Origin of the sequence: Atlantibacter sp. RC6, from assembly GCF_014193285.1 — a bacterium.
Taxonomy (GTDB): Bacteria; Pseudomonadota; Gammaproteobacteria; order Enterobacterales; family Enterobacteriaceae; genus Atlantibacter.
In genome coordinates this window covers 57,672-115,342 of record NZ_JACHZE010000004.1, presented here as the reverse complement: position 1 = coordinate 115,342, position 57,671 = coordinate 57,672, and the positions used below count along the sequence as shown (strand labels likewise).

47 protein-coding genes and 1 pseudogene (2 of these 48 cut by a window edge) are annotated in these 57,671 nt (G+C 55.6%); 26 read left to right on the top strand and 22 right to left on the bottom strand.

From position 1 onward, the window contains the following. The 3 genes in view from ugpE to ugpQ are tightly spaced (at most 9 nt apart) and all read left to right on the top strand, a layout consistent with a single transcriptional unit that may run on beyond the window. Positions 1-528, top strand: partial view of a sn-glycerol-3-phosphate ABC transporter permease UgpE gene (gene ugpE / locus FHW74_RS10945; protein WP_183170459.1) — the 3' portion only. The gene continues 318 nt to the left of window position 1, outside the view; only the last 528 of its 846 coding nucleotides appear in the window; its start codon lies beyond the left edge, outside the window; the stop codon is at positions 526-528. A gap of 9 nt (positions 529-537) precedes the next feature. Then, the gene (locus tag FHW74_RS10940) at positions 538-1,605 is read left to right on the top strand and encodes a sn-glycerol-3-phosphate import ATP-binding protein UgpC (RefSeq protein WP_183170458.1); all 1,068 of its coding nucleotides are present in this window, start codon (positions 538-540) and stop codon (positions 1,603-1,605) included. Then, positions 1,602-2,342 (top strand): glycerophosphodiester phosphodiesterase, encoded by a 741-nt coding sequence (gene ugpQ / locus FHW74_RS10935; protein WP_183170457.1) that lies wholly within the window; start codon positions 1,602-1,604, stop codon positions 2,340-2,342. The genes FHW74_RS10940 and ugpQ overlap by 4 nt, the downstream gene beginning before the upstream one ends. On the opposite strand, the gene FHW74_RS10930 is transcribed toward ugpQ, so the two are convergent. Next, a complete protein-coding gene (locus FHW74_RS10930) occupies positions 2,339-2,815 on the bottom strand; it encodes a DUF2756 family protein (RefSeq protein ID WP_183170456.1) in 477 nt (158 codons plus the stop codon). The genes ugpQ and FHW74_RS10930 overlap by 4 nt on opposite strands. Before the next feature lie 122 nt (positions 2,816-2,937). Here FHW74_RS10930 and ggt point away from each other — a divergent pair, with 122 nt between their 5' ends. Beyond that, the gene (gene ggt, locus FHW74_RS10925) at positions 2,938-4,677 is read left to right on the top strand and encodes a gamma-glutamyltransferase (RefSeq protein WP_183170455.1); all 1,740 of its coding nucleotides are present in this window, start codon (positions 2,938-2,940) and stop codon (positions 4,675-4,677) included. A 193-nt stretch (positions 4,678-4,870) separates the two neighbouring features. Continuing rightward, positions 4,871-6,514 (top strand): methyl-accepting chemotaxis protein, encoded by a 1,644-nt coding sequence (locus FHW74_RS10920; protein WP_183170454.1) that lies wholly within the window; start codon positions 4,871-4,873, stop codon positions 6,512-6,514. 99 nt (positions 6,515-6,613) lie between these two features. Here FHW74_RS10920 and yhhY read toward each other — a convergent pair whose 3' ends face one another. After that, a complete protein-coding gene (gene yhhY / locus FHW74_RS10915; RefSeq protein ID WP_183170453.1) occupies positions 6,614-7,114 on the bottom strand; it encodes an N-acetyltransferase in 501 nt (166 codons plus the stop codon). 342 nt (positions 7,115-7,456) lie between these two features. Here yhhY and FHW74_RS10910 point away from each other — a divergent pair, with 342 nt between their 5' ends. The 4 genes from FHW74_RS10910 (at position 7,457) to gntU (ending at position 11,307) form a co-directional block, all read left to right on the top strand. Further along, positions 7,457-8,152, top strand: coding sequence for a pirin family protein (locus tag FHW74_RS10910; RefSeq protein WP_183170452.1), 696 nt, complete (start codon positions 7,457-7,459; stop codon positions 8,150-8,152). Positions 8,153-8,295: 143 nt separating this feature from the next. Next, the gene (gntR, locus tag FHW74_RS10905; protein WP_183170451.1) at positions 8,296-9,291 is read left to right on the top strand and encodes a gluconate operon transcriptional repressor GntR; all 996 of its coding nucleotides are present in this window, start codon (positions 8,296-8,298) and stop codon (positions 9,289-9,291) included. Between the two features lie 145 nt (positions 9,292-9,436). Continuing rightward, a complete protein-coding gene (gene gntK, locus FHW74_RS10900) occupies positions 9,437-9,970 on the top strand; it encodes a gluconokinase (protein ID WP_183170450.1) in 534 nt (177 codons plus the stop codon). Beyond that, a complete protein-coding gene (gntU, locus tag FHW74_RS10895; RefSeq protein ID WP_183170449.1) occupies positions 9,967-11,307 on the top strand; it encodes a gluconate transporter in 1,341 nt (446 codons plus the stop codon). Before gntK ends, gntU begins: the two co-directional genes overlap by 4 nt. A gap of 78 nt (positions 11,308-11,385) precedes the next feature. Here gntU and FHW74_RS10890 read toward each other — a convergent pair whose 3' ends face one another. Both FHW74_RS10890 and FHW74_RS10885 read right to left on the bottom strand, forming a co-directional pair. Next, positions 11,386-11,979 carry a DUF3828 domain-containing protein gene (locus tag FHW74_RS10890; RefSeq protein WP_183170448.1) on the bottom strand — a complete coding sequence of 198 codons (594 nt, stop codon included), beginning with the start codon at positions 11,977-11,979 and terminating at the stop codon, positions 11,386-11,388. A 160-nt stretch (positions 11,980-12,139) separates the two neighbouring features. Continuing rightward, a complete protein-coding gene (locus FHW74_RS10885) occupies positions 12,140-12,733 on the bottom strand; it encodes a YhgN family NAAT transporter (RefSeq protein WP_183170447.1) in 594 nt (197 codons plus the stop codon). Between the two features lie 175 nt (positions 12,734-12,908). Between FHW74_RS10885 and asd the strand changes: the two genes are divergently transcribed. The 6 genes from asd to glgP all read left to right on the top strand — a co-directional run bounded on the left by asd (position 12,909) and on the right by glgP (position 23,731). Further along, positions 12,909-14,015, top strand: a complete 1,107-nt coding sequence (asd, locus tag FHW74_RS10880; protein ID WP_125292591.1) for an aspartate-semialdehyde dehydrogenase — start codon at positions 12,909-12,911, stop codon at positions 14,013-14,015. A 258-nt stretch (positions 14,016-14,273) separates the two neighbouring features. Further along, positions 14,274-16,460, top strand: coding sequence for a 1,4-alpha-glucan branching enzyme (gene glgB / locus FHW74_RS10875; protein WP_183170446.1), 2,187 nt, complete (start codon positions 14,274-14,276; stop codon positions 16,458-16,460). Continuing rightward, the gene (gene glgX, locus FHW74_RS10870; protein WP_183170445.1) at positions 16,457-18,439 is read left to right on the top strand and encodes a glycogen debranching protein GlgX; all 1,983 of its coding nucleotides are present in this window, start codon (positions 16,457-16,459) and stop codon (positions 18,437-18,439) included. The genes glgB and glgX overlap by 4 nt, the downstream gene beginning before the upstream one ends. Positions 18,440-18,454: 15 nt before the next feature. Beyond that, positions 18,455-19,738: a glucose-1-phosphate adenylyltransferase gene (gene glgC, locus FHW74_RS10865; protein WP_183170444.1), complete on the top strand. Its 1,284-nt coding sequence runs from the start codon at positions 18,455-18,457 to the stop codon at positions 19,736-19,738. A 92-nt stretch (positions 19,739-19,830) separates the two neighbouring features. Then, positions 19,831-21,264 carry a glycogen synthase GlgA gene (gene glgA, locus FHW74_RS10860; protein ID WP_125292589.1) on the top strand — a complete coding sequence of 478 codons (1,434 nt, stop codon included), beginning with the start codon at positions 19,831-19,833 and terminating at the stop codon, positions 21,262-21,264. 19 nt (positions 21,265-21,283) lie between these two features. After that, positions 21,284-23,731, top strand: coding sequence for a glycogen phosphorylase (gene glgP / locus FHW74_RS10855; protein ID WP_183170443.1), 2,448 nt, complete (start codon positions 21,284-21,286; stop codon positions 23,729-23,731). A gap of 97 nt (positions 23,732-23,828) precedes the next feature. On the opposite strand, the gene FHW74_RS10850 is transcribed toward glgP, so the two are convergent. The 3 genes from FHW74_RS10850 to glpD form a co-directional block, all read right to left on the bottom strand. Next, positions 23,829-24,116, bottom strand: coding sequence for a hypothetical protein (locus tag FHW74_RS10850; protein WP_183170442.1), 288 nt, complete (start codon positions 24,114-24,116; stop codon positions 23,829-23,831). Continuing rightward, entirely contained in the window at positions 24,113-25,261 is a 1,149-nt protein-coding gene (locus tag FHW74_RS22860; protein WP_255459901.1) for a hypothetical protein, read from the bottom strand. Before FHW74_RS22860 ends, FHW74_RS10850 begins: the two co-directional genes overlap by 4 nt. Positions 25,262-25,390: 129 nt before the next feature. Beyond that, positions 25,391-26,896: a glycerol-3-phosphate dehydrogenase gene (gene glpD, locus FHW74_RS10840; RefSeq protein ID WP_183170441.1), complete on the bottom strand. Its 1,506-nt coding sequence runs from the start codon at positions 26,894-26,896 to the stop codon at positions 25,391-25,393. 217 nt (positions 26,897-27,113) lie between these two features. Between glpD and glpE the strand changes: the two genes are divergently transcribed. The 3 genes from glpE to FHW74_RS10825 are packed head-to-tail and all read left to right on the top strand — an operon-like array spanning position 27,114 to position 29,103. Further along, entirely contained in the window at positions 27,114-27,443 is a 330-nt protein-coding gene (gene glpE, locus FHW74_RS10835; RefSeq protein ID WP_183170440.1) for a thiosulfate sulfurtransferase GlpE, read from the top strand. 46 nt (positions 27,444-27,489) lie between these two features. Further along, positions 27,490-28,320, top strand: coding sequence for a rhomboid family intramembrane serine protease GlpG (gene glpG / locus FHW74_RS10830; protein WP_183170439.1), 831 nt, complete (start codon positions 27,490-27,492; stop codon positions 28,318-28,320). A 24-nt stretch (positions 28,321-28,344) separates the two neighbouring features. Beyond that, on the top strand, positions 28,345-29,103 hold the full coding sequence (locus tag FHW74_RS10825) for a DeoR/GlpR family transcriptional regulator (protein ID WP_183170438.1): 759 nt from the start codon (positions 28,345-28,347) through the stop codon (positions 29,101-29,103). A 29-nt stretch (positions 29,104-29,132) separates the two neighbouring features. Here the strand turns inward: FHW74_RS10825 and malT are convergent, their stop codons facing one another. After that, entirely contained in the window at positions 29,133-31,838 is a 2,706-nt protein-coding gene (gene malT / locus FHW74_RS10820) for an HTH-type transcriptional regulator MalT (RefSeq protein ID WP_183170437.1), read from the bottom strand. Positions 31,839-32,330: 492 nt separating this feature from the next. On the opposite strand from malT, the gene malP reads away from it, so the two are divergent. Next, positions 32,331-34,733, top strand: a complete 2,403-nt coding sequence (malP, locus tag FHW74_RS10815; protein WP_183170436.1) for a maltodextrin phosphorylase — start codon at positions 32,331-32,333, stop codon at positions 34,731-34,733. A 9-nt stretch (positions 34,734-34,742) separates the two neighbouring features. Beyond that, positions 34,743-36,851 carry a 4-alpha-glucanotransferase gene (gene malQ / locus FHW74_RS10810; protein ID WP_183170435.1) on the top strand — a complete coding sequence of 703 codons (2,109 nt, stop codon included), beginning with the start codon at positions 34,743-34,745 and terminating at the stop codon, positions 36,849-36,851. Between the two features lie 65 nt (positions 36,852-36,916). On the opposite strand, the gene nfuA is transcribed toward malQ, so the two are convergent. Both nfuA and gntX read right to left on the bottom strand, forming a co-directional pair. Beyond that, complete coding sequence (gene nfuA / locus FHW74_RS10805; protein WP_002436473.1) at positions 36,917-37,492, bottom strand: Fe-S biogenesis protein NfuA; 576 nt, start codon at positions 37,490-37,492, stop codon at positions 36,917-36,919. A 58-nt stretch (positions 37,493-37,550) separates the two neighbouring features. Further along, positions 37,551-38,234, bottom strand: coding sequence for a DNA utilization protein GntX (gntX, locus tag FHW74_RS10800; RefSeq protein WP_183170434.1), 684 nt, complete (start codon positions 38,232-38,234; stop codon positions 37,551-37,553). Between the two features lie 34 nt (positions 38,235-38,268). Here gntX and bioH point away from each other — a divergent pair, with 34 nt between their 5' ends. Both bioH and FHW74_RS10790 read left to right on the top strand, forming a co-directional pair. Then, on the top strand, positions 38,269-39,072 hold the full coding sequence (gene bioH, locus FHW74_RS10795) for a pimeloyl-ACP methyl ester esterase BioH (RefSeq protein WP_183170433.1): 804 nt from the start codon (positions 38,269-38,271) through the stop codon (positions 39,070-39,072). Positions 39,073-39,170: 98 nt separating this feature from the next. Beyond that, a complete protein-coding gene (locus FHW74_RS10790) occupies positions 39,171-39,440 on the top strand; it encodes a DUF1471 domain-containing protein (protein ID WP_183170432.1) in 270 nt (89 codons plus the stop codon). A 58-nt stretch (positions 39,441-39,498) separates the two neighbouring features. Here the strand turns inward: FHW74_RS10790 and feoC are convergent, their stop codons facing one another. The 4 genes from feoC to FHW74_RS10770 all read right to left on the bottom strand — a co-directional run bounded on the left by feoC (position 39,499) and on the right by FHW74_RS10770 (position 45,079). Continuing rightward, entirely contained in the window at positions 39,499-39,735 is a 237-nt protein-coding gene (gene feoC, locus FHW74_RS10785; RefSeq protein WP_183170431.1) for a [Fe-S]-dependent transcriptional repressor FeoC, read from the bottom strand. A gap of 9 nt (positions 39,736-39,744) precedes the next feature. After that, on the bottom strand, positions 39,745-42,063 hold the full coding sequence (feoB, locus tag FHW74_RS10780; protein WP_183170430.1) for a Fe(2+) transporter permease subunit FeoB: 2,319 nt from the start codon (positions 42,061-42,063) through the stop codon (positions 39,745-39,747). Between the two features lie 21 nt (positions 42,064-42,084). Then, positions 42,085-42,309 carry a ferrous iron transporter A gene (gene feoA / locus FHW74_RS10775; RefSeq protein WP_161661134.1) on the bottom strand — a complete coding sequence of 75 codons (225 nt, stop codon included), beginning with the start codon at positions 42,307-42,309 and terminating at the stop codon, positions 42,085-42,087. Between the two features lie 451 nt (positions 42,310-42,760). After that, positions 42,761-45,079, bottom strand: a complete 2,319-nt coding sequence (locus FHW74_RS10770) for a Tex family protein (RefSeq protein ID WP_183170429.1) — start codon at positions 45,077-45,079, stop codon at positions 42,761-42,763. 135 nt (positions 45,080-45,214) lie between these two features. On the opposite strand from FHW74_RS10770, the gene greB reads away from it, so the two are divergent. Further along, on the top strand, positions 45,215-45,703 hold the full coding sequence (gene greB / locus FHW74_RS10765; protein WP_183170739.1) for a transcription elongation factor GreB: 489 nt from the start codon (positions 45,215-45,217) through the stop codon (positions 45,701-45,703). Between the two features lie 36 nt (positions 45,704-45,739). Here greB and uxuR read toward each other — a convergent pair whose 3' ends face one another. The 3 genes from uxuR to uxuA all read right to left on the bottom strand — a co-directional run bounded on the left by uxuR (position 45,740) and on the right by uxuA (position 49,383). Beyond that, positions 45,740-46,513: a Uxu operon transcriptional regulator gene (uxuR, locus tag FHW74_RS10760; protein WP_183170428.1), complete on the bottom strand. Its 774-nt coding sequence runs from the start codon at positions 46,511-46,513 to the stop codon at positions 45,740-45,742. A gap of 134 nt (positions 46,514-46,647) precedes the next feature. Next, a complete protein-coding gene (locus FHW74_RS10755) occupies positions 46,648-48,117 on the bottom strand; it encodes a fructuronate reductase (RefSeq protein WP_183170427.1) in 1,470 nt (489 codons plus the stop codon). An 81-nt stretch (positions 48,118-48,198) separates the two neighbouring features. Further along, entirely contained in the window at positions 48,199-49,383 is a 1,185-nt protein-coding gene (gene uxuA, locus FHW74_RS10750) for a mannonate dehydratase (protein WP_183170426.1), read from the bottom strand. Between the two features lie 547 nt (positions 49,384-49,930). On the opposite strand from uxuA, the gene ompR reads away from it, so the two are divergent. Together ompR and envZ are read left to right on the top strand one after the other, a co-directional pair. Continuing rightward, entirely contained in the window at positions 49,931-50,650 is a 720-nt protein-coding gene (gene ompR, locus FHW74_RS10745; RefSeq protein WP_006177890.1) for a two-component system response regulator OmpR, read from the top strand. Continuing rightward, positions 50,647-51,999 carry a two-component system sensor histidine kinase EnvZ gene (envZ, locus tag FHW74_RS10740; RefSeq protein ID WP_183170425.1) on the top strand — a complete coding sequence of 451 codons (1,353 nt, stop codon included), beginning with the start codon at positions 50,647-50,649 and terminating at the stop codon, positions 51,997-51,999. Before ompR ends, envZ begins: the two co-directional genes overlap by 4 nt. Positions 52,000-52,075: 76 nt before the next feature. On the opposite strand, the gene pckA is transcribed toward envZ, so the two are convergent. Both pckA and FHW74_RS10730 read right to left on the bottom strand, forming a co-directional pair. Beyond that, the gene (gene pckA / locus FHW74_RS10735; protein ID WP_183170424.1) at positions 52,076-53,695 is read right to left on the bottom strand and encodes a phosphoenolpyruvate carboxykinase (ATP); all 1,620 of its coding nucleotides are present in this window, start codon (positions 53,693-53,695) and stop codon (positions 52,076-52,078) included. 356 nt (positions 53,696-54,051) lie between these two features. Beyond that, positions 54,052-54,183 (bottom strand): annotated as a pseudogene (locus FHW74_RS10730) (Hsp33 family molecular chaperone HslO); the annotation flags it as partial. 180 nt (positions 54,184-54,363) lie between these two features. Between FHW74_RS10730 and FHW74_RS10725 the strand changes: the two are divergent. Beyond that, positions 54,364-56,100 (top strand): DUF4153 domain-containing protein, encoded by a 1,737-nt coding sequence (locus FHW74_RS10725; protein ID WP_183170423.1) that lies wholly within the window; start codon positions 54,364-54,366, stop codon positions 56,098-56,100. A gap of 76 nt (positions 56,101-56,176) precedes the next feature. Here the strand turns inward: FHW74_RS10725 and hslO are convergent, their stop codons facing one another. The 3 genes in view from hslO to yrfG are tightly spaced (at most 24 nt apart) and all read right to left on the bottom strand, a layout consistent with a single transcriptional unit that may run on beyond the window. Beyond that, positions 56,177-57,055 (bottom strand): Hsp33 family molecular chaperone HslO, encoded by an 879-nt coding sequence (gene hslO, locus FHW74_RS10720; RefSeq protein ID WP_183170422.1) that lies wholly within the window; start codon positions 57,053-57,055, stop codon positions 56,177-56,179. A 24-nt stretch (positions 57,056-57,079) separates the two neighbouring features. Then, on the bottom strand, positions 57,080-57,481 hold the full coding sequence (gene hslR / locus FHW74_RS10715; RefSeq protein ID WP_183170421.1) for a ribosome-associated heat shock protein Hsp15: 402 nt from the start codon (positions 57,479-57,481) through the stop codon (positions 57,080-57,082). Beyond that, a protein-coding gene (yrfG, locus tag FHW74_RS10710; RefSeq protein WP_183170420.1) for a GMP/IMP nucleotidase crosses the window boundary here: on the bottom strand, positions 57,459-57,671 show its end. Its footprint extends 501 nt past the window's final position; 213 of the gene's 714 nt are visible here — the last part of the coding sequence; the start codon falls outside the window, past its right edge; its stop codon occupies positions 57,459-57,461. The genes hslR and yrfG overlap by 23 nt, the downstream gene beginning before the upstream one ends.

Below are 57,671 nucleotides of genomic sequence, written 5' to 3'. Positions count from 1 at the left end.
TTCCCGCTGCGTAATCTCTGCTTCTGGCTGATTTTCATCACCCTGATGTTGCCGGTGGAAGTGCGTATTTTCCCGACGGTAGAGGTGATCGCCAGGCTGAATCTGCTCGACAGCTATACCGGCCTGACGTTGCCGCTGATGGCGTCCGCCACCGCCACGTTCCTGTTCCGCCAGTTTTTTATGACCTTGCCCGATGAGCTGATAGAAGCCGCGCGCATTGATGGCGCGTCGCCGATGCGCTTTTTCCGCGACATCGTGCTGCCGCTGTCCCGCACCAATCTGGCGGCGCTGTTTGTTATCACCTTTATCTACGGCTGGAACCAGTATCTGTGGCCGCTGCTGATCGTTAGCGACGCTAACCTGGGCACTGCGGTGGCGGGCATTAAAGGGATGATTTCAACCGGCGAAGGCAGCACCCAGTGGAACCAGGTGATGGCGGCGATGCTGCTGACGCTGATCCCGCCGGTGGTAATTGTATTAGTGATGCAGCGCGCGTTTGTGCGCGGCCTGGTCGATAGCGAGAAATAGAGAAGTCACATGGCTGGATTAAAATTACAGGCAGTAACCAAAAGCTGGGACGGCAAAACCCAGGTGATTAAGCCGCTGACCCTGGACGTGGCGGACGGGGAATTTATCGTAATGGTCGGCCCGTCGGGCTGCGGGAAGTCCACGCTGCTGCGCATGGTCGCCGGGCTGGAGCGCGTGACCAGCGGCGATATCTGGATCGATAATCAACGCGTCACTGAACTGGAGCCGAAAGCGCGCGGTATCGCCATGGTGTTCCAGAACTATGCGCTGTATCCGCATATGAACGTTGAAGAGAACATGGCCTGGGGCCTGAAAATACGCGGTATGGGTAAAGGTCACATCGAGGCGCGGGTCAATGAAGCGGCGCGTATTCTGGAGCTGGATGGCTTACTGAAACGCCGTCCGCGCGAACTCTCCGGCGGGCAGCGCCAGCGCGTGGCGATGGGCCGCGCTATCGTGCGCGATCCGGCGGTGTTCCTGTTTGATGAGCCGCTCTCCAACCTCGACGCCAAACTGCGGGTGCAGATGCGCCTTGAGCTGCAACAACTGCATCGCCGCCTGAAAACCACCAGCCTTTACGTTACCCATGATCAGGTGGAAGCCATGACCCTGGCCCAGCGGGTGATGGTGATGAATAAAGGCGTCGCCGAGCAAATCGGGACGCCGGTGGAGGTCTATGAGCGCCCTGCGTCGCGCTTTGTGGCGAGTTTTATCGGCTCGCCCGCCATGAATTTGCTGGAGGGGCGTATTAATGCCCAGGCGACCCATTTTGACGCAGACGGCTTCAGCCTGCCGCTGGGGGCGCGTCATCTGGCGCTGGCTGGCCGCGTGGTGACGCTGGGTATCCGCCCCGAACATATTGCGCTAAGCTCACAGACCGCAGGCGGCGTGCCGCTCAACGTGCAAACCCTTGAGATGCTGGGGGCGGATAACCTGGCGCACGGGCGCTTCGGCGAGCAAAAAGTGATTGTGCGTCTTGCGCATCAGCACCGGCCTGCGGCGGGCTCGACGCTCTGGCTGCATCTGCCGCCGGAGCATCTGCACTTTTTTGATGGTGAAACAGGAATACGTCTATGAATAACTGGCCATACCCTGCGATTGTCGCCCACCGGGGCGGCGGCAAGCTGGCTCCCGAAAATACGCTGGCGGCTATCGACGTGGGGGCGCGTTATGGGCACACCATGATCGAGTTTGACGCCAAACTTTCCAGAGACGGACAGATTTTCTTGCTGCATGACGACACGCTGGAACGCACCAGCAACGGCTGGGGTATTGCCGGCGATCTGGACTGGGACGACCTGGTAAAAGTAGACGCGGGGAGCTGGTACAGCGGCGAGTTCAAAGGCGAATCGCTGCCGCTGCTGAAAGACGTGGCTGCGCGCTGTCGCGAACACGGCATGATGGCCAATATCGAGATTAAACCCACCACGGGGGTGGACGCGCAAACTGGCAAAGTGGTGGCGCTGGCGGCGCGTGATTTGTGGCAGGGCATGACGCCGCCGTTACTGTCATCGTTTTCCGTTGCGGCGCTGGAAGCCGCGCAACAGGCCGCGCCGGAACTGCCACGTGGGTTACTGCTGGATGAATGGCGCAGCGACTGGCGCGAATTAACATCACGCCTTGCCTGCGTGTCGATTCACCTGAATCATAAATTGCTGGATGAGGCGCGGATTGCGGCGCTCAAGGCGGCGGGGCTGAAAATCCTGGTTTACACCGTCAACAATCCCCAGCGCGCCGCCACGCTGCTGCGCTGGGGGGTTGATAGCATTTGTACCGATCGCATCGATGAGATCGGCCCGCATTTCAACGCTTAAGGGCCAATGGTTTTCAGCGGGATATTCGGCTGCGGCATGGTGGTCACGCCCTGGTTACTCAGGGTGCCGTTATTGGGCCGCAGCATATCGCCGTTGGTTTTACCGGGTAACATATGTTGCTGATTATCCAGCATCCGGTCCTGGCTGGATGAGCCGTTGTTCAGCATGCTGCCGCTGGTGTTGGGCAGCATCTGCTGGGTTTGCGGGTTCAGCTCGCCCGGCGCAGACTCTCTGATGCGCTGCGTATTGGTGTTGATCTGCGACTCCAGATGCTGTTGCTGGACCCGGGTCTGGGTCTGCAACTGCTGATTCAGCATTCCTTTCTGCTGGATTTGCTGGCTCTGCATCTGGGTTTGCATCCGCTGCTCGCTTGGATTGACGAACCCCGGCTGATTCGGGTTATTCAACACATTAATCGGCTGTGCAAAGCTACAGGGCGACAGTAGCGCCGCCAGAATTAACAGTTTTTTCATCATCATTCCTCCTCGTGAAGGATCTTCTAAGTTTACTCGCTTTCCGACAGTACGATGATTTTTTAAGAGTTGTGAACCAGGCTTAAGCGGGGGACGAGCCCCGAAAAACCCGGAGAACAACAATGAAGATGATGTGGAAAGCCCTGCCTGCATTACTCATGGGACTGTGTCTGTCGGCGTTTGCCGCGCCGCCCCCTACAGCCGCACCCGTCTCCTACGGCGTGGAAGAGGATGTGTTCCATCCCGTTCGCGCTCAGCAAGGGATGGTCGCCTCGGTGGACGCCACCGCCACGAAGGTTGGCGTCGAGATCCTGAAAAAAGGCGGCAACGCGGTGGATGCCGCCGTCGCCGTGGGCTTCGCCCTTGCGGTAACCCATCCGCAGGCCGGTAACCTCGGCGGCGGCGGGTTTATGATGCTGCGCACCAAAGATGGCAACACCACTGCCATTGATTTCCGTGAAATGGCCCCGCAGAAAGCCACCAAAGATATGTTCCTTGATGCGGCCGGTAACGCCGACAGCAAAAAGTCCCTGACTTCGCACCTCGCGACCGGTACGCCGGGCACCGTGGCGGGCTTTGCGCTGGCGCTGCAAAAATATGGCACTATGCCGCTCAACCAGGTGGTGCAGCCTGCGATCCTGCTGGCGCGTGACGGCTTCGTGGTCAACGACGCGCTGGCGGATGACCTGAAAACCTATGGCAGCGAAACGTTGCCCAATCATCCCAACAGTAAAGCCATCTTCTGGAAAAGTGATGGTAACCCGCTGCAAAAAGGCGACAAACTGGTGCAGACCAATCTCGCCAAATCGCTGGAGATGATTGCCGAAATCGGGCCGGATGCGTTTTATAAAGGCGCCATCGCCGACCAGATTGCCGATGAGATGGCAAAAAACGGTGGGCTGATTAGTAAGGACGATTTAGCGAACTACAAGGCGGTAGAGCGGACGCCAATCAGCGGTGACTACCGTGGATACCAGGTGTTCTCCATGCCACCGCCGTCCTCCGGCGGGATCCACATCGTGCAAATCCTCAATATCCTGGAAAACTTCGACCTTAAGAAGTATGGCTTTGGCAGCGCCGATACGATGCAAATCATGGCCGAAGCGGAGAAATTCGCCTATGCCGACCGTTCGGAATATCTGGGCGACCCGGATTTTGTGAAGGTGCCCTGGCAGGCGCTGACCGATAAAGCCTATGCCAAAACCCTGGCAGACCAGATCGACCTGGCGAAGGCGCGTCCGTCCAAAGAGATTAAACCCGGTAACCTCGCGCCTTACGAGAGTAATCAAACCACCCATTTCTCGGTGGTGGATAAAGACGGCAATGCGGTGGCAGTGACCTATACCCTGAACACCACTTTCGGCAGCGGCATTGTGGCTGGCAACACCGGGATCTTGCTGAATAACGAAATGGATGACTTTTCGGCGAAACCGGGCGTGCCTAACGTTTACGGCCTGGTCGGCGGTGAAGCGAACGCGGTAGGGCCGCATAAGCGCCCGCTGTCGTCGATGTCGCCCACCATCGTGGTGAAAGACGGGAAAACCTGGCTGGTCACCGGCAGCCCGGGCGGCAGCCGGATTATCACTACCGTTTTGCAGATGGTGGTGAACAGCATTGATTTCGGAATGAATATCGCCGAAGCCACCAACGCGCCGCGCTTCCATCACCAGTGGCTACCGGACGAGCTGTGGGTTGAGAAAGGTTTTAGCCCCGATACGCTGAGATTGCTGAAAGATAAAGGCCAGAACGTGGCGGTGAAAGAGGCGATGGGCAGCACCCAGAGCATTGTTGTTGGGCCTGATGGCGCGCTGTATGGCACATCCGATCCGCGCTCGGTGGATGATTTGACGGCGGGATATTAATCTCTCTGTAAAACACTGGACGGTGAAATTCCGTCCAGTTCTTACTTTTCCTTATAATTAATGGGCATAAACACTACCCCTTATTTACGATTTAACCGCGAAATTCCTCTCCTGCCTTGTATACCTTTTGTCCATCCTGCCGATAAAGAATATATCGGGTGGATAATCCACTGTGTATACAAAGGAAAGAGTTATGGGTTTACTTCAACATTTCACCATTCGTTCCGTCATGGTCGCCATCCTGGGGCTGCTGTGCTTGTTGTGGAGCGGTGCCGGGCTGTTTAGCGTATTTTCGCTGAACCAGATGAGCCAGGGAAATGCGGTGGATCGGCATCTGGTGCGCCAGATGACGGTGCTCAGTAAAGGCAACGATCAGTATTTTCGTTTCGTGACGCGCCTGTCGCGCGTGATGGACGGAACCAAACCAGGCATGCAGCCTGACCCAACGGTGATGAAACCGGTGCAGAAAGCGCTGGAGAATATGGCGCAGGAGCTGGCGCAGTTTAAAGCACTCTCGTCGGGGCCCATGGATCAGGCCACCTCGGATAACGTGATTACCAGCTGGCAGAAGCTGCTCGACGAGGGGGTTACCCGTCAGTTCCAGTTGGCCCTGCAGGGCGATCTGGACGCGTTTCGCGCTCATGCCAACAATATTACCCCCGCGTTGAGCCGGGCGTTCGGTGCCAGCGCTGAGGAGTTTAATGCCAATGCGGGCCGGATGCTGGATGAAACCCGCGTAACGGTGGATAACCAGACCTCGCTGACCCGCACCATCATCATCGCCAGCGTGGCGCTGGGCGTCTTGATGCTGATCCTGGCCGACCGCTATCTGGTGACCATGCTGGTGCGCCCGCTTAACCGGGTTCGCGATCACTTCCAGCTTATTGCCAATGGCGATCTCAGCCAGCCGGTGCCGGTCAAGGCCAGCCGCAACTGCGTGGGTAAACTGGTACCGCTGCTGACCGCGATGCAGGACAGCCTGCGTGATGCGGTGAGTGCCATCCGCCAGGGCAGCGAGCATATCTGGCATGGCGCGCGGGATATCTCCGCCGGCAATCAGGATCTCTCTACCCGCACTGAAGAGCAGGCGTCGGCGCTGGTGGAAACCGCCGCCAGCATGGAACAACTGACCGCCACCGTGCAGCACAATGCCGATAATGCCCATCAAGCCAGCCAACTGGCGCAAAAGGCCTCGGCGACTGCCAGCAAAGGCGGGAAGCTGGTGGGTGATGTGGTGACCACCATGACCGGCATTTCTGGTAGCTCGAAGAAAATCGCCGATATCACCACGGTGATTAACAGCATCGCCTTCCAGACCAACATTCTGGCGCTTAACGCCGCGGTGGAAGCTGCGCGTGCGGGCGAGCAGGGGCGTGGGTTTGCGGTAGTGGCGAGTGAAGTGCGCAACCTGGCCAGCCGCAGCGGGCAGGCGGCGAAAGAGATCGAAACGCTGATTGCCGATTCCGTTAACCGGGTCGAGAAAGGCGCGGAACTGGTGAACCAGGCGGGGATCACCATGGCGGAAATCGTCGATGCGGTGGCGCAGGTCACGGCGATTATGGAGCAGATCGCCTCAGCGACCGATGAACAGAGTAAAGGCATTGCCCAGGTCGGCGTGGCGATCACCCAGATGGATAGCGTAACGCAGCACAACGCGGCGCTGGTAGAGCAGGTATCTGCCGCGGCAGCCAGCCTGGAGCGCCAGACGGCGGAACTGCAACAGTCAGTAGAGCATTTCCGGCTGGTGGAGCGTACGCTCGCCGCTGTTGAGGATAACCCCTCATCCCGACCGGCACCCCGCCAGACAACCGCACAAGAAGAGTGGGTGACATTTTAACCGGGGAAATACCCCGGAAAAATCGGCTTCTTTACCAAAACCCAGCCGGGTGCGTCATCTTGTTTTTCATGGCGGGCTATCGGTTGGGTGGGCAAACGCTTAACGGGATGGGCGCAGGCGAGCCATAAAATAAGCGTCGATGTATTCGCCATCGCGCAAGCCGTACTGTTTGCCGGTGCCTTCGATTTCAAAACCGAGTTTATGGTACACCGCGATGGCTGGCGCGTTATCAACGAACACCGTGAGTTCGATGCGCTCAATGCGCAGCCAGTTGTCGCACATGGCGATCATCTCGCGCAGCAGGGCGGTGGCGATGCCCTGCCTGGCGTGCGCAGAATCGACGCAAATCCCAAAACTGGCGACGTGACTGCGGCGCGGACGCGTTTCGGCGGCGATGACCAGATGCCCGACGACCAGGTCATCAATCAGCGCGACCAGGTGGTAATGACCGGGTGTTTTAAAATTCATCCGCTCCTGCCACATTGTCAGTGACGGGTGGGGAACCTGTAGCGTGTTATAATACACCTCCGGTTGGGTAAACAGGTGGTGTACCGCTTCAACATCGGTGGGTTCGGCGTGCCGGATGACAATCTCGCTCATCCCTTTTGTCCTCAATAAGTTATAAAACCCTTTAAACATCATTGACTTTTCAATTTTCGTCAATCTGATTTTTTTCCAAAAAAAGCTGGACACATGCGAATGATAATGATTATTATTGCCATGCGTTCAGGGAGACCCCTACGGTGTAAACCTGAAAGCACGACATTGCTCACATTGCTTCCAGTATTTCTTAGCCAGCCTTGCGCTGGCTTTTTTTTATCCTGATTTCGGCCCCGATAACTCATTCACATTTTTTGAACAGAGGCGTCAATTTTCGCCCTCTATCATCAACGGCGCTTCCGGTCCACACTACTTCCATCGCAAACGAACTGGGGGTACACAATGATTTACTTACGCAAAGCAGCCGATCGCGGCCACGCCAATCACGGTTGGTTAGACTCCTGGCATACCTTCTCTTTTGCCAACTATTACGATCCAAATTTTATGGGCTTTTCCGCCCTGCGCGTGATTAATGATGATGTGATCGACGCCGGTCAGGGCTTCGGCACTCACCCGCACAAAGACATGGAAATCCTGACTTACGTGCTGGAAGGCGCGGTTGAGCATCAGGACAGCATGGGGAATAAAGAGCAGGTGCCTGCGGGCGAATTCCAGATTATGAGCGCCGGGACCGGGGTGCGTCACTCCGAGTACAACCCCAGCGAGACCGAGCGTCTGCGCCTGTATCAAATCTGGATCATCCCTGAAAAAAATGGCATCGAGCCGCGCTACGAGCAGCGCCGCTTCGACGCCACGCAGGGCCGCCAGCTGGTGCTGTCGCCGGATGCCCGCGACGGTTCGCTGAAAGTGAATCAGGATATGGAACTGTCGCGCTGGGCGCTGTTGAAAGACGAGCAAGGCCTGTACCAAATTGCCGCTGACCGCAATGTCTGGATCCAGGTGGTGAAGGGCAATGTGTCCGTTAACGGCACCAAAGCCACCACCAGCGATGGTCTGGCGATCCGCGACGAGCAGGCGCTTTCTATCCATGCCGACAGCGACAGCGAAATCCTGCTGTTTGACCTGCCGCCGGTCTGATCGTGACCGTAACCGCGCATCGTGAAACGGTGCGCGCGCTGCAAAATTCCGTGCTTTTTCCCGGGCTTCCACTGTTACAGAGGAAGCCCGGGCGTCGTCCGTGATAAACTCGCTTAACAGATCCATTTTGCGCCTTCGAGACGATGAAAAAGAAAAGACCGGTACTACAGGATGTGGCTGATCGCGTAGGCGTGACGAAAATGACCGTCAGTCGCTTCTTGCGCAATCCCGAGCAGGTGTCCGAGGCGCTGCGCGGAAAAATCGCCGCCGCGCTGGATGAACTGGGCTATATCCCCAACCGCGCACCCGATATTCTTTCTAACGCCACCAGCCGCGCTATCGGCGTGCTGCTGCCGTCGCTCACTAATCAGGTATTTGCCGAAGTGCTGCGCGGTATCGAAAGCGTGATTGACGCCCATGGCTACCAGACCATGCTGGCGCACTATGGTTATAAGCCCGAACTGGAAGAGGAGCGGCTGGAATCAATGCTCTCCTGGAACATCGACGGATTAATCCTTACCGAACGCACCCACACGCCGCGGACGCTCAAAATGATTGAAGTGGCGGGGATCCCCGTGGTCGAGCTGATGGACAGCGTCTCCCCGTGCCTGGACATCGCCGTCGGCTTCAATAATTTTGAAGCGGCGCGCCAGATGACGGCGGAAATTATCGTACGCGGCCACACCCACGTGGCGTATCTGGGGGCGCGTCTGGACGAGCGAACCATTCAGAAACAGCGCGGCTACGAACAGGCGATGCGCGATGCGGGCCTGACGCCGTACAGCGTGATGGTTGAACAATCCTCTTCTTATTCCACCGGTATTGAACTGCTGCGCCAGGCGCGGCGCGAATTCCCTCAACTTGACAGCATCTTCTGCACCAATGACGATTTAGCTATCGGCGCGGCGTTCGAATGCCAGCGGCTGGGGCTGCGTATTCCTGAAGATATGGCGATTGCCGGTTTTCACGGCCACGATATCGGGCAGGTGATGGAACCCCGGCTGGCGAGCGTGCTGACGCCGCGTGAACGCATGGGGCGAATTGGCGCGGAGCGCCTGCTGGCGCGTATCCGGGGTGAAATCGTAACGCCTAAATTGTTAGATTTAGGTTTCACATTGTCGCCAGGCGGATCGATTTAACCTCGCCAAATTTGAACTGGCTCACACTTATTGACACTGGCGACGCACGGAGATTGCGTCGCCCCCAACGCCGCATGACAATGTTACCGATAACTGTTACCCGTAACATTTCCCTTCCAACGTTTTGTGCCAGTGGAGCAACGCGATGAGCACGACCAACCATGATCACCACATTTACGTCTTAATGGGCGTATCCGGCAGCGGTAAATCCGCCGTAGCCAGCGAAGTGGCGCACCGCCTGAAGGCCGCTTTTCTGGATGGCGATTTCCTGCATCCGCGCAGCAACATTATGAAAATGGCTTCCGGCGAGCCGCTAAACGATGACGACCGCAGACCCTGGCTGAAAGCGTTGAACGACGCGGCATTCGCCATGCAGCGCACCAATAAAGTGTCGCTGATTGTCTGTTCATCCCTGAAAAAGGATTATCGCGACCAACTGCGCGACGGTAACCCGAATCTCTCCTTTATCTACCTGAAAGGGGAATCTGACGTGATTGAAGGGCGTTTGAAAGCGCGTAAAGGCCACTTCTTTAAACCGCAGATGCTGGTCACTCAGTTCCAGACCCTGGAAGAACCGAAAGCCGACGAGACCGATGTTATCGTGATTGATATCGATCAGCCGCTGGAAGGCGTGGTGGAAAGCACCATTGCCGCAATTGGAGAAGGCAAGGCGGCGTGAATACTTTAACATTGGTGTTAACAGCAGTCGGCTCCGTGCTGTTACTGCTGTTTTTAGTGATGAAGGCCCGTATGCATGCCTTCGTTGCTTTGATGGTGGTGTCTATTGGTGCAGGACTTTTCTCTGGTATGCCGCTCGATAAGATTGCGGCAACCATGGAAAAAGGGATGGGCGGCACGCTGGGTTTTCTGGCGGTCGTGGTGGCGCTGGGCGCCATGTTTGGCAAGATCCTTCATGAAACCGGCGCGGTCGACCAGATCGCCGTCAAGATGCTCAAATCCTTCGGGCACAGCAAAGCGCATTACGCCATTGGCCTCGCGGGCCTGATCTGCGCGCTGCCGCTGTTCTTCGAAGTGGCGATTGTTCTGCTGATAAGCGTTGCGTTTTCCATGGCGCGCCACACCGGGACCAACCTGGTGAAGCTGGTGATCCCGCTATTTGCCGGCGTGGCGGCGGCAGCGGCGTTCTTACTGCCAGGGCCTGCGCCGATGCTACTGGCCTCGCAGATGCACGCCGATTTTGGCTGGATGATCCTGATTGGCCTGTGCGCCGCGATCCCAGGCATGCTGATCGCCGGGCCGCTGTTCGGCAACTTCATCAGTAAGCATGTTGAACTGCACATTCCGGATGACATCAGCGAACCGCATTTGGGCGAAGGCAAACTGCCATCGTTCGGCTTCAGCCTGGCGCTGATCCTGCTGCCGCTGGTGCTGGTGGGCCTGAAAACCATCGCCGCGCGCTTTACCGAACAGGGCTCGCAGCTCTATGAATGGTTGCAGTTTATCGGCCATCCGTTTACCGCCATTCTGATTGCCTGCCTGGTGGCGATGTATGGCCTGGCGATGCGTCGCGGCATGCCGCGCGAGCGAGTGATGGAAATCTGCGGCCACGCGTTGCAACCCGCCGGGATTATCCTGCTGGTGATTGGCGCAGGCGGCGTGTTCAAACAGGTGCTGGTGGATTCCGGCGTGGGCCCGGCGCTGGGTGAAGCGTTAACCGGCATGGGCCTGCCGATTGCCATTACCTGCTTTGTGCTGGCCGCGGCAGTGCGCATTATCCAGGGTTCCGCCACGGTTGCCTGCCTGACGGCGGTAGGCCTGGTGATGCCAGTGATTGAGCAGTTGCATTACTCCGGCGCGCAGCTGGCGGCGTTGTCGATTTGCATCGCGGGCGGATCAATCGTGGTGAGCCATGTTAACGACGCCGGGTTCTGGTTGTTCGGTAAATTTACCGGTGCCACCGAAGGGCAAACCCTGAAAACCTGGACGCTGATGGAAACCATCCTGGGAACCGTCGGCGCGATTGTCGGGATGATCGCGTTTGCGATAGTGAGTTAAGCGTACGACTGGGCTTTTTACTCTGGTAAGAAGCCGAACAAAGGCCCGGTTACCCGGGCCTTTGTTTATATGTAGTTATTAATATCGCCAGGCTCCCCCTTCAATCTGCGTAACGCTTTGCACTTTCCAGACGTTTTGTTCTTCAACCATGCAGTCAGCAAGAATAAACCTTTTATCCTTACCAAAGGCTACATAGACATTTGCGCACGCCGGGTCATAGTCGGCACCCACAATCGATACATGAGTGGGCCAGTCCGGCGAGATATCCTGAGTTTTTGTAAAGTAGTCTGTTTCATAAGCGAATTCAGGTAAGTCGCCAGTCCTGCGCATGTACTCTTCTGTTCTGGCGTCAAGCTTACGCATCTTTTTTAACGTATCGGCGGTAACGTAACGCTCGATCTCATGGTGAGTGAGGGGATTTTTATTTTCAGCATATTGCTGCAAATACCAGCGGTTAAATTCAAGAGCGGCTTTTCCCGGTGCGCCATAGGGATTAGCAGGCTCTCGTCTATAGGGATCGGGCGCTTCTGCGGAAAAAGTGCTTATGCTGAACGTCATGAAACAAAAGGCCAGAGAGCAACAAAGCGGAACGTAATGCGCGCACCGTTTTTGGCTTTCGGCATATGCGCGCATCCGCGCGGAAGACACTGCTTGTGATTTATTCCATGCCATCAGTTTTCTCCTTGATTACATTTAATGCTCAACTCTGCGCTTAATTCTTTTTTGAAGATGTCATCAAGGGTAAGTCACGGTTAACCATCATAAATCACATAAATACGCGGCACTGATGTATGATTTTTGCAGCTTGTAGACAGATGAATAAAGCGAATAATTACCCTTTCATCCATGCCCGAATACCGTCCAGGAACATCTGCGTGGAGAGCATGACCAGCACCAGCCCCATCAACCGTTCCAGCGCATTGACCCCTTTCTCGCCGAGCAGCCGTAAAAACAGTGATGACTGCAACAGGATCGCCACCGTTCCGCCCCAGGCAATCAGCAGCGCGATAACCAGATGCCCCATCTGATTGGGATACTGGTGCGACAGCAGCATCAGCGTCGCCAGAATCGTCGGGCCCGCGACCAGTGGGATTGCCAGCGGGACGATAAAAGGTTCTTCGCCAGCGGGTAATCCCGTTGCGTTGCCCTCCTGGCTCGGGAAAATCATTTTGATGGCGATTAAAAACAGAATGATGCCGCCGGAAATAGAAACCGTCTCGGCGCGCAAATTCAGAAAAGCGAGTATTTTTTCGCCCGCGAACAGGAAAATCAGCATCAGCAGCAGCGCGATTAACAGTTCGCGTATCATGATTGCCCGACGCCGCTTCGGTTCTGTGTGTTTAAGGACAGACATAAAAATAGGCAGATTGCCCAGGGGATCCATAATGAGGACCAGCAAAACGGCGGCGGAGATAATGTCATTCATGTACGCATTTCCTGTAAATCGGGTCCACTGCCCGCTTAAATAAGTTGCTTTACTGATGATCGCGCGATCATTGATTTATTTCACTTGCGACTTTAGCTGCATTTTGTAAGGTGAAAGGATGTCCGGCTTTACCCGGCACGCACAACACGCACACACCTCGCAGGAATAACTCGCTATGAAAAATGTTGGTTTTATCGGCTGGCGCGGAATGGTTGGCTCCGTACTCATGCAACGCATGGTTGAAGAGCGCGATTTTGACGCCATTCGTCCCGTCTTCTTTTCCACTTCCCAGCTTGGGCAGGCTGCGCCGTCCTTTGGCGGCCATCAGGGCGGCACGCTTCAGGACGCATATTCTATCGACGCGCTGAAGGCGCTGGATATCATCGTGACGTGCCAGGGCGGCGATTATACCAACGAAATTTACCCAAAGCTGCGTGAAAGCGGTTGGCAAGGATACTGGATTGACGCCGCCTCGTCGCTGCGTATGAAAGATGACGCCATCATTATTCTGGATCCGGTCAACCAACATGTTATTACCGAAGGCTTAAATAAAGGCGTGAAGGCGTTTGTCGGCGGCAATTGCACCGTCAGCCTGATGCTGATGTCGCTGGGCGGTCTGTTCGCGCAGAATCTGGTGGAGTGGGTGTCCGTGGCGACCTATCAGGCAGCGTCCGGCGGCGGCGCGCGCCATATGCGCGAACTGCTGGCGCAGATGGGCCAACTGTATAACGGCGTGGCGAGCGAACTGGCCGATCCGGCCTCCGCCATTCTGGATATCGAACGTAAAGTCACGGCGCTGACCCGCAGCGGCCAGTTGCCGGTAGATAACTTCGGCGTACCGCTGGCCGGCAGCCTGATCCCATGGATCGACAAACAGCTGGATAACGGCCAGAGCCGCGAAGAGTGGAAGGGCCAGGCGGAAACCAACAAAATCCTCGGCACTTCGTCCGTGATCCCGGTGGATGGCTTGTGCGTACGCGTTGGCGCGCTGCGCTGCCACAGCCAGGCATTCACCATTAAACTGAAAAAAGATGTTTCGCTTTCCTCTATCGAGGAGATGCTGGCGACCCATAACGACTGGGTGAACGTGGTGCCGAACGATCGCGACATCACCGTGCGTGAACTGACCCCTGCCGCGGTGACCGGAACGCTGGCGACCCCGGTTGGCCGCCTGCGTAAACTCAATATGGGCCCGGAATACCTGTCTGCCTTTACTGTTGGCGACCAGTTATTGTGGGGCGCCGCCGAGCCGCTGCGCCGTATGTTACGGCAGTTAGCGTAACGGGAAATCATAACGGGAGTGCGTAAGCGCTCCCGTTTTTTTTAGTACAGGAGAATGTAAACCGGTTTGTTGCAATTTTTCTCGGGGGTCGGATAGCGCGTTGGCTATGCTTAAGGTTCGGGTGGTTTTACCGCTGAAACTTACAGGTGGGGACGATCGGCCAGAGGATGACGAGTTGGCTGCTCGTTCAGGTCAAGAGAAGTATCACGACCAGACGCTCAGGCGTAGGGCGATACATAAAAACAGGATGACGAAACCATGTCTGATCGCATCGATAGAGACGTGATTAATGCGCTTATTGCGGGCCATTTTGCGGATCCTTTTTCCGTACTGGGCATGCACAAAACCGAGGCTGGGCTGGAAGTTCGCGCGCTATTGCCGGACGCCACCGAAGTGTGGGTCATCGAACCGAAAACCGGTCGTAAGGTCGGCAAGCTGGAATGCCTTGATTCTCGTGGGTTCTTCAGCGGCGTGTTGGCGCGCCGTAAAAACTTTTTCCGTTACCAGCTGGCGGTTATCTGGCACGGCCAGCAAAACCTGATTGACGATCCGTATCGCTTCGGCCCGTTGTTGCAGGAAATGGACGCGTGGCTGCTGTCGGAAGGGACGCACCTGCGCCCTTATGAAACCCTTGGCGCGCACGCGCAAACCATGGATGGCGTCACCGGCACCCGTTTTACGCTCTGGGCGCCCAATGCGCGGCGCGTTTCCGTGGTCGGCCAGTTCAACTACTGGGACGGACGGCGTCACCCGATGCGTTTTCGCAAAGAGAGCGGCATCTGGGAACTGTTTGTCCCCGGCGCGCATAACGGTCAGCTCTATAAATTTGAAATGATTGATGCCAACGGCAATCTGCGTATTAAAGCTGACCCTTACGCGTTTGAGGCGCAGATGCGTCCGGAAACGGCGTCGATGATTTGCGATCTGCCGGAAAAAACCACCATCAGCCCGGCGCGGCAAAAAGCCAACCAGATGGATGCGCCGATCTCCATTTATGAGGTGCATTTAGGTTCCTGGCGTCGCCATACCGATAACAACTTCTGGTTGAGCTACCGTGAACTTGCCGAACAACTGGTGCCCTATGTGAAAGGTATGGGGTTTACCCATATCGAACTGCTGCCGATTAACGAACATCCCTTTGATGGCAGTTGGGGCTATCAGCCGCTGGGTCTGTATGCGCCAACTCGCCGCTTCGGCACGCGCGACGACTTTAAATACTTTATCAATGCCGCCCATGCCGCCGGGCTGAATGTGATCCTCGACTGGGTGCCGGGGCACTTCCCGAGCGATGAATTTGGTCTGGCGAATTTTGACGGCACCGAACTGTATGAGCACAGCGACCCGCGTGAAGGCTATCACCAGGACTGGAATACGCTGATCTATAACTATGGTCGCCGTGAAGTCAGCAACTTTCTGGTAGGCAACGCCCTGTACTGGACTGAGCGTTTTGGCATCGACGCCCTGCGCGTGGATGCGGTGGCGTCGATGATTTATCGCGATTACAGCCGCGCCGAAGGGCAGTGGATCCCTAATGAATACGGCGGGCGTGAAAACCTCGAAGCCATTGAATTCCTCAGGAAAACCAACCGTGTGCTGGGCGAGCAGGTGCATGGCGCGGTGACCATGGCGGAAGAATCCACTGATTTCCCGGGTGTGTCGCGCCCCCCTTCAGCGGGCGGCCTTGGCTTCTGGTTCAAATGGAACCTTGGCTGGATGCACGACACCCTCGACTACATGAAGCTCGACCCGGTGCACCGTCAGTATCATCACGACAAAATGACCTTCGGGATGCTGTACAACTACACCGAAAACTTTGTGCTGCCGCTGTCGCACGATGAAGTGGTGCACGGCAAAAAATCGATTCTCGACCGCATGCCTGGCGATGCCTGGCAGAAATTCGCCAACCTGCGCGCCTATTACGGCTGGATGTGGGCGTTCCCGGGTAAAAAGCTGCTGTTTATGGGCAACGAATTTGCCCAGGGGCGCGAGTGGAACCACGACTCCAGCCTCGACTGGCATCTGCTGGAAGGCGGCGACAACTGGCACCACGGCGTTCAGCGGCTGGTACGCGACCTCAACCATACCTACCGCCACCATAAAGCGCTGCATGAGCTGGATTTCGACCCCAATGGCTTTGAATGGCTGGTGGTGGAAGATAAAGCTAACTCGGTATTTGTGTTTGTGCGCCGTGACCGCGTGGGCAACGAAATCATCGTTGCCGCGAACTTTACGCCGGTGCCGCGCCATGAATACCGCTTTGGCGTCAATCAGCCAGGCCGTTGGCGTGAAGAGCTGAACACCGATTCGATGCACTATCACGGGAGTAATACCGGCAACGGCGGCGTGGTGCAGACCGATGCTATTCCCAGCCATGGCCGCGATAACTCACTGTGCATCACCATTCCCCCATTGGCGACCATCTGGCTAGTCCGGGAGGGGGAATGAGCCTGCTGGCTAAAGGAGCTCCAGCGCCGCTCGGCGCGCACTTCGATGGAAAGGGCGTGAATTTCACGCTGTTTTCCGCCAACGCGGAAAAAGTCGAGCTGTGCCTGTTTGATGAGCAGGGCAATGAACAGCGCTATGATTTACCGGCGCGTACCGGCGATATCTGGCACGGTTATCTGGCCAATATCCGCCCCGGGCAGCGCTACGGTTATCGGGTTCACGGCCCCTGGGCTCCGCGCCAGGGGCATCGCTTCAATCCCGCTAAATTACTGCTCGACCCTTGCGCGCGCGCCGTTGACGGCGATGTCGAAGATTCACCGTTGCTGCACGGCGGCTATCAGGAGCCGGACCACCGCGACAGCGCGCCCATCGCCCCGAAAGGCATAGTGATTCAGGACGACTACGACTGGGAAGAAGATCAATTGCTGTATACGCCCTGGGGCGAGACGGTGATTTATGAAGGCCATGTGCGCGGCCTGACCCAGCTGCATCCGAAAATCCCCACCGCCATGCGCGGCACCTATTCCGCATTGGGTCATCCGGTGATGACCGACTATTTCAGGCGCCTGGGGATCACTGCGCTGGAACTGCTACCTGTCGCCAACTTCGCTAACGAGCCGCGTCTTCAACGACTCGGGTTAACCAATTACTGGGGATACAACCCGTTCGCATTATGGTGCGTGTCGCCACGATATGCGATAAATCAGGATGTTAGCGCGGCGCTCGATGAATTCCGCGATGCGGTGAAAGCGCTGCATCGCGCGGGGATCGAGGTCATCCTGGATATCGTTCTCAACCATACGGCGGAGATCGATGAGGAGGGGCCAACCTATTCCATGCGTGGAATCGATAACCGTAGCTATTATTGGTTACAGGATAACGGCGACGATCACAACTGGACCGGCTGCGGCAATACCGTGAATTTAAGCCATCCCGGCGTGGTGGATTTCGCCATTGGTTGCCTGAAGTTCTGGGTGGAAGAGTGCCACGTCGACGGCTTCCGTTTTGACCTGGCGTCGGTGATGGGGCGTACTCCGGCATTCCGGCAGGATGCGCCGCTGTTTGAGGCTATCCGCCAGGACCCGGTGCTGTCGAAAGTGAAGTTGATTGCTGAGCCGTGGGATATCGGCGCAGGCGGCTACCAGGTGGGGAACTATCCGCCGCTATTCGCGGAATGGAACGATCATTTTCGCGACGGTATGCGGCGTTTCTGGCTGCATCAGGATTTGTCGTTAGGCGGCTTTGCCTGCCGGTTCGCGGGCTCCAGTGACATCTTTCGCGACGAAGGCCGCCTGCCGTCCGCCAGCGTTAATTTAATCACCGCCCATGACGGTTTTACGCTGCGCGACTGCGTAAGTTTCAACAGTAAGCATAACGAAGCCAACGGCGAAGATAATCGCGACGGCACCACTCATAACTTCAGTAATAACTACGGTTTTGAAGGGCTGGAGGCAGGGCAACATATTAAAGAGCGGCGGCGCGACAGTATTCATGCGCTGCTTACCACGTTATTGCTTTCTCAGGGCACCCCGATGCTGCTGGCCGGTGATGAACACGGCCATAGCCAGCACGGCAACAATAATGCCTACTGCCAGGACAACGAACTGACCTGGCTTGATTGGGCCCATAGCAATGACGGTTTAACGAACTTTACAGCGGCGCTTATTCACCTGCGCAAGACGATTCCGGCGCTGACCGAAAATCGCTGGTGGGATGAAGGTGATAACAACGTCCGCTGGTTGAATCGAGAGGGACAACCCCTCCGTGCTGACGAGTGGCAAGGGGGTCCGCGCTATTTGCAGATCCAGCTTTCCGAACGTTGGCTTATTGCGATCAATGCAACCGATGTGGTGTCAGAGATCGTCTTACCCAAAGGGGAGTGGCGTGCTATCCCCCCATTTGCCGGAGAGGACAATCCGGTAGTAATGGCTGTATGGCATGGGCCCGCGCACGGAGTGTGCGTATTCCAAAAGTCATAATAAAAGGAGTCAGTCATGGTTAGGTTTGAAAAGAACGATCCTCTGATGTTAGCGCGACAACTGCCCATAAAATCTGTCGCTTTGATTCTGGCGGGTGGACGTGGCACGCGCCTGAAAGATTTAACCACTACCCGAGCCAAACCCGCCGTTCACTTTGGCGGTAAGTTCCGCATCATCGACTTTGCGTTATCCAATTGCATCAACTCGGGCATCCGCCGGATTGGGGTAATCACCCAGTACCAGTCACATACTCTGGTTCAGCATATCCAGCGCGGCTGGTCGTTCTTCAGCGAAGAGATGAACGAGTTTGTCGATCTGCTTCCCGCGCAGCAGCGCGTGCACGGCGAAAACTGGTACCGTGGTACCGCAGACGCCGTCACCCAGAATCTCGATATTATCCGGCGTTATGGCGCTGAATATATCGTGATCCTGGCGGGGGACCATATCTACAAACAAGACTACTCGCGGATGCTGATTGACCATGTGGAAAAAGGCGCGCGCTGTACGGTAGCGTGTATGCCGGTTCCTAAGGCCGAAGCGACGGCGTTTGGCGTGATGGATGTGGACGAGCACGACAAAATCATCGATTTCGTTGAAAAGCCGGCCGATCCGCCGACCATGCCGAACGACCCGACCAAATCGCTGGCCAGCATGGGGATTTACATTTTCGATGCTGAATATCTGTATGAATTACTGGAAGAGGATGATAACGATCCGAACTCCAGCCACGATTTCGGCAAAGATATTATCCCTAAACTGACGGCGGCGGGGGAAGCGTACGCCCACCCGTTCCCGCTCTCCTGCGTGCAGTCCGATCCCGACGCAGAGCCCTACTGGCGCGATGTAGGGACGCTGGAAGCTTACTGGAAAGCCAACCTCGATCTGGCCTCGGTCACCCCGGAGCTGGACATGTACGATCGCGATTGGCCAATTCGTACCCACATGGAACCGCTACCACCTGCTAAATTTGTACAGGACCGATCCGGCAGTCACGGGATGACCCTGAACTCGCTGGTGTCCGGCGGATGCATTATTTCCGGTTCTGTGGTGGTGCAGTCGGTGCTGTTCCCCAGGGTTCGGGTAAATTCATTCTGTAATATTGATTCTTCAGTATTGTTGCCAGACGTCTGGATTGGCCGTTCGTGCCGTCTGCGTCGCTGCATTATTGACCGCGCCTGCGTGATCCCTGAAGGTATGGTCATTGGCGAAAATGCGGAAGAAGATGCTCGCCGGTTCTATCGCTCCGAAGAAGGGATTGTTTTAGTTACGCGCGAGATGCTCAGGAAACTGGAAGGGTAATTGCGCAGGGAATAACCGCGCGGCGCAGGCCGTGCGGTTAAATTTCGCGTTTGGCGCGCTTTTTCGCGCCGGGTAATTGAACGGGAGCCATAATGCAGGTTTTACACGTTTGTTCTGAAATGTTTCCGCTACTGAAAACAGGTGGTCTGGCGGATGTGATTGGGGCGTTGCCCGCCGCGCAGATTGCCGATGGCGTGGACACCCGCGTGCTGTTGCCCGCATTCCCTGATATTCGACGTGGTGTCACCGATGCCCAGCAGGTCGCGCACCGCGACACCTTTGCCGGGCCGGTTACGCTGCTGTTCGGGCATTTCAACGGCGTCGGTATCTATATGATTGACGCACCGGATCTGTATGACCGCCCGGGGAGTCCTTATCACGACACCAATCAGTATGCCTATCCCGATAACGTGATTCGCTTCGCGCTGTTAGGCTGGGCGGGGTGTGAAATGGCATGCGGATTCGACCCCTTCTGGAAGCCGGATGTGGTACACGCGCACGACTGGCATGCCGGCCTTGCGCCTGCGTACCTTGCCGCGCGCGGCCACCCGGCGAAATCGGTGTTTACGGTCCATAACCTGGCGTATCAGGGCATGTTCTACGCACATCATATGAGCGAGATTGGCCTGCCGTGGTGGTTCTTCGACATTAATGGTCTGGAGTTCAACGGCCAAATTTCCTTCTTAAAAGCCGGGCTTTACTACGCCGACCATATCACGGCGGTCAGCCCGACTTATGCCCGTGAAATTACCGAGCCGCAGTTCGCTTACGGTATGGAGGGGCTGCTGCAACAGCGTCATCGCGAAGGCCGCCTGTCCGGCATCCTCAACGGTGTGGATGAGAACATTTGGGACCCATCAACGGACCTGCTCTTGTCTGCCCGATATAACCGCGATACGTTAGAAGAGAAAGCAGAAAACAAACGCCAGCTGCAAATTGCCATGGGACTGAAGGTGAATGACAAAGTCCCGCTGTTTGCGGTGGTGAGCCGACTTACCAGCCAGAAAGGTCTCGACCTGGTGCTGGAAGCGCTGCCGGGCCTGCTGGAGCAGGGCGGGCAGTTGGCATTGCTTGGCGCGGGTGATGCGGTGTTGCAGGAGGGTTTCCTTGCCGCCGCTGCCGAACATCCGGGCCAGGTTGGGGTACAGATTGGGTATCACGAAGCGTTTTCCCACCGCATCATGGGCGGCGCGGATGTGATCCTGGTGCCCAGCCGTTTTGAGCCGTGCGGTTTAACGCAGCTCTACGGTTTGAAATATGGCACGCTGCCGCTGGTGCGCCGCACCGGTGGCTTAGCGGATACCGTGTCAGACAGCTCGCTGGAGAATTTAGCCGATGGAATGGCCAGTGGCTTCGTGTTTGAAGATAGTAATGCCTGGTCGCTGCTACGTGCGATTCGGCGTGCTTTCGTGTTGTGGTCGCGTCCATCACTTTGGCGGTTTGTTCAGCGTCAGGCGATGGGCATGGATTTTAGCTGGCATGTTGCGGCGAAGTCTTACCGCGAACTTTATCAACGCTTGATGTAACTATCCTGGAATCACATGTATGAATGCACCCTTTTCCTATTCATCCCCCACAGTCAGCGTTGAGGCGCTAAAGCATTCCATTGCTTATAAGCTGATGTTTACCATTGGTAAAGATCCAGCCATCGCCAATAAACACGAATGGCTGAACGCGACGCTGTTTGCCGTGCGGGATCGTCTGGTGGAGCGCTGGCTGCGCTCCAATCGCGCGCAGCTTTCTCAGGAAATGCGCCAGGTTTACTACCTGTCGATGGAATTTCTGATTGGCCGAACTCTCTCGAACGCATTACTTTCGTTGGGCATTTACGACGATGTGAAGGACGCGCTCGAAGAGATGGGGCTCGATCTTGAAGAGCTTATCGATGAAGAGAACGACCCTGGCCTCGGTAACGGCGGCCTCGGGCGTCTCGCCGCCTGTTTCCTGGACTCGCTGGCGACCTTAGGTCTGCCAGGCCGCGGCTATGGTATTCGCTACGACTACGGTATGTTCCGGCAAAATATCGTTGATGGCCGTCAAAAAGAGTCCCCGGATTACTGGCTGGAATATGGCAACCCGTGGGAGTTTAAACGCCACAACACCCGCTACAAAGTGCGCTTCGGCGGGCGTATCCAGCAGGAAGGTAAGAAAACCCGCTGGATCGAAACCGAAGAGATCCTGGCGGTGGCGTACGACCAGATTATCCCCGGCTACGATACCGACGCCACCAACACGCTGCGCCTGTGGAATGCCCAGGCGAGTAGCGAAATCAATCTTGGTAAATTCAACCAAGGGGATTACTTTGCGGCGGTGGAAGATAAAAACCACTCCGAAAACGTCTCCCGGGTACTTTATCCCGATGACTCCACCTATTCCGGGCGCGAGCTGCGGTTGCGCCAGGAGTACTTCCTGGTGTCGGCAACTATCCAGGATATCCTGAACCGCCATTACCAGATGCATAAAACCTATGCCAATCTGGCGGATAAAATTGCTATCCACCTGAATGACACTCATCCGGTGCTGTCGATTCCGGAACTGATGCGTTTACTGATCGACGAACATAAGTTTGGTTGGGATGAAGCCTTCGAAGTCACCTGCCAGGTGTTCTCGTACACCAACCACACGTTGATGAGCGAGGCGCTGGAAAGCTGGCCGGTAGATATGCTGGGCAAAATCCTACCGCGCCATCTGCAAATTATTTTCGAGATCAACGATTACTTCCTGAAAACCGTTCAGGAGCAGTACCCGAACGACACCGCATTGCTGAGCCGCACCTCGATTATCGACGAATCCAACGGTCGTAAAGTGCGTATGGCCTGGCTGGCGGTGGTGGTGAGCCACAAGGTCAACGGCGTGTCGGAACTGCATTCAAACCTGATGGTGCAATCATTGTTCGCGGATTTTGCGCGCATTTTCCCGATGCGTTTCTGCAACGTGACCAACGGCGTGACGCCGCGCCGCTGGCTGGCGCTGGCGAACCCGGCGCTGTCGGAGGTGCTGGACGACAATATTGGCCGCAACTGGCGCACTGATTTGAGCCAACTGAGCGAGCTGAAGCAGCATATCGACTATCCGCTGGTGAATCAGGCGGTGCGTCAGGCCAAGCTCGAAAACAAAAAGCGGCTGGCGAACGTCATTGCCCAGCAGCTGGATGTGGTGGTCAATCCAAAAGCGCTGTTCGATGTGCAGATTAAGCGTATTCACGAGTACAAACGTCAGTTGATGAATGTCCTGCACGTGATCACCCGCTATAACCGCATCAAGGCCGATCCGAGTGCCGACTGGGTGCCGCGCGTAAATATTTTCGCCGGTAAAGCCGCCTCGGCGTACTACATGGCGAAGCACATTATTCACCTGATCAATGATGTGGCCGAGGTGATCAACAACGATCCCGATGTGCGTGATCATCTGAAAGTGATGTTTATCCCGAACTACAGCGTCAGCCTGGCGCAGGTGATCATCCCGGCTGCGGATCTCTCCGAGCAGATCTCTCTGGCGGGTACTGAAGCGTCCGGCACCAGTAACATGAAGTTTGCGCTCAACGGCGCGCTGACTATCGGCACGCTGGATGGCGCAAATGTGGAAATGCTCGAGCACGTAGGGTCGGAGAATATCTTTATCTTCGGCAACACGGCGGAGCAGGTCGAGGAACTGCGCCGCAAAGGGTATAAGCCACGCGAGTATTATGAGCAGGATGAAGAGCTGCATCTGGCGTTAACCCAGATCGGCACCGGGGTCTTTAGCCCGGATGAGGTCGGACGCTATCGCGATCTGCTGGATTCGTTGATTAACTTTGGCGATCACTATCAGGTGCTGGCGGATTACCGCAGCTATGTGGATACCCAGGATAAAGTTGACGAGCTGTACCGCCAGCCCGAAGCTTGGTCTACCTGCGCGATGCAGAATATTGCCAATATGGGGTATTTCTCGTCCGACCGGACGATTCAGGAATACGCCGAAAATATCTGGAATATTAAACCGGTGCGGTTGTAAACAGTAATAAAAAACGGCGGAGATTCTCCGCCGTTTTACCTCAAGATTGCTGTTATAGAAACTGAAAGCAGTAAGTAACCGACCAACACTATGTTTACTATAGATTTTCCTCACACATTGCTTTCTCAAGTTGTTCGTAAAGTGTGTGCCTTAAAGCATCAAGTTTGTTATTTTCAGCAATTAATGGGATTCCATTGTTATGTAGAACCACATCGTTAAACGATCCTATACCACCATAAAACCGTTTCAAAGAAAGAAGGGAGTCATGGTAATGACTATCAAGCGCTGTACCTGCTGCTTCGAAAGCGTTTGCCCATGCAATCTCATCATTTGATGACAACGTACTGATAATATTGATTACTGTTATTTTAATTTCATTCTTCATTTTAATCCTCCCTGGCCAAGGATCTTAACGCCTGGTATTTTCCACGGTGTCGGTATTACAACTTGCTCTGTTCCACCAGAGTAAAGGTCTGTTTGGTATCCTACTTCGCCAACATAAACTTTTGTTCCTGCCGGAATTTGAATCTCGTGATAGCTATCAAGGGGTGATGCATTGCCATTAGGCCATGTGGGCAATAAGGCTTTGTCTGCTCTAGTCTGGAGGATACCTTGAGGTTGTTCATATCCAAAAAACTGGCCAAGTGGTTTCCCCTTTACTCCACCTCTGTAAAATACGGTGTCTGTTGATAGCGAAATCACTTTATATGCGCCGCTAGAAAAGGTATCAGCTAATTCTTTAGGTAATGGGCCTGGATTTAATATCGTGTATTCACCTTCAACCGAGCCTAAAGCATGAAGGTTTTTAAGTTCGGAGAGCTTACGGGCGGTTGCTAAACTACTCATACCGAACCCCGCAGCTATTGAAGCCCCGGCAATTATCAGTCCCTTGTTATCCATGACCTGCTCGTAGCCTGCAGGAGCCTCACCGCCCAGTTGTTCCGCCGTTTTACGAAACCCCTCGCTATTGCCGTTATAAATACCGCCAGCGGCAAGTAATCGACCAACGCTTTTACTATTAAGGGTTTTCCCCACGCTATCGTAGGTCTCTGGCTGGCTGCTTCTTCCCCTGAGTTGTCTTGAACAGGTTGGCGCGGGTTTTCCCCCGGTACGTCGATAGTCGCGTTTGCTTACTGCAATGTTAAACGCTTCAATAATTCTTTTTGCTCCGCCGAATTTAAAAGCATTTTCATCGCGGCAAATTAACGCTCCGTTGTCGTCAATGTAAAACAAACTGGCGGGCAGGTTGGAGATATCGTCCAGACATACCACATCACCATGCTCTATCAGGGCCTTTAATTTTTCCCTGGAGCGTTCTCCAAATTCGGGAAGTGCTGCGGCGAGTGGATAAGTGGATTTTGGCTCGATATTGATGATATAGCGCTGGTGATCCCAGCGGTCATTAAACTGGTAGTCCTGTTCGGCGTGTTTCCATGCCGCAAAAGGCGGGATAATCCGTTCAAACGATTCTGGAGGAAGATTATCGCGAGACAGGTAGATAAGACGGCTTCCCGGTAGACTCAATCCCATATAAACATCCTGTTTATTTCTTATGGTTTGAGGAGATATTCAGGCATCAAGGGAAAATAACAATCAATAATTAACGCCCCTGTGACAGGGGCGTCATAATAAACCAGGAAACGGAGCGACCCGCTTCGTTTAAGACGCGAGCGAAAGCTCTTGTTTGGTGTATGCAGTGAGCCAGGCCGCCACGCGCGACTCCTGTTCGGCAGTTAGCCACATACCGAGCTTGGTACGACGCCACAGCGCATCATCCAGACGGCGCACCCACTCATGATCCACCAGGTAACGCAGTTCCGCTTCGTAAAACTCGTGGCCAAAATCCTCGCCCAACTCGTCGAGACGACTGCTGTTGCCTAAAATCAGCTCGCTGTTGGAGCCGTAGGTCCGCGCATAGTGGCGCGCCAGCGATTCGCTGATAAATGGATAACGACGACGCAGCTTCGCGGCATAGTCATCGCGATCGCCATTCAGTTCACCACCGGGCAGAACACAGTTTTTGGTCCACGCCGGCCCCATCGACGGGTAGTAGTTTGCCAGTTTTTCCAGCGCATGTTCCGCCAGCTTGCGGTAGGTAGTCAGTTTGCCGCCGAACACCGACAGCAGCGGCGCCTGGCCGTTTTCATCATGAATATCCAGCGTGTAATCACGGGTGATGGCCTGCGGCGAATCGGATTCGTCATCACACAGCGGGCGGACGCCAGAGTAAGTCCACACCACATCATCGCGGCTAAGCTGCTTTTTAAAGTGCAGGTTGTAAACCTTCAGCAGGTAGTTGATTTCGCTTTCATCAATCGCCACCTGTTTCGGATCGCCTTTGTACTCCACGTCGGTGGTGCCGATGATCGAAAACTCGTCCATCCACGGGATCACAAACACAATGCGCTTATCTTCGTTTTGCAGGATATAGGCCTGCTTCTGCTGATGAACGCGCGGCACCACGATGTGGCTGCCTTTGATCAAACGGATACCGTACGGCGACGGCAGTTTCAGCCCGTCATCAAAGAAGTTTTTCACCCACGGGCCGGTAGCGTTAACCAGGCCGCGGGCGCGCCAGGTGTAGGTTTTACCGGTGTCGATATCTTCCGCTTCCACCACCCACAGGCCGTTTTCACGGCGGGCGGAGGTGGCTTTAGTGCGGGTCATCACTTCGCCGCCTTTCTTCACCACCATTTGTGCGTTCGCGAGCACTAAACGCGCATCGTCCACCCAGCAGTCAGAATATTCGAAACCGCGCACGATCTCCGGCTTCAGGACCGAATCCGCGCCAAAGCGCAAACCGTGCGAGCGCGGCAGGCTGGTGCGTTTGCCCAGGTTGTCATACATAAACAGACCGGCGCGGATCATCCAGGCCGGACGTAAATGCGGGCGGTGCGGCAGACGGAAACGCATCGGGAACGCGATATGCGGCGCCATTTTCAGTAGCACTTCGCGCTCCGCCAGCGCCTCGCTGACCAGGCGGAATTCATAATGTTCCAGGTAGCGCAGGCCGCCGTGGATCAATTTTGAACTTGCCGATGAGGTGGCACAGGCCAAATCCTGCGCTTCCAGCATCAGCACCGATAAACCGCGCCCGGCTGCATCCACCGCAATGCCTGCGCCGTTAATGCCTCCGCCTATCACAATCAGATCTTTGGTTTCCATGCTTGCCTCTTGCACTTTCGTTAAAGCTCAAAAATGTTCGTTATCGCTCATAATAGCAAATGTTGCGGTCGTTTGGTAACAAGAAAAAAACAATTTCGCGTGATACACATAACAATATGGCGCGCCGCCCTGCTCAACACGTACACTTAAACGGTAAACCTGAAGCAACCGGCCAATGGCCGGATAATGTGAATAACCGTAGAGAATGAGAGCGACCATGGATCACTTTGAATGTATTGGTGTTGAAGAAGCGCACCAGAAAATGCAACGCGGCACCGCCGTACTGGTGGATATTCGCGATCCGCAAAGTTATGCGATTGGTCACGCGCCCGGCGCGTTTCATTTAACCAACGACACGCTGAACAACTTTATGCAGCACACGGATTTCGACACCCCGGTAATGGTGATGTGCTATCACGGCAACAGCAGCAAAGGCGCGGCGCAGTATCTGTTGCAGCAGGGCTATGAAAATGTGTATAGCGTGGACGGCGGCTTTGATGCCTGGCACCGGCACTTTCCCGCCGAAGTGGCTTATAAGCTGGATTGATTAGCGTATATACTCCCTTTCTTTGTGTGGAAAACGGCGTTTATTGATGGTACTGATTACGACTTTTGCCAATCCGCGAATGGCCCAGGCCTTTGTGGATTACATGGCCACGCAGGGCGTTGTTCTGACCATTCAGCAGCACAGCCAGACCGATGTCTGGCTGGCTGACGATCAACAGGCCGACCGGGTGCAGGCCGAACTGGCTAAATTTCTCGAAGACCCGAACGATCCGCGCTATCTGGCCGCCAGCTGGCGCACCGGCCATACCAACAGCGGCCTGCATTATCGCCGCTATCCGTTTATGGCGACGCTGCGCGAACGCGCCGGTCCGTTCACCATTGGGCTTGCCAGCGTCTGTATCGCGGTTTATGTCCTGATGCTGATGGTTGGTGACCAGGCGGTGATGATTTGGCTGGCCTGGCCTTATGACTCAAGTCTCGATTTTGAATTCTGGCGCTACTTTACCCACGCGCTGCTTCACTTCTCGATCATGCATATCACCTTTAATTTGTTATGGTGGTGGTATCTCGGCGGGCCGGTGGAAAAACGCCTTGGCAGCGGCAAGCTGATTGTACTGACGCTGGTATCCGCGCTGTTGAGCGGCTACGTGCAGCATAAATTCAGCGGCGCCTGGTTTGGCGGCTTGTCCGGCGTGGTATACGCGCTGATGGGCTATGTCTGGCTGCGCGGCGAGCGCGATCCCGAAAGCGGTATCGTCATGCCGCGCGGGTTAATGGTTTTTGCGCTGCTGTGGCTGGTTGCCGGTTGGTTCGATCTGTTTGGGTTCTCAATTGCCAATGCCGCGCACCTGACCGGATTACTGGTAGGGCTGGCGATGGCGTTCGTTGACTGCCTTCATTTGCGAAAACGAACATAATTCAGTGCAGTGCAGGAGAAAAGAGTGAAGCAAACACAGCGTCATGACGCCATTATTGAACTTGTTAAAAAACAAGGATATGTCAGCACTGAAGAGCTGGTGGAGCAATTTTCCGTTAGCCCGCAGACCATTCGCCGCGATTTAAACGATCTGGCCGATCAAAATATGATTTTGCGCCATCATGGCGGCGCGGCGCTGCCGTCCAGTTCGGTCAACACCTCCTGGCATGACCGTAAGGCCACCCAGACCATGGAAAAGGCGCGCATCGCCCAGCGGGTCGCCAGCCAAATCCCTAATGGCGCCACGCTGTTTATCGATATCGGCACCACGCCGGAAGCGGTGGCCCACGCGCTGCTGAACCACGAAAATCTGCGCATCGTGACCAATAACCTCAACGTCGCCAATACACTGATGGTAAAGGATGATTTTCGTATCATTCTGGCGGGCGGCGAACTGCGCAGCCGCGACGGTGGGATTATCGGCGAGGCGACCCTGGATTTTATCTCCCAGTTTCGGCTGGATTTCGGCATTCTCGGGATCAGCGGCATCGACAGCGACGGCTCGCTGTTAGAGTTTGACTACCATGAAGTACGCACCAAGCGGGCGATTATTGAAAACTCGCGCCACGTGATGCTGGTGGTGGATCATTCGAAGTTTGGCCGTAACGCCATGGTCAATCTGGGCAGCATCAGTCTGGTGGATGCGGTTTACACCGATATCGCGCCGCCTGCGGGCGTATTACAGGTGATCCGCGAGCATAACATCCAGCTGGAACTCTGCTAACAGCAAGCACCCGGCATTGCCGGGTGCTTTTACACCCCGTATCCCATCATTTTAAGCAGTTGTTGGGCATGCTGCACCGCTGCCTGGCGATGCGCCACGCCCAGTTTCTGATACAGATTGCGAATATGGGTTTTGATGGTGGTCGCGGCCACATCCAGCTCGCCGGCGATTTGATCGTTGCTGTAACCGGAATAAATCAGCCCCAGCACCTGCCATTCGCGCTGGGTGAGCGGGCTGGTGCGGATCAGTTCCGGCACTTCAGGATGGGTTAATAACCGGGTGACAAAATTCTCGTCAAAATGGGCGAACTTGTGCCGGTGATGCTGGTTAATTTCACGCAAAATCAACTGCGCGCGATGCTGCTCCAGCTCCGGCAACGTGTTGAGTTGGATCAGCTGGCGCAGCTGTTGCGCCATGGCTTCGCCTTCAATCACGAAATGGCTGACGAAACCGGTGCGGTTGGACAGCGTGAGCGCTTCCAGCAGTACGCGCTGGGCGTCGCTTCTGCGGCCTGACTGCCAGTAAAGCTGGTTCAACAGCAGCAGGTTGCGGTTGATATCGCTCATCAGGCGCAGGCTACGCGCGTTTTCATTCAGCTCTTCCAGCACCATCTCTGCCGGATCGAAATCCCCCAGCAGAATCTGCGCGCGAGCGATGTTGCGCCACTGGCTTTGCAGGAAATGGTTATCCGCAGAGCCGGGCTTCGGCGTCTGGCGCAGCCAGTTGGCGGCAGCGGTTTTATCGCCGGTCATTTGCCAGTAGATCACCCGCACTTTATCGGCGTTCGACACCCAGTCGCTGTGATACGGGCCGCTGCCCAGCAGGTTTTCCAGACGGTTTAGGTGGTTACGGGCATTATCCAGCGCGCCGCGCGCCAGCGAGCTTTGCACCAGCAGCGCCAGGCACTGCAACTGCTGCTGCGGTTGGTAATTCGCCAGCACCTCGATACCCTGACGGGCGCAGGCTTCGGCCTCATCCAGACGCGCCCAGGCCCACAGTAGCTGCGCCCGGATGCGCAGCAAAAATTCATGCAGCGGCAGTTGTTCCAGATGCTGTTCGCGGATCAGGGCGAAGGCTTTATCCTGAGTTTCCCAGGCGGCCTGTAAAAAACCCTGGGCGAACAGAATTTCGCTTTGCTGGATCAGGCTCCACAGGGCGTAATGCCATACGTCATGGCGACGGGCCATCATTTCGGTCTGCTGCATCACCACCAGCGACTGGCTGAGCTCGCCTTTGCAGTGCAGTACTTCGCCGTGCACCGAGGTGGCGACGATGCGGCTGTAAAAGCTGGCCAGCGGCAGCGTGTCGAGTGCGATAATCGACAGCCGCTCCGCCTCTTGCGGATCGCCGTCGTTAATCGCCACCTGGGCGCGCAGCGCATTAAATTCGCCCTGCAATGTCTCGTCCATTTCGCCGTTCATTTCCTGTTCGGCGCGGGCGAGGAGGGTGTTCACTTCGCCGTAGCGATGCTGGCTTTGCATCAGCCATGCCTGCAATAGCACCAGTTTCGGGTTCGCCAGCAGGCTCTCCCAGGGCAGCGCTTTCAGGGACTCTTCCAGCAGCGTCAGTTCGCTGTGATTAAATAAGCCCCAGGCGTGATTCAGCAGAATATCGCGCAGCATCGCGGCATCGCCTGCCGCCAGCGCGTGGTGGATGGCTTCGCCGGGGAAGCCCTGCGCCATCCAGCCTTCGGCGGCAGCGCGATGAATTTCCGGCAGTTGCGTCGCCAGTTCCCACTGGCAGCGCTGGCGCAAAAAGTTACCAAACAGCGGATGATAGCTAAACCACTCGCCGCTATCGTCCATACGTTGCAGGAACAACCCCTGGCGCTCAATCTCTTCCAGCCGCATCTGGCCGTTTTCATCGCCGGTAACGCGCACGATCAGCGCGTCATTCATGGAACGTAGCAGGGCGCTTTTTAGCAGGAACTTCCGCACATCGACATCAATATTATCCAGCACTTCATCCACCAGATAATCGGAAAGATGGCTGGCGTTAATACCTGCCAGACGGCGCGCGGACTGGTGCGCCGAGGTGTTGTTCTGGCGGGCCGAGAGGGCGATAAGCTGTAATGCGGTCGCCCATCCGGCGACGTCGTCGCACATTTTGCTGCTTTCAGCCGGTTCGATAGGCGCATTCAGGCGGCAATCAAAAAATTGTTTCGCTTCCTGATGGGTAAAGGCCAGCTGTTGGCTGCCGATTTCCAGCAGTTGGTCGCGCACCCGCAGGTTGGCGATACCGAGCTGCGGCAGATTACGGGATAACACCACCAGGCTGACATTTTCGGGCTGATGGCGCAGAAAGAAGCGCATCGCGTCATGGATCACCGGATTGGTGATGAGATGATAATCGTCGATGACCAGATACAGCGGGCGCTCCCAGTCGGCCAGTTCGATAAACAACTGGGCAAACAGGGAGTTGAGGCTGGCGTACTGGCGTTTTTGCGCCATTACTTCACTGGTGGCGCAGTGCCCGCCGGTGGCCTGCTGGATGGCGGCAATCAAATAAATCGCGAAGCGCTCCTGCTGGTTGTCCCCTTCATCCAGAGAAAACCATCCGAGATCGGATTTACCGGCAGCCCACTGGGAGACCAGTGTGGTTTTACCATAGCCCGCCGGACTGGTGACAAGCGCCAGTCGATAGTGATGCGCGCTGCTGAGTTTCGCCAGAAGCCGTTCACGTAAGACGGTATTTTCCAGACGAACCGGGCGACTTAATTTAGACGGTATCAACATAGAAGATCACTTCACTGTGTAATCCAGGCCGAATGATTTATTTTGCGCCTCGTAATTAATACTGGCATGTAGGGTCGGACACCCTATGAAGTATTGCAAGTTATGTCGATTTTAATAGCAGGTAAAGTTGCACTAAGTCACATTTCGATAACTATTATGAATGATCGCTACGCCATTCGGGTGAGGTGAGATGGGGCCTGGAGAGGCAAGTGAGACTGACAGGCCATTTTTTGGGATTTATCACCCCTGTAAAAAATCACACTTTACGTTATGGAAGAGCCGGACAAAGGTGTTTACAGATTGTTCGCTTCGTTCGGGTTTACACCCGCTGGCTGAAAAGTAATTTGAGAGCATATTGAGTGTCTGGGATCACAGTTTTGCCTACTCCCCGCTACTCCTCCCTGCCTAATCCCCCGCAGGATGAGGAATTCGCCGTGGTCGCCTGGCACACTAGCGCTAATGCCATTACTTTTTTACAGGACCCTTGTTTCTATGTCACAGACGACGTTTGACCACACCCAATTTGAGGCCGCCCTGACGCGTCAGTGGCGACGTTTTGGTTTATCCGCCGCCAGCGAGATGACGTCTCGCCAGTGGTGGCACGCCGTCAGCGCCGCGCTGGCGGAAATGCTGCGCGCCCAGCCGATGGTTCAGCCTGAAGCCAACCAGCGCCATGTTAACTACATCTCGATGGAATTCCTGATTGGCCGCCTGACCGGCAACAACTTGCTCAATCTGGGCTGGTATCAGGCAGTGAGCGACGCGCTGGCGAGCCACAACGTCAACCTGACCGATCTGCTGGAAGCGGAAACCGACCCGGCGCTGGGTAACGGCGGTCTGGGGCGTCTGGCGGCCTGTTTCCTGGACTCTATGGCGACCGTCGGCCAGGCAGCGACGGGCTATGGCCTGAACTATCAGTACGGCCTGTTCCGCCAGTCGTTCGAAGACGGCAAGCAGATGGAAGCGCCGGATAACTGGCATCGGGAAAGCTACCCGTGGTTCAGCCACAACGAAGCGCTGGATGTGCAGGTGGGCATTGGCGGCAAGATGGTGAAAAACGGCGACCAGCAGATCTGGGAACCGGGCTTTACCATTACCGGCCAGGCCTGGGATTTGCCCGTGCTTGGCTATCAGAACGGCGTGGCGCAGCCGCTGCGCTTGTGGCAGGCCACCCACGCGCATCCGTTCAACCTGACTAAATTCAACGACGGTGACTTCCTGCGCGCCGAGCAGCAGGGCATTGACGCGGATAAGCTCACTAAAGTGCTCTATCCGAACGACAACCATCAGGCCGGTAAAAAGCTACGTCTGATGCAGCAGTATTTCCAGTGTGCCTGCTCGATTGCCGATATCCTGCGCCGCCATCACTATCTGGGCCGTTCGCTTAACGAACTGGCTGATTATGAAGTGATTCAGCTCAACGATACCCATCCGACTATCGCTATTCCTGAACTGCTGCGCGTACTGATTGACGAGCACCAGATGAGCTGGGATGAGGCCTGGGCCATCACCAGCAAAACCTTCGCGTATACCAACCACACCCTGATGCCTGAAGCGCTGGAGTGCTGGGACGAGCGGCTGATCCGCACTCTGCTGCCGCGCCATATGCAAATCATCAAAGAGATCAACGCGCGCTTCAAAGTGCTGGTGGACAAGACCTGGCCGGGCGATGAGGCGGTATGGGCCAAACTGGCGGTGGTGTATGACAAACAGGTGCGCATGGCGAACCTGTGCGTGGTCAGCGGCTTCGCTGTTAACGGCGTGGCGGCGCTGCACTCGGATCTGGTGGTGAAAGATCTGTTCCCGGAATATCACCAGCTGTGGCCGACCAAATTCCACAATGTGACCAATGGCATCACGCCGCGCCGCTGGATCAAACAGTGCAACCCGGAACTGGCGGCGCTGATTGACAAGACGCTGAACAAAGAGTGGGTGAACGATTTAGACGCGCTGGCGGAGCTGGAAAAATATGCCGATGACGCCGATTTCCGTAAGGAATACCGCGCCATCAAACAGCGCAACAAGGTCAAGCTGGCTGCTTTTGTGAAAGCGCGTACCGGCATTGAAATCAACCCGGAAGCGTTGTTCGACATCCAGATTAAACGCCTGCACGAGTACAAGCGCCAGCACCTGAACCTGTTGCAGATTCTGGCGATGTACAAAGAGATCCGCGAAAACCCGAAAGCTGACCGCGTGCCGCGCGTGTTCCTGTTCGGCGCGAAAGCCGCGCCGGGGTATTACCTTGCTAAAAACATCATCTACGCGATCAACAAAGTGGCCGAGGCGATCAACAACGATCCGCTGGTGGGCGACAAACTGAAAGTGGTGTTCCTGCCGGACTACTGTGTGTCGGCGGCGGAAAAAATGATCCCGGCGGCGGATATTTCCGAGCAAATCTCTACTGCCGGTAAAGAAGCTTCCGGCACCGGTAATATGAAACTAGCGCTCAACGGCGCGCTCACCGTCGGCACGCTGGACGGCGCGAACGTTGAAATCGCCGAGAAAGTGGGCGTGGAAAATATCTTCATCTTTGGCCTGACGGTAGACGAAGTGAAAGTGCTGAAAGCCAAAGGTTACGACCCGGTGAAATGGCGTAAGAAAGACAAACTGCTGGATGCGGTGCTGAAGGAGCTGGAGAAGGGCGTCTACGCTGAGGGCGATAAGCACGCTTTCGACCCGATGCTGCAAAGTATCGGCAAAGCGGGCGGCGACCCGTATCTGCTGATGGCCGATTTCGCCTCCTACGTGGCGGCGCAAAAACAGGCGGATTTACTGTACCGCGACCAGGAAGCCTGGACGCGAGCTGCTATCCTGAATACCGCACGTTGCGGCATGTTCAGCTCTGACCGCTCGATTCGCGACTACCAGACCCGTATCTGGCAAGCCAAACGTTAAGGATATGCCATGGATAAACGCCTGAATAATGCCGCCCTCGAGGCGGGTATTAGCGCTAATTACATTAATGCTCACGGCAAAGCTCAGGCGATTGGTCCGGATACCAAGCGCCGTCTGCTGGAAGCGATGAACCGCACGCACGCGGTTAAAAAACCGGCTGCGGCGCCGATCCCCGGTGTGAAGGTGCTACGCTCCAGTACCCGCATGGCGATTACCCTTGAGGGCAAAGGTGACTTTGAATGGCTGCTAACCACGGAAGCGGGCAAGCAGCATAAGGGAAGCGCGGCAGGCGGCGACAGCCTGCGGCTTCCCGCCAAACTGGCGTTGGGTTATCACACCCTGACGCTGAAACAGAAATCCCAGCAGTGGGAATGCCGGCTGATCGTCGCGCCGAAACGCTGCTTCGAACCGGAAACCCTCGTTAAAGGCGAAAAAATCTGGGGTGCCTGCGTACAGCTGTATACCCTGCGCTCGCTCACTAACTGGGGGATTGGCGATTTCGGCGATCTGAAACGGATGCTGGTGTCCGTGGCGCAACGGGGCGGCAGTTTTATCGGCCTGAATCCGATTCATGCGCTCTATCCCGCTAATCCGGAAAGCGCCAGCCCTTATAGCCCCTCGTCGCGCCGCTGGATGAACGTGATTTATATCGACGTAAACGCGATTGACGATTTCCAGCAAAGCGAAGAGGCGCGCAGCTGGTGGGAAATGCCTACCACTCAACAAACCCTGAAAGCGGCCCGCGAGGCGCAGTGGGTCGATTATTCTGCGGTGACCGCGCTGAAAATGGCGGGCCTGCGTCTGGCCTGGAAACAATTTGCCTTACGTGGCGAAGATGACGATCAGATGCGCGCGTTTCGTGATTTTGTCGCCAGCGAAGGCGACAGCCTCTACTGGCAGGCCGCGTTCGATGCGCTGCACGCCGAGCAGGTGAAAGAGGATGGATTGCGCTGGGGCTGGCCCGTCTGGCCCGAGGGTTATCAGTCCATCGATAGCCCGCAGGTAAAAGCTTTTTGCGAACAGCACGCCGATGACATCGACTTCTATCTGTGGCTGCAATGGCTGGCCTGGAAACAGTTCGCGGAGTGTTGGGAGACCAGCCAGTTACACGGTATGCCGGTCGGCCTGTATCGCGACCTGGCCGTGGGCGTGGCGGAAGGCGGCGCGGAAACCTGGTGCGACCGCGAGCTGTACTGCCTGAAAGCGTCAGTTGGCGCGCCGCCGGATATTCTCGGGCCGCTCGGTCAAAACTGGGGATTGCCGCCGATGGATCCGCACGTGATGACCGCGCGCGGCTATGAGCCGTTCATCCAGCTGTTGCGCGCCAATATGACTCACTGCGGCGCGTTGCGTATCGATCACGTGATGTCGATGCTGCGGCTGTGGTGGATCCCTTACGGCGAAACCGCGGATCAGGGCGCTTACGTGCACTATCCGGTGGACGATTTACTGGCGATCCTGGCGCTGGAAAGCGAACGCCACCAGTGCATGGTGATTGGCGAAGATCTGGGTACCGTGCCGGTGGAGATCGTCGGCAAACTGCGCCAGAACGGGGTCTATTCCTACAAAGTGCTCTACTTCGAAAACGACTCCCGCAAGCACTACCGCGCGCCGCAGGCCTGGCCTGAGCAGGCGATGGCGGTGGCGACGACTCACGATTTGCCGACCCTGCGCGGCTACTGGGAAAGCGGCGATTTAACGCTGGGTAAAACGCTGGGCCTCTACCCGGATGAAATCGTGCTGCGCGGGCTGTATGAGGATCGTGAACGCGCCAAACAGGGGCTGCTGGATGCGCTGCACCAGTACAACTGCCTGCCGAAAAGCGTAGGCCGTAAAGCCAAAGGGATGAAAATGACGCCGCTGCTTAACCGGGCAATGCAGCGTTATATCGCCGATACGCACTGCGCCTTGCTTGGTTTACAGCCGGAGGACTGGCTGGATATGGCGGACCCGGTCAACATTCCTGGTACCAGCTATCAGTACAAAAACTGGCGGCGTAAACTATCCGCGCCCCTTGAGAAGATGTTCGCCGATGAAGGCGTCAACAAGCTGATTAAGGATCTGGATAAACGACGCCGCGCCGCATCGCGCAAGCGGGCGACGCCGAAAGCGAAGTAATAGGCAGACATAAAAAAGCCGCTGGAATACATCAGCGGCTTTTTTGTCTGTAGCGGGTCAGCAAATCAATAGTAAGAGTGCTCGCCGCGCTGGTGCTCGGTGAGATCGCGCACGCCTTTCAGTTCCGGGAATTCGTTCAGCAACTGCTTCTCGATCCCTTCTTTCAGCGTCACGTCCACCATGGAACACCCGTTGCAGCCGCCGCCGAATTGCAGGATGGCGAAGCCTTCGTCGGTGATTTCCATCAGCGACACACGGCCGCCGTGACCGGCCAGCTGCGGGTTGATCTGCGATTGCAGCAGGTACTCTACGCGCTCCATCAGCGGGGCGTCGTCAGACACTTTACGCATTTTGGCGTTCGGCGCTTTCAGCGTCAGCTGCGAACCTAACTGGTCGGTGACAAAGTCGATTTCCGCGTCTTCCAGATACGGAGCGCTTAACTCGTCCACATAAGCGGTGAGATGTTCAAAGGTCAGCGCCGTGTCGCTGGCTTCAACCGCATCCGGCGGGCAGTATGACACGCCGCATTCTGCATTCGGCGTACCTGGGTTAATCACGAACACGCGGATTTGGGTGCCTTCTTCCTGGTTAGCCAGAAGTTTGACAAAGTGCGCCTGGGCAGCATCGGAAATACGAATCATAGCAATGGCCTAATAGTTGACTATTTTACCTGGTTATAATACGCCCATCATCGACCCTCTACAAGGTTCGACACAGGCACCATACCTGGACAGTCGCCGCGCCATGGCGATGCAATAGTTTGGCAATTTCTCCGACCGTACTGCCCGTTGTAACGACGTCATCCACAATAACGATATGGAGATCGCGCACGGGCAATTCAAGGCGAAATGCCGCGCGCAGATTCTTTTTTCGCAGCCGTGCGCTGAGATGGTGCTGAACCGGCGTGTTCCTGACGCGCCTTAATGCCCGCGCCTCATAGCGGCAACCCAGCCAGCGGGCGAGCGGTTTCGCCAGCAACGCGCTTTGGTTAAAGCCCCGTCGCCAGGCCCGCCGTCGATGCAACGGCACGCTGATGATTAAATCGGGAAGCGGGAGCGCCCATTCCCGCTGGGCCTGACGCACGCGCAGTAATATCAGCCGCGCCAACGGCTGGGCCAGAGCGGTTTGTCGGTAAAACTTTAACCCCTGCACCAGTGCGTTCAACGGCGGACGGTAATCCGTCACGTAGAGCAGCCGTTGCCACGGCGGGGATTTTCGCAGGCAGCGTCCGCAGGGCAATGTGGTGACCACCGCAGGCAATCCGCAAATCGGGCAGCAGGGGGGTGGGGCGGGCAGCGCGGCATAACAGCAGGAGCAGATCCCCCACTGGGAAACGGCAAGCGGCATCCTGCATAGCCAACACAAGGCGGGTACTGTTAGCATCATCGTCTTCCTGACAAAAAAGAGACTTTAGCGAATGAATGACATCTGGTGGCAGACCCGGGGAGAGGGAAATGTTCATCTTGTGCTGTTGCACGGATGGGGACTGAATGCTGGCGTGTGGGATTGCATAAGCGAGCAATTAGCCTCGCAATTTACCCTGCATCTGGTGGATTTGCCGGGTTATGGTCGCAGTACGGATTTCGGCGCAATGGATCTCGACGCGATGGCCAGGTGCGTCCTGCGCCAGGCTCCCAAAAATGCCATCTGGCTGGGCTGGAGCCTGGGCGGGCTGGTGGCGAGCCAGATCGCGCTCACGCACCCGGAACGGGTAGACGCGCTGGTGACCGTCGCCTCCTCTCCTTGTTTCAGCGCCCGTGAAGAAGAGCAGTGGCCGGGGATTAAACCCGCCGTGCTGGCCGGTTTTCAGCAGCAGTTGAGCGAAGATTTTCAGCGCACCGTTGAGCGCTTCCTGGCGTTACAGACGCTGGGCACGGAAAGCGCCCGTCAGGATGCCCGCAGGCTGAAGGCGATTGTGCTGGATGCGCCGATGCCTTCCGTCGAGGTGCTGAACGGCGGCCTGGAGATCCTCCGGTCAGTCGATTTGCGCGCCGATCTGGCCGCACTGGCGATGCCGTTCTGGCGTATATACGGGCGGCTGGATGGGTTGGTGCCGCGCAAGGTAGCGGCCTTACTGGATGAACGTTATCCGGGTAGCCGGTCGGTGATGTTTGATAAAGCCGCCCACGCGCCCTTTATCAATAATTCTGAAATGTTTTGCGAGCTGTTGTTTAGCCTGCGCCAGCTTCTGGAAAAAGTACAAATAACAGACAATACTTAAAAAGTGGTTGTCCTTACGGGCAATTTTTATTTTTGAGGCGCTGAGTCGCCCCCGCCAGGCATCACAAAACAATAAACCTTTCTAAGGAGTGTGAAGCTATGAAATTAGTCACTGGCATTGTTACTTCTTTAGTTATCGGTTCGCTGTCATTTGGTGTTCTCGCTGCAGAAGAACTCCAGAGAGATAAAGTGGACGGTATGAACTTAACAAAGATCGGCACTATCACCACTGATGACACCACCGCTCCAATGGATGCAAGAAAAGAACTGTCGAAGAAAGCCGATGAGTTGGGCGGGAAATACTACGTCATTACCAGCGCAGAAAAGAAAACGCAGGACGTACGCGCCACTGCGGATGTCTACAAATAATGGAAAAGGCGGGGAAACCCGCCTTTTTTAGTGCCACTGCTTTCTTTATTTTGTGGTGCTATTGAAGCGTCCAGAACGTTTTTTGGCAAGCATTTCCTTCAGGGCAGCGTTTACAACTGCCTGACAAACACCCGCTCAAATCTTCCGTTACGCGCGTTGCCCGGCCCATGGCTTCAAGGCGCGCCAGCATCGCATTAATCATTGGCAGCGGCGTGGCGAGCAGTTCGCTCATCCGGCTGGCCTCCAGACGTCCCTGCAATGCCAGCAAATCCCGTACCTGTATCAGCGTCGCCATACGTTCACCTTAATGACAGTGGCTGGATGACGTTTCACAGCACACTTCCGCCGCTTTGCGCTGCCCCAGCACGCCGAGATCAACGCGGCTGCGCGCCCGGCGCAACAGCGTCAGCACCAGCACGTTAAATAACACCACCGCCAGGATGCACACCAGGCTGTACTGCGGATGCTGCTGGAAAGAGACGGTCTGGTAGTAAAGCGTCGAAAGCGAGTAGGCGATATTTAACCCCCAGAGAATGGAGAAACCCATCCAGCTACGGCTGGTTTCGCGGGCGATAGCCCCCATCACCGAAATGCAGGGAATATACAGCAGCACAAAAATCAGGTAGCTGTACGCCGACGCGCTGCTGCCGAATTTCGCGCTCATCACGCCCATAGTGCCGCTTTCCATTTCGCCGTCGCCTTTGCTGGCCTCGATCGGGTTCATCAACACGCTCAGGCTGAAGGTATCTTTCAGGCTCTGCCAGGTTTCTTCTACCGCGCCGCCCAGTTCATCGAGCAGATTAAAGCTGGCGGCATCGAACGCTTCCTGATGGATATTTTCGGCGGTGTAGAGTGTGTTTAACGTGCCGACCACCACTTCTTTCGCCATCGCGCCGGTAAACAGCCCAACGGTGGCCTGCCAGTTATCTTCCTGTACGCCGATGGGTTTCAGCAGCGGGGTTAGCACCTGGCTCACCGACGCCAGCGCGGAATCATTAATGTTGTCCACCGGCTTGCCGCTAAAAGAAAAGCTGTTTAACGCACCGACGAAAATACTGACCACCACAATCACTTTCCCGGCGCGCATCACAAAGGATTTCAGGCGCTGCCAGGTTTGTAACACCAGGCTTTTCAGATGCGGTACGTGATACACCGGCAGTTCCATCACGAATGGCGTCGCTTCGCCGCGCATGATGGTGTGCTTGAGCATCAGGCCGGTGAGGATCGCCATCACAATGCCCAGCAGATACAGTGAAAATACCACCAGCGCGCCCTGTTGGCCGAAGAACGCGGCGGCGAAGACGGCGAAGATCGCCAGCCGCGCCCCGCAGGACATAAACGGGGCCATCATCACGGTCATCAGCCGCTCGCGCGGCGCATCCAGGGTACGCGCGCCCATTACCGACGGCACGTTACAGCCGAAGCCGACAATCAGCGGGACGAAGGATTTGCCGGGCAGCCCGAGGGACTGCATCAGACGGTCCATCACAAACGCCGCGCGGGCCATATAGCCGGAATCCTCAAGGAACGAGAGGAACAAATACATCATGCCGATTTGCGGCACCAGCGGCAGAACGGTATTGATACCGCCGCCAATCCCCTGGGCGAGGAAAATCGTCAGCCATTGCGGGAAATGGAACGTTGCGCCAACCCACTGTAAACCGTGAATAAAGATCGCTGCCGAACCGACGTCAAACAGCGGTTGCAACGCGCCGCCAATGTTAATCGCCAGCAGGAACATCAGGTACATCACCAGTAAAAACACCGGAATACCGAGGAAACGGTTAATGACGATTTTATCCAGCGCGGTGGTTAAGTGGTGGGGCTCCGCGGTTAAGCTGTTGCTGACGCTGTCGCAAATGGCGGCGATGCTCTGATAACGCTCGTCGGCGATATGCAGCGCCGGATCGTCCATCTCTTCGTTAAGCCGCGCTAACGCAACGCCTAGTTTTTGCGCGGCATCACCGGCAAACGCACGGCTGTAGATATCGCCTTCCAGCATCTGCAAACCCAGCCAGCGGCGCTGGGTGAACGGCATCTCGCCGGGCATCTGTTCCGCCAGATATTTAGCCTCGCGGCAAAGCGGCGCGGCGTAATGCACGTCGATGGCGTTTTGCGCGCGATGATCGCGGTCGATGGTCCGTTTCAGGGTATCGATGCCACGCCCGCGCGTCGAAACCAGCGGCACCACCGGGCAACCGAGGCGGTTCGCCAGCGCATCAACATCAATGCGAATGTGCTGTTTCTCAGCAATATCCAGCATGTTCAGGGCAACAATGCAGGGAATACCCAGCTCGCGCAGTTGCAGCGTCAAATAAAGATTGCGTTCGAGGTTCGAGGCGTCCACCACGTTAATCAGCAGGTCGGCTTCGCCGCTCAGGATGTAATGGCAGGCAATTTGCTCGTCGAGCGAGGTCTGAGAGGAGATCGTCGTCAGGGAGTAGGTGCCGGGTAAATCCACCAGTGTGACCTGATGCCCGGGCGTGGCGAAGAAGCCCTCTTTGCGTTCGACGGTGACGCCCGCCCAGTTGCCAACCCGCTGCCGGGAACCGGTTAACTGGTTAAACAGGGTCGTTTTACCCGAGTTCGGGTTGCCGATTAATCCAATGGTTAGCTTTTTCATAGGTCAATGTGAGCTCAAAAATCAGGACGTTGCTTCAACCTGTACCAGCGCCAAATCCTTTTTGCGTAACACGAGGTTTACCCGGCGAGTGGAAATATGAATCGGATCGCCCAGCGGGGCGACGCGCACCACATCGAAAGAGGAGCCGGGGAGTAAACCTAACGAAAGTAATTTTTGACGGTAAGCCGGGCTAATTTCCCGGGCAAAGCCGGTGATTTTCCAGGTACTGTTAGCGCAAAATTGCATAGAGCCTTCTTGTCTTTCGTCGTCGGAAATAGAGTTTTCATGCCTGGAGGGCAGGCACAAAAACCAGATTCGTTGGCAGAAAAGGAAAAATCTTGATGGAATGGTATGATAATGAGAATGGTTTGTATCTTCAATGGAGAATATGTTGCTAAATACAATATTTAACCATTCATTGCTTTGGCGCAAAAAATGAAAAATAAACGCTTGAAATGCGCATTTATTAAGAAATCTTAATGATATCAGGCAATTGATTTAAATTGATGTATGCCAGGCTTTATTGGTTAAATGCGGGCTTCACCGTTTTTTTGTTATTAAAATGAGAATGGCGCGTTTATTTTATGATAATCCGCGCCGGGAAAATCAATAAAATCAATAATTGAAAATATCCCGCAGTTCTCATATTGCGAAATATTACCGCGGAAATAAAAGGCCGGTTTCCCGGCCTTTGTTGTTAACGTTTTTTACCAAAAGCGGCGGCGAGGGCATCGCCCATGGCACTATTGCCTGCGGGTTTATTATCGCGCGCGCGAGGTTTTTGCTGCTGCGCCGGACGGGATGCCGGCCCGCCAGCGCTGCGGCGAGGGGTGCTTTCGCCAGGCTGTTCGTCCAGACGCATGGTGAGCGCGATACGCTTACGCTGCAAATCCACTTCCAGCACTTTAACCTTCACGATATCGCCCGCTTTCACCACCTTATGCGGATCGTCGATAAACTTGTCCGACAACGAGGAGATATGCACCAGGCCGTCCTGGTGGACGCCGATATCCACGAAAGCGCCGAAGTTGGTGACGTTGGTCACCGCGCCTTCCAGTACCATGCCCGGCGTGAGATCGTTGAGGGTTTCCACCCCTTCGGCGAACTGCGCGGTTTTAAATTCCGGACGCGGATCGCGGCCCGGTTTTTCCAGCTCTTTGATGATGTCGCTGACCGTGGGCACGCCGAAACGCTCGTCGGTGTAATCCACCGCTTGCAGATTGCGCAATTCATTGCTGTTACCCATCAGATCGCGCAGCGACTGCCGGGTGGCGGCCAGGATGCGTTCAACCACCGGATAGGCTTCCGGGTGGACGGTGGAGGCGTCCAGCGGGTTATCGCCGTGGTTGATGCGCAAAAAGCCCGCGCACTGCTCAAAGGCTTTCGGTCCCAGACGGCTCACTTTCAGCAACTGCTGACGATTCTGGAACTGACCGTTTTCGTCGCGCCAGTTGACGATATTCTGCGCCATCATACGCGTCAGCCCGGCCACGCGGGTCAGCAGCGGCACCGAAGCGGTATTCAAATCCACGCCCACGGCGTTTACGCAGTCTTCCACTACCGCATCCAGCTTGCGCGCCAGCTGCGACTGGCTGACGTCATGCTGATACTGGCCGACGCCGATGGATTTCGGGTCGATTTTCACCAGCTCTGCCAGCGGATCCTGCAAACGACGGGCAATAGACACCGCGCCGCGCAGCGATACATCCAGGTCCGGGAACTCCAGCGCCGCCAGTTCCGAGGCGGAATACACCGATGCGCCCGCCTCGCTGACAATCACTTTCTGGGCGGTGATGTGCGGATACTGCTTCTGCACGTCAAGGAAGAAGCGTTCGGTTTCACGGGACGCGGTGCCGTTGCCGATGGCGACCAGCTCGACGTTATGTTTAGCGCACAGCGTGGCGACCGCCACGGCGGCTTTTGCGGCCTGGCCGGTGTGAGGATAAATGGTATCGGTCGCCACCAGTTTGCCGGTGCCGTCTACCACCGCCACTTTCACCCCGGTGCGCAGACCCGGATCGAGACCCATGGTGGCGCGTAGCCCGGCAGGAGCCGCCATCAGCAGATCGTGCAGGTTACGGGCGAACACATTGATGGCCTCTTCTTCGGCGCGTTCGCGCACGGTGCTCATCAGTTCGGTTTCCAGATGCATCAACACTTTGATACGCCAGGTCCAGCTCACCACGGCGCGACGCCAGCTGTCCGCCGGGGCGTTGTTCAGACGTAAGCCAAGGTGATCGATAATAATTTGTTCGCAATGGCTTTCGCGCGGCGGCTCATCAAACTGCGGATCGGCATTCAGCGCCAGTTGCAGCACGCCTTCGTTGCGGCCACGGAACATCGCCAGCGCGCGATGCGAAGGGACGGTGGAAATCGGCTCGTGATGGTCGAAATAATCGCGGAATTTCGCGCCTTCCTCTTCCTTACCGCTCACCACGCTGGCAACCAGATGGGCGTTTTTCCACAAATAGTCGCGTACTTTCGCCAGCAATGCAGCGTCTTCGGCGAAGCGCTCCATCAGGATATAGCGCGCCCCGTCCAGCGCAGCTTTGCTGTCGGCCACGCCTTTATCGGCATCGATAAACTTCGCGGCTTCGGTTTCCGGATCGTGAGAGGGCGTGTTCCACAACAGGTCCGCCAGCGGCTCAAGGCCCGCTTCAATGGCGATTTGCCCGCGGGTGCGGCGCTTGGGTTTATACGGCAGGTATAAATCTTCAAGTTCGGTTTTGCTGAGCGTGCCGTTGATGGCGGAAGCCAGTTCCGGGGTGAGTTTCCCTTGTTCTTCAATCGATTTGAGAATCGACTGGCGGCGCTCTTCCAGCTCGCGCAAATAACCCAGACGGGTTTCAAGTTGACGCAATTGCGTGTCGTCCAGGCCGCCGGTCACTTCCTTACGATACCGGGCGATAAACGGTACGGTGTTCCCTTCATCAAGCAGGCGAACGGCGGCGGCGACCTGTTCGGCTCTGGCCTGAAGTTCACCGGCGATAATACGGCTGAGTGAATCATTCATCATGGCAATTTCATCTGTTGGATGCGAAAATTTCAGGGCACAGTTATACGGATTGCCGGAACAAAATGCCAGTCGCCGCACGATGCGGTCATGGATTCAGACAGTTCCGTTTATGTTAAATCAACCGAGAGTGAACGCGTGGCGACCAAACTGATTACCCGCGAAGGGTATAACAAGCTTAAGCAAGAGCACGACTATCTCTGGAACGAGAAACGCCCGGAAATCACCAAAATTGTCTCCTGGGCGGCGAGTCTCGGCGACCGCTCCGAAAACGCCGATTACACCTTTAATAAGCGCATTCTGCGCCAGATTGACCGGCGAGTTCACTTCCTGCGAAAACTGATGCCGCAACTGCAAATCGTTGATTATTCACCCCAGCAGGAGGGCCGGGTTTTCTTTGGTGCCTGGGTGGAAATTGAAAACGAAGCGGGGGATGTGAAAACCTTCCGCATTGTCGGCCCGGAAGAGATCTACGGCGAACGTAAAGACTACATCTCCATTGACTCCCCGATGGCGCGCGCCATTCTGAAAAAACAGGTCGACGAAGAGTTTGTGGTAAAAACGCCGGAAGGGGAAAAAATGTGGTTTGTGAACAGTATTCGCTATGAGAAAGGGGAAGGGGAATAATGCAAATACCTGGAGAACGGGCTCCAGGTATTGCCGTTAACCATTCATATTATCCAGCGGCCATGAATCGAACAGGTAGCCGTCGAAGTAGATGTCATCCACGTTGGAGAACTCCAGCAGCCGCAGTTTGACGTTTTCCAGGTGCTGCCACATCGCCAGCTTGGCGGCTTTTGCATCTTTCTTGATCAGCGCCGCCAGGATCTGTTTATGGTCCAACAGCCACTCTTTGCGATAGCGGGTGTTATCCAGATGGCGGTGAAGCTGGATCCACATGGGATTATTCTCGCGCCATTGCCAGGATTGCTTAAACAGTTCCACCAGCATGCTGTTGTGGGTGGCTTCGGCAATCGCCAGATGGAACTGCATATCGCCGCTCTCGGTTTCATCCGGCGCGTCGGACGCCAGCTCCTGCTCTTCCAGCAGCAGCGCCTGGCGCATTTTGACGATATCTTCACGGGTCGCCTGTAGGGCGGCGAATTCGGCAATATTGCTCTCCAGCAGCTGGCGCGCCTGGAGCAGTTCAAACGGCCCGGCATCGTTGCACTGCGCCGCGGTGCCAGGGGCGTTCAGGGGCGCAGAGGGCGTAGAAATCACAAAAATGCCCGCGCCGCGCCGCACCTCAATCAACCCTTCGATTTCCAGCATGATCAACGCTTCACGCACCACGGTACGCGTCACGTTAAGCATTTCCGCGATTTCACGTTCCGGCGGAAGCCGCTCGCCGACGGCGTACTGTTTTTGCGCAATCATATTGCGCAGCATCACGCCGACTTCCTGGTAAGGGCGCTGTTGAGGAGTGTTTGCTTTCATAACGTTACTGTCAGAATGATTCAGTGGCGAACGGCGTCGAAAACCGTCCGGAATTGGCCTGACTATAGCATATCAACCCGCAGAGTCAGTGGATAAACAGGCCGCGCCAGCACGCTGAGCGGCCTGTTGGTGGGTTAGCGGTTCAGCGCGGCGACCGCGGCGCGCGCGCCGCTGGCGTTCAACTGCTGCAACGCCATCACGACGGCGGAAACGAATGCGGGATTGGCCGGTAAATCCTGACCAAAAATCGCGCTCAGGCCGAGTAACGCCTGCACGCGCTGTTCGGCGCTGGCACTGGCGTCGATAGTCTGATAGTCCGCCAGCAAGGGGTCCACTACGTCAATGGCGTTACCCTGTTCATCCACGCCCGCCACGTAGCGCATCCAGCCCGCCACGCCCAGCGCAAGGTGCGACCAGGCATGACCCTCTGCCAGATGGCGGCGGATTGGGTCCAACATACGCTGCGGCAGCTTCTGGCTACCGTCCATGGCGATTTGCCAGGTGCGGTGGCGCAGGGACGGATTGCTGAAGCGTTCGATCAGCAGACGCGCATAGGCCTCCAGATCGGTGCCTTGCGGCATACAGAGCGTCGGAGCCTGTTCGCGCAGCATCAGCGCCAGCGCCGCGTCGCGATAATCCGGGTTGGTCATGGTATCGGCGATGGTCTCATAGCCGCCCAGATAACCTAAGTACGCGAGGAAAGAGTGGCTGCCGTTGAGCATCCGCAGCTTCATCATTTCAAATGGCACAACGTCTTCGACAAACTGCGCGCCTACGCGGTCCCACGCCGGGCGACCGTTAACGAAGTTATCTTCAATGACCCACTGGCGGAACGGCTCACAGGCGATAGCGCACGGATCGTAAACGCCGAGCTGGCCGGCGATGTCGTCCAGCGTTTCTGCGGTGGCGGCAGGCACGATGCGGTCAACCATGGTGCACGGGAAGGTAACGTGAGTTTCAATCCAGTCCGCCAGCGCGGCATCGCGCGCTTTCGCCAGCCCAAGCACGGCGGCGCGCGCCACGTGGCCGTTTTCCCGTACGTTATCGCAGGACATCACGGTAAACGCCTTCAGCCCCTGTTCGCGGCGCAGGCGCAGCGCTTCCACGATATAGCCAATAGCGGATTTGGGCTGGTCAGGATGAGCCAGGTCGTGCTGGATCAGTGGATTATTGAGATCGAGTTCGCCGCTGGCGGCCTCGGTGCAGTAGCCTTTTTCGGTCACGGTCAGGGAGACAATGGCGGTTTGCTCGCGCGCCATGGCGGCCAGAATGCCTGCGCAGCCGTCAATCGCCGGGTGCAATGCCTCTTTCATCGAACCGATAATTTTCAGTTCGGTGCGCTGTGCGCCTTTTTCCGCCACGGTATACAGCAGGTTTTGTTTTTTCAGGTTTTCGATCAGCGTCTGGTCGTTGCCGGGCATCAGGTTGACTTCGCAGATACCCCAGTCGCTGTCAGACTGCTCCAGCAGATGATGGGTATATAACGCCTGATGCGCGCGGTGAAACGCGCCGCAGCCAAGGTGAACAATCCGGGATGACAGACGTGCGTTATCCCATAGCGGACGCGCCACGGGCAGCGTGCTATTAGCAATAGTCGGTTCCATTTTAAACTCCGGGCAGTGGGCCTGCCTGAATGCAAATTTGAAAGGAGGCAGGGCGCGACGAAGGCCGCGCCCTGAGAAGATTTACTTACTGAAGAAAGCGCGCTGGATTGCCAGTTCTACGCCACGCACTTCCGCCAGGCCTTTCAGGCGGCCAATGGCGGAGTAGCCGGGGTTGGTCTTTTTCTTTAAATCATCCAGCATCTGATGACCATGATCCGGACGCATCGGGATCAGGTCTTCCACGCCTTCGGCTTTACGACGATGTTCTTCTTCAACGATGGCTTTCACCACTTCGTACATATCCACATCGCCCGCCAGGTGGGCTGCTTCGTGGAATGTTTTCGGGTTATCTTCGCGCATCGTTGAACGCAGGTGAGTGAAGTAAATACGCGGGCCGAACTGTTTGATCATATCCACCAGGTCGTTGTCGGCGCGTACACCATAGGAGCCGGTACACATGGTAAAGCCATTCGCCATGCTGGCGACGGTATCCACCATCCACTGCATATCGTCGATGGTGGAAACAATGCGCGGCAGGCCAAGGATTGGGCGCGGCGGATCGTCCGGGTGTACCGCCATACGCACGCCAACCTGTTCGGCGACCGGGATAATATTTTTCAGGAAAAAGGCGAAGTTTTCGCGCAGTTTGGCTTTATCGATATCCGCGTAGCGTTCAAGGTGTTTGCTGAACTGCTCAAGGGTGTAACCCTCTTCGGCACCTGGTAGACCGGCGATAATATTGCGCGTCAGGCGCGCTTTATCTTCATCGCTCATGGCGGCGAAGCGGGCATTGGCCTGCTCGACTTCTTCCGCGGTGTAATCGGCTTCCGCGCCTGGGCGTTTCAGCAAGTGAATTTCGAACGCGGCGAACTCAATTTGATCAAACCGCAGCGCTTTGGAGCCGTCCGGCAGCACGTATTCCAGGTCAGTACGGGTCCAGTCCAGCACCGGCATAAAGTTGTAGCAAACGGTATAAATACCGCATTCAGCCAGGTTGCGGATCGACTGCTGGTAATTTTTGATCCACAGATCGTACTGGCCGCTGTGGGTTTTGATGTCTTCGTGGATCGGAATGCTTTCCACCACGGACCACACCAGCCCGGCGTCCTCCACGATAGCTTTACGCTTGAGGATCTCCTCAACCGTCCAGACTTCACCGTTAGGAATGTGGTGAAGGGCGGTGACCACGCCCGTCGCGCCGGCTTGTCGGACGTCTGAAAGCGTTACCGGATCGTTGGGGCCGTACCAGCGCCATGTCTGCTTCATGCTTTACCTCTGCTCAGTCTTTAGGATGCCATCAAGGCCGTTCGCCTGGGTGTTATTGGTTGACCACTTCAGCGAACTCAATGCGCTGTTCTGTCGTAGTGGTGTAACAACTCTGTTTGTTAGCATACAACTTCGACTAAAATTCGCCAAAAGTCAATGCGCGGCGACGAATTGGTTAACCCTGTCACAGTTTACTTCGGCATGTTAAACAAGGGTTACAGCAGTAAAAGCGGGCGTTAACGGGGCAATAGAGAACAGTGGTCAACCAATTTGTGCCACGTATAAAGTTTAATGACATCCAGGCGGCGTTACCGTTGATTAAAAATCTGCCGCACTGACGGTACGAGGTAAGAGAATTGTGATGAAATAGGCAGATAACTTGCTGTTAAATATGCTTTGTAACAATTTCGACTAGAATATATACCAGTTAAGTCTGGTGGTCAGCGCAGCCTTTTTTAGAATACGTGTAGTTAAAAATGGCTTCATCGTGTAAATACGCGTGTCCGTTTTGCCGATAACAGTATTCGAACCTTTGGGAGTTAAATCGATGCAAGAGAATTATAAAATTCTGGTAGTAGATGACGACATGCGCCTGCGCGCGTTGCTTGAGCGTTATCTTACCGAGCAGGGCTTCCAGGTTCGTAGCGTAGCGAACGCTGAACAGATGGACCGCCTGCTGACCCGTGAATCTTTCCACCTGATGGTGCTGGATCTGATGTTGCCGGGTGAAGACGGCCTGTCGATTTGCCGCCGCCTGCGCAGCCAGAGCAATCCGATGCCGATCATTATGGTGACGGCAAAAGGGGAAGAGGTCGATCGCATCGTAGGCCTGGAGATCGGTGCCGACGATTATATCCCGAAACCCTTTAACCCGCGCGAACTGCTGGCGCGTATCCGCGCGGTGCTGCGTCGCCAGGCGAACGAACTGCCGGGCGCGCCTTCTCAGGAAGAGGCGGTTATCGCTTTCGGTAAATTCAAGCTCAACCTTGGCACGCGCGAGATGTTCCGCGAAGACGAGCCAATGCCGCTCACCAGTGGGGAATTCGCGGTGCTGAAAGCGCTGGTCAGCCATCCGCGCGAACCGCTATCCCGCGATAAGCTGATGAACCTGGCGCGCGGCCGCGAGTATTCCGCCATGGAACGCTCCATCGATGTGCAGATTTCCCGCCTGCGCCGCATGGTGGAAGAAGATCCGGCGCATCCGCGCTACATCCAGACCGTCTGGGGGTTAGGCTACGTCTTTGTACCGGATGGCGCTAAAGCATGAGGCGACTGCGCTTCTCGCCGCGTAGCTCGTTTGCCAGAACCCTGTTGCTCATCGTCACCTTGCTGTTCGTCAGCCTGGTGACGACCTATTTAGTGGTGCTGAACTTCGCCATTCTGCCGAGCTTGCAGCAGTTTAATAAGGTGCTGGCGTACGAAGTACGTATGCTGATGACCGACAAACTGCAACTGGAAGATGGTACGCAGCTGGTGGTGCCGCCTGCTTTTCGGCGCGAGATCTACCGGGAGTTGGGGATCTCGTTGTACTCCAATGAAGCGGCGGAAGACGCTGGATTGCGCTGGGCCCAGCATTATGAATTCTTAAGCCAGCAGATGGCGCAGCAGCTTGGCGGCCCGACGGAAGTGCGCGTTGAGGTCAATAAGAGCTCGCCGGTGGTCTGGCTGAAGACGTGGCTTTCGCCCAATATCTGGGTGCGCGTTCCGCTGACGGAAATTCATCAGGGCGATTTTTCTCCGCTGTTCCGCTACACCCTGGCGATTATGCTGCTGGCGATAGGCGGCGCGTGGCTGTTTATCCGCATCCAGAACCGACCGCTGGTGGACCTGGAGCATGCTGCGCTCCAGGTCGGTAAAGGCATTATTCCGCCACCGCTGCGCGAATATGGCGCGTCGGAAGTGCGTTCGGTGACCCGCGCCTTTAACCATATGGCGGCAGGCGTGAAGCAGCTTGCCGACGACCGCACCCTGCTGATGGCGGGCGTCAGCCATGATTTACGCACGCCGCTGACCCGCATTCGTCTCGCGACCGAAATGATGAGCGCCGAAGATGGCTATCTGGCGGAATCCATCAACAAAGATATCGAAGAGTGCAACGCTATCATTGAGCAGTTCATCGATTATCTGCGTACCGGCCAGGAGATGCCGCTGGAGCTGGCGGACCTGAACAGTGTGCTGGGTGAAGTGATCGCGGCGGAAAGCGGCTATGAACGCGAAATCGAAACCGATCTCCAGCACGGCGTGATCATGGTGAATATTCACCCGTTATCCATCAAGCGCGCGGTAGCCAATATGGTGGTAAACGCGGCGCGCTACGGCAACGGCTGGATCAAGGTCAGCAGCGGCACCGAGCTTAACCGCGCCTGGTTTCAGGTGGAAGATGATGGCCCCGGTATCAAACCCGAGCAGCTTAAGCATCTGTTCCAGCCGTTTGTGCGCGGCGACAGCGCGCGCAGCACCAGCGGTACGGGTCTTGGGTTAGCCATCGTGCAGCGTATTATTGATAATCACAATGGCGCGCTGGACATTGGCCGCAGCGAGCGCGGCGGTTTGCGGATACGTGCCTGGCTACCGGTGCCGGTTGCCCGGGTCGCGCATCCGGTGAGAGAAAGTTAATTTCCGGTCAATTACCGCTATAAAAAAAACCACCCACGGTCACCCTGGGTGGTTTTTTATTAACAGCCGCTTCGGCTTAAAGTTTCGGTCCTGCGCTGACCAGCGCCGCGCCGGCTGGGGTATCGGTATACTTCTCGAAGTTAGTGATAAACAGCTTCGCCAGTTGGGTGGCTTTTTCCTGCCACTGCTCCGGTGAAGCGTAGGTATTACGCGGATCGAGAATAGCGGTATCGACGCCCGGCAGCGTGGTGGGGATCGCCATGTTAAACATCGGCAGCGTAAAGGTTTCGGCGTCGTCGAGCGAACCATCAAGGATAGCGTCGATAATCGCACGGGTATCTTTAATCGAGATGCGCTTGCCGGTGCCGTTCCAGCCGGTGTTAACCAGATATGCCTGCGCGCCAGCGGCCTGCATACGCTTCACCAGCACTTCCGCGTACTGCGTCGGATGCAGCGACAGGAATGCTGCGCCAAAGCAGGCGGAGAAGGTCGGCGTCGGTTCAGTTACGCCGCGCTCGGTACCGGCCAGCTTGGCGGTAAAGCCGGACAGGAAATGGTACTGAGTCTGGTTAGCGGTCAGGCGCGATACTGGCGGCAACACGCCAAAAGCGTCCGCGGTGAGGAAAATCACCTTGGTGGCGTGGCCTGCTTTGGATACCGGCTTAACGATGTTTTCGATGTGGTAAATCGGGTACGACACACGGGTATTTTCGGTTTTCGAGGCGTCGTCGAAATCAATCACCCCATTTTCGCGTACCGTGACGTTCTCTAACAGCGCGTCACGGCGGATGGCGTGATAGATATCCGGCTCGGCTTCTTCGGAAAGACGGATGGTTTTGGCGTAGCAGCCGCCTTCGAAGTTAAACACGCCGTCATCGTCCCAGCCGTGTTCATCGTCGCCGATCAGGCGGCGTTTCGGGTCGGTTGAGAGCGTGGTTTTACCGGTGCCCGAGAGGCCGAAGAACACCGCCACATCGCCTTTTTCACCGACGTTTGCCGAGCAGTGCATTGAGGCAATGCCCTTCAGCGGCAGCAGGTAGTTCATGATCGAGAACATGCCTTTCTTCATTTCGCCGCCGTACCAGGTGCCGCCAATCAGTTGCATCCGCTCCGTCAGGTTGAACGCGACAAAGTTCTCGGAATTCATCCCCTGGGATTTCCAGTCAGGATTGGTGCATTTCGCGCCATTCATCACCACAAAATCAGGTTCGAAACCCTCCAGCTCCTCATCAGTCGGGCGGATAAACATATTTTTGACGAAGTGCGCCTGCCAGGCCACCTCGGTGATAAAACGCACCGAAAGGCGGGTGTCGGCATTGGCGCCGCAGAAAGCATCAATGATAAACAAGCGTTTACCGGAGAGCTGGCGGGTGACTAACCCTTTGAGATGTTGCCAGGTTTCAGGCGACAGCGGCTTGTTGTCATTTTTTCCCTTGCCATTATCCGCCCACCACAGCGTGTCACGTGTTGTGTCGTCGCGGACGATATATTTATCTTTCGGCGAACGGCCGGTAAAGATGCCTGTATCGACTGCAACGGCTCCCAGATTGGTTAATACACCGCGCTCGTAGCCTTCCAGTTCTGGATTAAGCTCTTCGCGGTAAAGCGTATCGTAATCAGGGTTGTAGACCACGTCCTGGGCGTCGTTAATACCATAAGCCTTGAGATCTTGCGGGGTTAAACCTTTAACGCGCATATCACTTCTCCTTAGCCAATTTGTACTGCCTGAAATTGTAGGGTTGTTTGTAACATGTTAACCGGGACGTGCTTCATAGATTTACGTATCGACGCTTTTAATACAGCGGAAAATACTGTGATTCAGCTCACGACGCGGGATAGAGTAGCGGAGGAGTGTATAACGGAAAGCGGAAAATGTTTTGGTTATGTTAATGAATGGAGGCAGTAATATGACAATTTGTGAGTGTAAGCGCTTTCTTAAAAGTAAGTTTTATGAAAGATTAGCTCGTTTTTATGGACGAATCGATTTTGCAAACAGGGGCAACGGCAGTGGAAAATAGCGAGCGCCCGGCATCGCAGGCGCTCGTAACGGTTTTAGTGGATCTGCGGGTCCGCCGGTGAGGCGTTATTGCGGATTGCGGCAATATCCCTGGCATCGAACAGATAGTGCGTACCGCAGTAATCGCAGTGCATATCAATTTCGCCATCTTCCGCCAGGATGGTCTCAAACCCAAAATGGGCCATCCGTTCTTCATAGGGGTGAATGAGTCTTACTGTTTTCTGAAACCCATCGTCATTCTCCGGCAACTATTGCACTGTCGGCGCGTTTCTCAAAATATAAGCTCACCTGTTCATCAGGTTGATTATCAATCGTGAATTTTTTCTGTGCTGAAAAGGAATTCGACAATGTTCAGTAATGAGGTTTTGTCAGTCAATACGCGCCGGGGGATTGGACTTACGGGTATTGCATTAGGTTTGTTATGGTATTGTTCCGATAACAGCGGCATGTTGTATGCAGGCTTCACCGCCTCGATATTTATTAGGGCGCTCTGCATTAGTTGTGCTGCGGTGCTGATGCTGAGTGTTCAACGTTTTAATTCGAAACGGTTATGGGGTGTAACAGGCGCTGTCGCTTTACTGTCTTGTATCATGGCGGCCTGGGTAAAATGGAATCTGGCGGGTGAGTATGTCACTTTTGCTGCACAATTTTCCGTGACCAATTTTTTGGGTTGGCTATTAATTTTCAATTTTTTTCTTGTTCCCTGGATACAATACTATTTATCCCAGGATGAACCGGGGGCCGGATATCGAAACCTGAACCGTAATCTCTGGTTGAATGGCATTACGATCCTGTTATCACTTTTTATCCTGGGTATAGCCTGGTCGGTATTATGGTTATGGGCAACGCTATTTTATATTATTGATATTACTTTTTTCCGTGAATTATTCATCGAAAACAACTGCTTTCAGGCAACTTTCACCTCATTTATATTGGCCATTGCGATCGTTATTTGTCGGTGCCAGTTAAAGATCATCGAAGCCATCAAAAATTTCTTTACTCTACTTGCCAGAGTATTGTTCCCGCTACTCGCTTTTATTGCGCTGTTATTTTTAGCGATGCTGCCGTTTGTAGGGCTGAATCATGTTACTGAACGCGTTTCCAGTGCCGGAACGCTAAGTACGTTGGCGCTATTGATCATGATGTTGGCCTGGATCATGGGAACGTCATCGCGAACGACACCTAACTGGAATAAGGCATTCACTTATCTGGTGCGCCTGTCGATGGTTATTTTACCGCTGTTCACGTTGATTGCCGCCTGGGCGCTGGGTATACGTATCCATCAGTATGGATGGTCGCCTTTACGTGTTGATGGGGCGCTTACTATCTTAACGCTGACGGTAGCTGGATTTGGCGTGAGTTTACAAACCATCCGTTGCCGCAATGCCTGTACCGTCAATGTCAACGCGCCGACCCGGCTGTTTTTGATTATGGCGGCGGCGATGATTTTTATCAGTCATACTCCGATTATCGATCCTTTACGTATTAGTGTGAATGCGCATATGGCGCGCTACCATAGTGGGGAAATCAAAGCGGATGATGTCAGTATCGCGATGCTGGAAGACGCAGGGCGCCGTGGACATGACGCAATAAAGGCGCTGAAAAAAGATAAAGATTTTATGAGTTCAGAGATGCGTAGCGCGCTTATTAATGACGCCCTGAACCCGCGTATTGATATTTCAGAATCGATAACGGTAGTGACCTTACAAGGCGTTACTGAAGTCGCAAAAGGATCAGTGATACCCGAAACCTGGTGGGCATGGGTTGTGAATGAATGGAAATACAGCCCTGATGAATGCTACAGAGGAAACAACCGTTGCATGATTAAATCCCTCGATCTTAACGGCGATAAGCTGGATGAAATAATGCTCTGCGATGTTGCCGAGCGGACATGCTCTTTTTTTGCGCTAAAAGATAAAGACGAATGGAGTGTTATCGGTTATAGCATGGCTTTACCAAAAGCGCTGGATTCAGAAAAATTCCGCAAGTCTATCCAGGGTAATAAACTGGAGCTGAAACCCAAGGAGTGGAAAAATTTGGTTATCGATGGCGAAACAATGATTGTGAATTATCAGGATCGCTAAAAAACGCCTTATTACCGCGCAGTAAAAAAAACCAGAAACAGGATCTGTTTCTGGGTTTTTATCACAACGCAAATCCTTAGTGGATCTGCGGGTCCGCCGGTGAAGCGTTATTGCGGATGGCGGCAATATCCATGGCATCGAACAGATAGTGCGTACCGCAGTAATCGCAGTGCATATCAATCTCGCCATCTTCCGCCAGGATGGTTTCAATCTCTTCATCCGGCAGGGTTTTCAGCGCGCCCGCGCAGCGCTCGCGGGAACAGGTGCATTTAAATTCCACGTCCTGCGGATCGTAAAGCGTCACTTCTTCTTCATGATACAGACGCCACAGCACATCGTTCGCCGGTAAGGTAAACAGCTCTTCCGCCTTGATGGTTTCGGTCAGCGTCGCCAGATGATTGAAATCATCCGCCTGAGCATTCTGCGCAGGCAGAACCTGGAGCAACATACCGCCCGCCGCAGGCTGGCCGTCTACGTCGCCGGTGCGAATAAACAGACGCGTCGGCAGCTGTTCGGAGCGCAGGAAATAATCTTCCAGGCATTCCGCCAGGGTCTCGCCTTCCAGACCCACCACGCCCTGATAGCGCTCGCCTTCGGCAGGGGTAATGGTAATCACCAGATAGCCGTTGCCCACCAGGGTTTTCAGAGAGGCATCTGCCGGTACGTCGCCCTGAACGCGCGCGACGCCGCGCATTTGCTGCTCGTTATTGCCGTTAATCACGGCCAGAGTCATCGGGCCATCGCCCTGCAACTGTACGGTAATGTCGCCCGCAAACTTCAGCGTGGCGGTGAGCAGGCTGGTAGCCACCAGTAGCTCGCCCAGCACGTTTTTCACCGGCTGAGGATAGTCGTGATTTTCCAGAATCTGCTTCCAGGTTTCTGAAACGGTAACCAGCTCGCCGCGTACGGCATAGTTTTCAAACAGATAGCGATGTAATTGGTCGTGTTGAGCCATAATGTTCTCTCTTGCGGGCGACGGTTATTCGTCGTCACCGTATTTAAATTTCATCAAATCACGACGCTCTTTCTTATCCGGGCGGCGTTCCGGATGCGGCATCGTGAGCGCATTCATTTTGCGGGCCAGGGCCAGCTTTTCGCGGTTCTCCACGCTCTGCGCCGTCTCTTCGTACAGCAACACGGCTTCGCTCGCCGGGCGACGCTGATCGGTGATCCCTTTCACGATAACGGTACGCTGATCGTTGCCCTGACGCAGTACGATCTCCGCGTTCAGTTCCACATTTTTGCTGGGGCGGGTGCGTTGTCCGTTGTAGTGCACCTTTCCGCCTTCAATCATTTCACGCGCCAGCGCGCGGGTTTTATAAAAACGGGCCGCCCATAACCATTTGTCCAGGCGTACCTCAGACGGCGCTTTCTCTTTCATGGTCGTCACCTGTTTTGCAATGAGGGTGCAACGCGGGGATTAACCGACGATAGTCATTGAGCGCGGCGTGGCGTTGATACGCTTTCTCCGCCACGCCGGAATCCGGATTGGTGACGCCGAGGCAGTAACGAATGCCAAACTGCGCCGCCGCATCCAGAATCGGTTCGCTGTCGTCAATAAACAGCGTTCG

Excerpts from the sequence above, each read along its gene's own strand:
- FHW74_RS10940 (WP_183170458.1), top strand. The coding sequence starts at position 538 with ATGGCTGGATTAAAATTACAGGCAGTAACCAAAAGCTGGGACGGCAAA.
- ugpQ (WP_183170457.1), top strand. The coding sequence starts at position 1,602 with ATGAATAACTGGCCATACCCTGCGATTGTCGCCCACCGGGGCGGCGGC.
- FHW74_RS10930 (WP_183170456.1), bottom strand. The coding sequence starts at position 2,815 with ATGAAAAAACTGTTAATTCTGGCGGCGCTACTGTCGCCCTGTAGCTTT.
- ggt (WP_183170455.1), top strand. The coding sequence starts at position 2,938 with ATGAAGATGATGTGGAAAGCCCTGCCTGCATTACTCATGGGACTGTGT.
- FHW74_RS10920 (WP_183170454.1), top strand. The coding sequence starts at position 4,871 with ATGGGTTTACTTCAACATTTCACCATTCGTTCCGTCATGGTCGCCATC.
- yhhY (WP_183170453.1), bottom strand. The coding sequence starts at position 7,114 with ATGAGCGAGATTGTCATCCGGCACGCCGAACCCACCGATGTTGAAGCG.
- FHW74_RS10910 (WP_183170452.1), top strand. The coding sequence starts at position 7,457 with ATGATTTACTTACGCAAAGCAGCCGATCGCGGCCACGCCAATCACGGT.
- gntR (WP_183170451.1), top strand. The coding sequence starts at position 8,296 with ATGAAAAAGAAAAGACCGGTACTACAGGATGTGGCTGATCGCGTAGGC.
- gntK (WP_183170450.1), top strand. The coding sequence starts at position 9,437 with ATGAGCACGACCAACCATGATCACCACATTTACGTCTTAATGGGCGTA.
- FHW74_RS10890 (WP_183170448.1), bottom strand. The coding sequence starts at position 11,979 with ATGGCATGGAATAAATCACAAGCAGTGTCTTCCGCGCGGATGCGCGCA.
- FHW74_RS10885 (WP_183170447.1), bottom strand. The coding sequence starts at position 12,733 with ATGAATGACATTATCTCCGCCGCCGTTTTGCTGGTCCTCATTATGGAT.
- asd (WP_125292591.1), top strand. The coding sequence starts at position 12,909 with ATGAAAAATGTTGGTTTTATCGGCTGGCGCGGAATGGTTGGCTCCGTA.
- glgB (WP_183170446.1), top strand. The coding sequence starts at position 14,274 with ATGTCTGATCGCATCGATAGAGACGTGATTAATGCGCTTATTGCGGGC.
- glgX (WP_183170445.1), top strand. The coding sequence starts at position 16,457 with ATGAGCCTGCTGGCTAAAGGAGCTCCAGCGCCGCTCGGCGCGCACTTC.
- glgC (WP_183170444.1), top strand. The coding sequence starts at position 18,455 with ATGGTTAGGTTTGAAAAGAACGATCCTCTGATGTTAGCGCGACAACTG.
- glgA (WP_125292589.1), top strand. The coding sequence starts at position 19,831 with ATGCAGGTTTTACACGTTTGTTCTGAAATGTTTCCGCTACTGAAAACA.
- glgP (WP_183170443.1), top strand. The coding sequence starts at position 21,284 with ATGAATGCACCCTTTTCCTATTCATCCCCCACAGTCAGCGTTGAGGCG.
- FHW74_RS10850 (WP_183170442.1), bottom strand. The coding sequence starts at position 24,116 with ATGAAGAATGAAATTAAAATAACAGTAATCAATATTATCAGTACGTTG.
- FHW74_RS22860 (WP_255459901.1), bottom strand. The coding sequence starts at position 25,261 with ATGGGATTGAGTCTACCGGGAAGCCGTCTTATCTACCTGTCTCGCGAT.
- glpD (WP_183170441.1), bottom strand. The coding sequence starts at position 26,896 with ATGGAAACCAAAGATCTGATTGTGATAGGCGGAGGCATTAACGGCGCA.
- glpE (WP_183170440.1), top strand. The coding sequence starts at position 27,114 with ATGGATCACTTTGAATGTATTGGTGTTGAAGAAGCGCACCAGAAAATG.
- glpG (WP_183170439.1), top strand. The coding sequence starts at position 27,490 with ATGGTACTGATTACGACTTTTGCCAATCCGCGAATGGCCCAGGCCTTT.
- malT (WP_183170437.1), bottom strand. The coding sequence starts at position 31,838 with ATGTTGATACCGTCTAAATTAAGTCGCCCGGTTCGTCTGGAAAATACC.
- malP (WP_183170436.1), top strand. The coding sequence starts at position 32,331 with ATGTCACAGACGACGTTTGACCACACCCAATTTGAGGCCGCCCTGACG.
- malQ (WP_183170435.1), top strand. The coding sequence starts at position 34,743 with ATGGATAAACGCCTGAATAATGCCGCCCTCGAGGCGGGTATTAGCGCT.
- nfuA (WP_002436473.1), bottom strand. The coding sequence starts at position 37,492 with ATGATTCGTATTTCCGATGCTGCCCAGGCGCACTTTGTCAAACTTCTG.
- gntX (WP_183170434.1), bottom strand. The coding sequence starts at position 38,234 with ATGCTAACAGTACCCGCCTTGTGTTGGCTATGCAGGATGCCGCTTGCC.
- bioH (WP_183170433.1), top strand. The coding sequence starts at position 38,269 with ATGAATGACATCTGGTGGCAGACCCGGGGAGAGGGAAATGTTCATCTT.
- FHW74_RS10790 (WP_183170432.1), top strand. The coding sequence starts at position 39,171 with ATGAAATTAGTCACTGGCATTGTTACTTCTTTAGTTATCGGTTCGCTG.
- feoC (WP_183170431.1), bottom strand. The coding sequence starts at position 39,735 with ATGGCGACGCTGATACAGGTACGGGATTTGCTGGCATTGCAGGGACGT.
- feoB (WP_183170430.1), bottom strand. The coding sequence starts at position 42,063 with ATGAAAAAGCTAACCATTGGATTAATCGGCAACCCGAACTCGGGTAAA.
- feoA (WP_161661134.1), bottom strand. The coding sequence starts at position 42,309 with ATGCAATTTTGCGCTAACAGTACCTGGAAAATCACCGGCTTTGCCCGG.
- FHW74_RS10770 (WP_183170429.1), bottom strand. The coding sequence starts at position 45,079 with ATGATGAATGATTCACTCAGCCGTATTATCGCCGGTGAACTTCAGGCC.
- uxuR (WP_183170428.1), bottom strand. The coding sequence starts at position 46,513 with ATGAAAGCAAACACTCCTCAACAGCGCCCTTACCAGGAAGTCGGCGTG.
- FHW74_RS10755 (WP_183170427.1), bottom strand. The coding sequence starts at position 48,117 with ATGGAACCGACTATTGCTAATAGCACGCTGCCCGTGGCGCGTCCGCTA.
- uxuA (WP_183170426.1), bottom strand. The coding sequence starts at position 49,383 with ATGAAGCAGACATGGCGCTGGTACGGCCCCAACGATCCGGTAACGCTT.
- ompR (WP_006177890.1), top strand. The coding sequence starts at position 49,931 with ATGCAAGAGAATTATAAAATTCTGGTAGTAGATGACGACATGCGCCTG.
- envZ (WP_183170425.1), top strand. The coding sequence starts at position 50,647 with ATGAGGCGACTGCGCTTCTCGCCGCGTAGCTCGTTTGCCAGAACCCTG.
- pckA (WP_183170424.1), bottom strand. The coding sequence starts at position 53,695 with ATGCGCGTTAAAGGTTTAACCCCGCAAGATCTCAAGGCTTATGGTATT.
- FHW74_RS10725 (WP_183170423.1), top strand. The coding sequence starts at position 54,364 with ATGTTCAGTAATGAGGTTTTGTCAGTCAATACGCGCCGGGGGATTGGA.
- hslO (WP_183170422.1), bottom strand. The coding sequence starts at position 57,055 with ATGGCTCAACACGACCAATTACATCGCTATCTGTTTGAAAACTATGCC.
- hslR (WP_183170421.1), bottom strand. The coding sequence starts at position 57,481 with ATGAAAGAGAAAGCGCCGTCTGAGGTACGCCTGGACAAATGGTTATGG.